The sequence below is a fragment of the Cellulosimicrobium sp. CUA-896 genome (assembly GCF_001942335.1).
Taxonomy (GTDB): domain Bacteria; phylum Actinomycetota; class Actinomycetes; order Actinomycetales; family Cellulomonadaceae; genus Cellulosimicrobium.
The window spans coordinates 1-56904 of record NZ_MKKH01000001.1 but is presented as its reverse complement, the minus strand read 5'-3'; the positions used below and the strand labels follow the sequence as shown (position 1 = coordinate 56904).

The window sequence follows — 56904 nt, the reverse complement described above, 5'->3', positions numbered from 1 at the left end:
CGACGACGTCGCGCCACGCCTCGCCGACCTCGGCGTCGGGGCGGTGCTCGTCCCGGCGTCGACGCCGGAGGGTCAGCCCCGGGCCGAGCTGGTGGCCCGGCTCGACATGGTCCCCGGCCTCGAGCGCATGACCGAGGGCCGGTCCGGCCTCACGTGGCGTGTCGCACCGGACGGCGACGTGCCCGCGTACGCGCGCGTCGAGACGCCGGGCGGTCCCGCGGTGCCGCTCGACGCCGACCGCGCCGCACTGCGGCCGGTGGACGTCCGGGTCGAGGACGGGGCCGAGGAGCGCGTCGTCGTGATCGCGGAGAACGCGGCGCCGGGCTGGCGCGCGACGCTCGACGGCCGTGCGCTGGAGGTCGTCGACCCGGCGGCGAGCGGAGGCCTCCAGGCCTTCGAGCTCGGCGCGACGGCGGACGTCTCGCGGTCTTCCACGCCGCGGACCACCGCTCGGCGTGGATGACGGTCGCCGGGGTGGTCCTGCTCGTGTTCGTGCTGCTCGCCGTGCCGGTCCGTCGCCGGCGCGCGGCGGCCAGGTGACGAGGGGACGGCGGACGACGTGACGGGCAGGACGCGCGGGAGCGCAGCGCAGGAACGACCGAGCGCGGGGGAGCGGCGGCGCGGTGCCGGGAACGGACGCAGGGTCGTGCGACGCCTCGTGACCACCGGCGCCGGCGTGGTGGGCATCGTCGCGCTCGGCGCGGTCGCGGCCTTCGGCGGCGACGTGGTCGACCGGCTTCCCGCGCAGCAGCCCGCGGTCCCCGTCCAGCCCGTCACCGTGACGCCCGCCGAGGACGTGGTCGTCTGCCCCGGGCCGGCACGGCTCACGGATCCCGAGGCCGTCGGCGACGCGCAGTTCGGACCCGCCCCGGTCGGCACCACGAGCACGCTGCGTGCCGCGGTCGGCGGCGCGGCGGGGGCGTCGCTCGGCGCGCTCGACGGCGGCGGGACCCAGGATCTCGCCGCGTCACCGTCGCCCGACGGGCTCGCGACGCTCGACGTCGACGCACCGACCGCGGGCGCCGCCGTGACGGTCCTGCCGGGCGACGGCGAGCCGCCGCGCGTCGCGGCCTCCGTCGGGTCGGTCACGACGGCGGGCGACCTGCGCGGCCTCGCAGCCGCCAGCTGCGGGCGCCCCGGCGTCAGCCAGTGGCTCGTCGGCGGGAGCACCGAGATCGGCAGCAGCGCCCAGCTCGTGCTGCAGAACGCCGGCCGCACCCCCGCGACGGTGCAGGTCACGGTCTGGGGCCCGAACGGGCCCGCCGTCCTCGCTGGGGGAGGGCAGCAGCTCGTGAGCCCCGGCACGGAGGTCGTGCGGCTCGTCGAGGCCTCCGCCCCGGAGCAGCGGCGCATGGTCGTCCACGTCGAGTCGTCCGGTGGGCTCGTGTCGGCGTACCTGCAGCAGAACACCCTCGACGGTCTCGTCCCGCTCGGCGTCGACTACGTCGTCCCCGGCGCGGACCCCGCCACCGACCTCGTCGTCGCCGGCGTCGTGAGCACCGGCGAGGCCGTCGACGACCCGCACGCCCCGCAGCTACGGCTCCTCGCGCCGGGCGACGAGCCCGGGACCGCGCGCGTCGTGGTCTACGGCCCGGACGGCCCCGTGACCGTGCGGGGGCTCGAGCAGGTGTCGCTCACGCCCGGCGTGGTCACCGACGTCCCGCTCGGGGGCCTCCCGGCGGGCCGCTACGGCGTGGCCGTCCACGCCGACGTGCCGGTCGTCGCCGGCGCTCGACCGACCGGCGCGGCGAGGTCGACCCGGACCTGCTGCACGAGGAGCGCCAGTACGACCGCGCGTGGCTGGCGGCGAGGCCGCTCGCGGAGGTGGGTGCGGCGCGAGCCGGACAGGTCGCCCTCGTCCCCGGCACGTCGGCCAGCCTCTCGCTGGCCGCGGTCCCCGTCGCGGCGGAGGAGGACGACCTCGCCGGAGCCGTCGAGCTCGTCGTGCGGGCGTACGGCACCGATGGTGGGCTCGTCGGCGAGCGCGCGGTGACTGTCGGGGCAGGGACCACGACGTCGCTCGACCCGGCGTCGCTGGTCGCCGAGGGCTCGCAGGACGCGCCCGCCGTCGTCACGGTCGACGTGGACGCCGCGGACGACGGGCTGGCCACGGCCTGGTCGACGCTGGTCGAGGCCGGCCCGCCCAGCGGCGACGAGGACGACACGACCCCGAGCCTGCTGTCGGTCCTGCAGCCCGTCACGGACGGATCCGTCGCGCGCGAGATCGGGGTGCGCGCCTCCGACACCGCCGGCCTCGGCGGGTGAGCCGCGGCGGTCAGCGACCGCCGTCGCCGTAGCCCGGGTCGATCTCCTCCGGGGACCGGGCGAGGAGGTGGGCGACCTGCTCCACCACGACGTCGTGGACCAGGTCGTCGAGGTCCTCGGCGTCGACGGCGCGCGCCTCGAGGGGCCGGCGGTAGAGGACGACGCGCGCGCCACGGCCCGCCTCGGCGGGGAACGTGCGCCCCAGCGGGACGCCCCCGTCCTCCCAGGGCGCCGGGTCCGACGGCGGGACGTCCTCGACCGCGAACTCGGTGCCGCGCAGCTGCTTGGCCCAGCGCCGCTCGACGAGCTCGACGGCGTCGAGGACGACGTCGTCGAACCGTTCGGCGCGCGTCCGGTTGGCCGGTGCCGACGGCGGTAGGAGCGGCCCGCGGATGCCGCGCCCCCGACGGTCACGGCGGCGCGGCACGGGTCCGTCCGTCCCGAGGCCGGGCGCCCGCGGCGGGATCACCGGGGCGTCGAGGGGAGAGACCGGCTCGACGGCGCGTGCCGCCTTCCGGCCGGCCGAGCGGTCACGAGGGCGCCGGCCGCGCCGGGCTCGGGCCGGGACCCGGGGAAGGAGAAGCCACGCACACGACGACTCTAGACCGCGCGCGCCGGACGGCGCCGCGTGTCGGCGTGTGCGCCGTGATCGGGTGCCCGGACGAAGTAAGGTCACCCCGTGAGATCCGTCAGGCAGTGCTCGCGCACGGCGTGCGTCCGTGCCGCCGTCGCGACCCTCACCTACGTGTACGCGGACTCGACCGCGGTCCTGGGCCCCCTCGCGCACCTCGCCGAGCCCCACAGCTACGACCTGTGCGCCGAGCACGCCGAGCGGTTGACCGCGCCCCGCGGGTGGGAGGTGGTCCGTCTCTCGCCTCAGTTCGTGGAGACCGGGCCGAGCGACGACGACCTGTCCGCGCTCGCGGACGCCGTGCGACAGGCGGGCCGGCCGCGGCCGGAACCCGAACCGGCCGACGTCACCGAGGTGGGGCGGCGCGGGCACCTGCGCGTGCTGCGCGCGGAGGGTGACTGACGCTGCCCTCGGTCGTCCTGCTGACGTGCGCTGGGGGCGGCATCAGGGAGACGCGGCGCCGGGCCCAGACTGCTCGACGTGGGCGCGCGGCCTCGGTGAGCGGTCGACCGGGCGGAACCGGCCGACCGACGCTCAGGAGCGTGAGGATGCGGCAGTGCTGATGTCGTACGGGTCAGTTCCCGTCGATGCCAGCAGGAACCACGCGGTGGCGCCGACGTGGGCGAACTGGAACAGCTGCAGGTCGGCGACGTCGTCCTGACCCGGCCAACCCGCGACGAGACCCTGCTCCGCGTGCACGCGGCGGCCCGCGACGTGCTGCGTGCGTGCACCGTCGGCCTGGGCGCTCTCGAGCACGCGGAGGAACCGGTCGGGCCGCGCCGACGAGCCGGGCGGCGTGCCGCGCCCGACCGCCAGGCAGAGCTGAGCGGTCTCGCCGGTCCACGCTCCCGGCGAGTAGACGGGGACGCCGTTGGCGGAGACCGTCGCGGACAGGTCCGGACCCGCGAAAGCGCTGCGGAGCTGGGCTGCCGCAAGGGCCGTGGGGCGGTCTTCCGTAAGTGCCTGTGTGTTCCGGCGATACATGAGGAGCGCGCTCTCCACGGCGGGCCGGAACAGCTCGGGTTCGACGAGCAGCCCGCGGGCAGACGCCCCGACCGACAGTACGCCGAGCCCCAGGCCAGAGCCGTCCGTGGAGCCGGCCCGGAAGCTCTGCGTGTCGGGGGCGTAGGCGCGGCGGACGTGATTCAACGCCACTTCGCGCGCGGCGGCCCATCGGCTGTCGCCGGTGACTGCGTGCAGCGCGCCGAAGAACCCGGCGCAGTCGATGTTCTGCGCCGTGGACGTCTCGGTGCGTGCTGCTCCGTCGGCATCGGTGCCGATGGTGAAACCCCCGACTGCTCCGGTTCCGCTCGTCCGGGCGACGATCCACGAGGCGATCTCGACTGCGGTGGCGAGGAGCGCCTCGTCGTCCGCGCGTTGCGATACGTGAAGAAGGGCAAGGCCCGCCCAGGCAGCGGCCCCAGTCTCGGTGGCGTCGAGTCCGAAGAGGGTCGCTGGGCTCGCGGAGCCGTCGGCAAGCATGAGCCTGCATGCTCAGTACCGTCGTAAAAGGTGAACGGTGCGGTGACGTACCCGCGACGCGTGCATCCGCGTTCGCCGGATCGGTCGTGGGTCGCGACCTGCGCGATACCACGGGCCAGCGCGTGAGCGTCGTCGAGCCGGTCCGGAAGGGATGCCAGCGCGATGGCGGCGAGGGCCGTGTCCTCCAGGAGCCCCGTGGTGAAGAGTCCGAACTCGTCCGCGAAGGACTGAAGCAGTCTCGGCGCGCCCTCCGCGGCGCCCGACGCGTCGCACGCACGCAGATGGTCGGCGGCGCGGAGCGCCGAGGTCGGAACGGCCGGAGCGGTGTCCGGACGGGCCGCGGCTTGGCCGGTTGCCGGCTCGCTCAGCATGGCGTGGACTGCGCCCATGGCCCCGAGCGCCAGCACGCTCCTGCGCGAGGGTCTCGCCACAATGCCGTCGATCATGAGTTGAGATACCGCGCCTGTGCCGCGGAATAGCCGCTGTCGGTGAGGTTGACGGTCTGGATACCGGCGGAGCGGTACTCCTGCAGATCGGTGGTGTTCGCGATGCGCGCGCCGCGTCCTCCGATCACGATGAACGAGGCGCCATCGCTCTGCCGACGGATGATGAGCATGTCATCGACCTCCTTGAGGGTCTGGTCCTGCTGGACTGCAGCGAGGATCGTGGGGATCTGGGCGATACGGCGGTCTCCCGGACAGACCTTCCCGTAGGCCGTCGAGTAGCGCATGCCGTCCGGGTGGCGCCAGGGGTCGACGCCCAGCCGGTGCGAGGAGATGCCGAAGGACGAGGGCCCAGGCACGGAGTCCTCGGCGAGGCGGGGCGGGATCGAGCGATGGCTCTGGAGGATCCACCGGCAGAGCCTGCCGAGCGAGGTGACCTGCGGGGGCGTCCAGGCGGGCGGCTGGCCGCTCGTCCAGAGCCGGCCGTACCCGTCCCACGTCTCGATCGACACGGTCGCGTCGTTGCCCTGGTAATCGGCGGCCGAGTAGTACTTCGTGTCGATGTACTGCTCGACGACCCCGTCCTCGCGCACGTAGAAGTGCGAGCAGGGGTTCCCCGGTCGGGAGAAGTAGGGGTACAGCGACTGGGCATCCGTGACGGCGGTGTGCAGGTTGACCCGGTTGCGCAGCGATGCCAGACGCTGGTTGGCGTGCGGGATCAGCTTGAGCACCGCGGCGGGGTATAGCGCCACCTTTGTCAGCTCCAGGGCAGGTCGGGTCGGTAGGGCTACGGGAACTATGCACTCCGTCGTTCGAGGAGCCTGTCTCCTCGAGCGGTGTGTCGAGGACCCGTCGTCGGCGGTGTGTCTGCGGCGGGTCGGTAGTCTGACCGGGTGAGCGACCTCTCCCACCTCATCAAGGCGTACGACGTCCGCGGCACGGTCCCGGACCAGCTGAACCCGGAGGTGGCGCGGGCCATCGGCGCGGCGTTCGCGCACGCCGTCGTGCTCCCCGAGGCACCGACGGGTGACGCGCCCGCGCGACCGCGCGCCGTCGTCGGGCACGACATGCGCGACTCGGGCCCGGCGCTGGTCGACGCGTTCGCCGCGGGCCTCACGGACGCGGGCGTGGACCTGACGCGCATCGGGCTCTGCTCGACGGACGGGCTGTACCACGCGTCGGGCGTGCTGGGCGTGCCGGGCGCGATGTTCACGGCGAGCCACAACCCGGCCGCGTACAACGGCATCAAGCTGTGCCGTGCGGGTGCGCGCCCGGTGGGCCAGGACTCGGGGCTGGCCGAGGTCCGTCGTCTCGCCGAGCAGTTCCTCGACGACGGCCTGCCCGCCGCCACCGACAGCCCCGGAGCAGTCCGCGACCACGACATGCTCGCCGACTACGCGGCGTTCCTGCGCGCCCTCGTGGACCTGTCCGGCATCCGTCCGCTCAAGGTCGTGGTCGACGCCGGCAACGGCATGGGCGGGCACACCGTCCCGGCGGTGCTCGGCACGGGCGCGGGGCTGCCCGCGCTGCCGCTCGACGTCGTGCCGCTGTACTTCGAGCTCGACGGCACGTTCCCGAACCACGAGGCGAACCCGCTCGACCCGGAGAACCTGCGCGACCTGCAGGCGGCGGTCGTCGAGCACGACGCCGATCTCGGCCTCGCGTTCGACGGCGACGCCGACCGCTGCTTCGTCGTCGACGAGCACGGCGACCCGGTGTCGCCGTCGGCGATCACCGCCCTGGTGGGGCTGCGCGAGGTCGGCAAGGAGCTGGAGAAGGAGGGTGCCGGGGCACCCGTCGTCATCCACAACCTCATCACGTCGCGCGCGGTCCCCGACTTCCTCGACGCCGCCGGTGCGCGCACCGTGCGCACGCGCGTGGGGCACTCGTTCATCAAGGCGCAGATGGCGGAGCACGACGCCGTGTTCGGGGGCGAGCACAGCGCCCACTACTACTTCCGTGACTTCTTCTTCGCCGACACGGGCATGCTCGCCGCGATGCACGTGCTCGCGGCGCTCGGCACGCAGCCGCACCCGCTGTCGGCCGTGGCGGAGATGTACGAGCCGTACGTGGCGTCCGGCGAGATCAACTCGACGGTGGCCGACGTCCCCGCCGCCCGCGCGCGTGTGGTCGAGGCATACGTGACCCAGCAGGGCGCGGGACCGGTCGAGGTGGACGAGCTCGACGGGCTGACGGTCTCGCACTGGGCCTCCCACCCGCAGTGGTGGTTCAACCTGCGCGCGTCCAACACCGAGCCGCTGCTGCGGCTCAACGTCGAGGCCGCGGACCAGGACATCATGGAGAAGGTGCGCGACGACGTCCTGTCGCTCGTGCGCGGGACATCCACCCCGACCGAGGAGCGAGCATGAGCCTGCAGATCGACCCCTGGGTGCGCGAGGCGTTGCGCTGCCCCGTCACGGGCGCGACGCTCGTCGACGGCACGGGACCGGACGGCGCGCCCGAGCTGCACTCGACCGACCCGGGCCGCCCGCTCGCGTACCCGGTGCGCGACGGCATCCCCGTCCTCCTGGAGGACGACGCGCGCCCGCTCTGAGGGGTCCGGCGCGTCGGCGTGGCCCTGGGCGCCCGTCCTCGGCACGCACGAACCGGCACGCACGAACCGGAACGGACGAAGGCCGCTCCCCGCGGGGAGCCGGCCTTCGCCGTCGGGCACCGTGCGGTGCCCTGGTGGCTGCGGCGAACCGATGGACCGCAGCCGCACGAGCGGCACGCCGGACCGGGCGCCGCCGCTCGCGGGTCAGACGCCCGCGGCCTCCTTGAGGTCGTCGACGAACGTCGGGTTCTCCTCGAGCCAGGCGTCCACGGCGGCCTGCTCGTCCGCGTACTCGTCGGAGTTGAACATCATGTTCTCGAGCGAGAACAGCTGCTCGTCGTCCAGCTCGAACGCGCCGATGAGCTTCGTCAGCGTCGGGTAGCGCTCCTCGAAGTCGGACGTGCCCCAGACGTGGATCTCCTCGGCGTCGCCGAGCGCGCCCTCGGGGTCCTCGAGGTCGCGGATCGGGAACTCGTCGTAGGCCCAGTGCGGGCGCCACAGCGTCACGGCGACGTTCTCGCCGGCGTCGGTCGCGCCCTTGAGCTCGGCGAGCATCGCGGGCGTCGAGGAGATCGAGTAGTCCATGCCCTCCAGGCCGTAGGTCGGGATGACCTCGTCCTGGGTGATCTGGGTCAGGCCGGCACCGGCCTCGATGCCGACGAGCTTGTTGCCGTACTCGTCGGCCATCCCGGCGAGGTCCTCGAGCGACTGGGCGGGGGAGTCCTCGTTCACCGCGATGGTGAGCTTGGCGTCGTCGTACCAGTGGCCGAGGTCGGTGACCTCCTCGCCGTACTCCTCGAGGTAGGAGGCGTGGGTGTAGGGCAGCCAGACGTCGAAGGTGACGTCGAAGTCGCCGCCGGCGAGGCCGGTGTAGATCACGCCGACGTCGGCCGTCTGCGAGTCGACCGTGTAGCCCTCGTCCTCCAGGATGGCGGTCCACAGGTGGGAGACGGCGATGCCCTCGTCCCAGCCGGACGGGATGCCGATCGAGACCTCGGTCTCGTCCTCGGACGCGGCGGCCGACTCGTCGCCGGTCTCCGTCTCGCCGGTGTCGGTGTCGGAGGCGCAGGCGCTCAGGCCGAGCCCGAGGGCGAGCAAGGCCGCCACGACGGCGCCGCGGCGCGTGCGGGTGGTGCGGGCGGTGGTGCGTGCGGGGATCATGGGTTCCTTCCTGGGGCCCGGGGGCGGGCCCGGTGGGTGGTGCCCGGTGGCGGTGCGCCGGGCGGGGTGTCGGGCGCGGTGGCCCGTCCGTTCAGCGGTGCGTGCCGAGCTCAGCCGCGCGTGGCGGCGAGGGCCCGGGAGACGGGGGCGCGCTCGCCGAGCGCCGAGGTCACGCGGTCGAGGAACATCGCGAGGATGACGACCGCGATGCCGGCCTCGAAGCCGAGGGCGACGTCCACGCGCTGGAGGGCGGCGACGACGTCCTCACCGAGACCGCCGGAGCCGACGAGCCCGGCGAGCACGACCATCGACAGCGCGAGCATGATGACCTGGTTGACGCCCGCCATGATCGTCGGCAGCGCGAGGGGGAGCTGGATCTGCCGGAGGATGCGACCTGGCGTGGAGCCGAACGCCTTGCCGGCCTCGACCACCTCCTTGTCGACCTGGCGGATGCCGAGCTCGGTGAACCGCACGCCGGGGGCGAGCGCGAACACGATGGTCGCGATGATCCCGGGCACCGGTCCGGTGAGGAAGATGACGACCGTGGGGATGAGGTAGACGAACGCCGGCATGGTCTGCATGAAGTCGAGGACCGGGCGCACGACCCGCGACACGTTGTCGTTCCGGGCGGCCCAGATGCCGAGCGGGATCGCGATCGCGAGGGCGATGAGGGTGGCGACGAGCACCAGCGCGAGGGTCTCCATCGCGGCGCCCCACATGTTGACGCCGGCGATGACGACGAACCCGGCGAGCGACCCGACGGCGAGCTTCCAGCCCTTGGCCAGGAGCGCGAGCGCGGCGAGCACGATCGCGACGACCCAGAAGGGCGGGCTGGTGAGGATCGTCTCGAGGAACTCGTAGACGCCGCCGAGGACGTCCTTGATGAGGTCGAACACAACCCGGAAGGTCGCGGTCATCCAGTCGATGAACGCCTCGACCCACTGGCCGAGGGGGATACGGGGGACGAGGGTGTCGGTCATGCCGCACCTCCCTCGGTCGTCGTGCCGTCGTGGTCGGCGGCGGCCCCGTCCGCGGTGCCGGTCGAGGTGCCGGTCGTCGACAGGTCGATCTCGCCGGTGCGGGGCTGGTCGCCGGGCACCATGGCCTCGAGGAGCGTGACGCGGGGCACGACGCCGACGAGACGACCCTCCTCGTCGGTCACGGCCACGGGCAGGGGCGACTCCGCGGCGGGCGCGAAGATCTCGGCGAGGGGCGTCTCGGGCGAGACGGGCGTGACGCCGTCGCGCACGATCCCCTCGAGCGACTCCTTGCCGGCCTTGATCGCCGCGACGGCGTCGTCGTCCCGCACGACGCCCTGGAGGCGCCGCTGGCGGTCGACGACGTACGCGCCGACACCTGCGCCTCGCGCATGGTGCGGCTGGCCTGGCGCGGACCGCCGCCCATCGGCACGACGACCGCAGGGCGGACCATGACCGACGAGGCGGTCAGGACGCGCGTGCGGTCGACGTCGGCCACGAACTGGGCGGCGTAGTCGTTCGCGGGGTCCGAGAGGATCTGCTCGGCGGTGCCGATCTGCACGATGCGGCCGTCGCGCATCACGGCGATGCGGTCGCCGAGGTGCATCGCCTCGTTGAGGTCGTGCGTGATGAAGACGATCGTCTTGCCGAGCGTCTGCTGGAGCTCGAGGAGCTGCTCCTGCATCTCGCGGCGGATCAGCGGGTCGAGCGCGCTGAACGCCTCGTCCATGAGCAGCACGTCGGTGTCGGCGGCGAGCGCACGGGCGAGGCCCACGCGCTGGCGCATGCCGCCGGACAGCTGCGACGGCAGGGAGTCCTCCCAGCCGCCGAGGCCGACGAGCTCGAGGGCGCGCTGCGCCTTCTCGCGGCGCTCGGCCTTGCCGACGCCCTGGATCTCCAGCGGGTACGCGGCGTTGTCGCGAACCGTGCGGTGCGGCAGGAGCGCGAAGTGCTGGAACACCATGCTCACGCGCTGGCGCCGCAGCTCGCGGAGCTCCTTGGCGTCGACGGCCGCGAGGTCGGCGTCGCCGAGCATGACGTGCCCCGACGTCGGCTTCCACAGGCCGTTGAGCATGCGGATGAGCGTCGACTTGCCGGAGCCCGACAGGCCCATGACGACGAAGATCTCGCCCTGCTTCACGTCGAAGCTCGCGTCGATCACCGCGGCGGTGCCGAGCTGCTTCACGTCGTCGCGGGAGGCACCCTGCTCGAGGCGCCGGACCGCGTCGAGCGGCTTGCGGCCGAAGACCTTGTAGACGTCGCGGACCGAGAGCGCGGTCCCGCGCTCGGTCCGGCCGGCGTCGTCGACGCCGGCGGGGCCGGCGGCGTCCGCCGGCGGGATGTACTGAGTGCAGTCATGCGGTGGGTGTCGCCACCTTCCGTCCGTGGACCAGCGGCACACCGCCGTACGGGCAGACGCCACCCCGGTCCGGGGGCCGTCGACGGCGGTGAGGCCGAGGTCCTGCGGCGCGGGGACGGCGGCCTCGGGGGCTGCTCGTCCGGCGGGCACCCGGGTCGGGCGCCGGCGGGACCTCACACTGATCCGATCTCCATCGGTTCGCCCAGCACCTTGCAGCAAACGAGGGGAAATTTCTACCGAGGACCCCGCGCTGAGGGCCGATTCCAGGACGATCCTTGACCCAGGATCGTTGAAACCGCAAGCGTCACGGCGGATAGGCGATCGTTACGGCTTCGTGACATTGATCGGGTCAAGGAATCGTGTTACTGCGCGCACTCGCGAGATCGACGTCACCTCGTCCTCACCCGGACCGGTATCGGGGCCGCCACGGGCCGCTCGGTACCCTGGGAGGGTCGGCCGGCACACGCGGACGACGGCGCGGACGGGAGCCCCCAGCGCAGCAACCGTGAGCACCCAGCACAGGAGGACCCATGTCCACGACGGCTCCAGCCCCCACCCTCGGGACCCCCGGGTTCGACGAGGTCCCCGGCCGCTACAAGGTCCGCGACCTCTCGCTCGCCCCGGCCGGGCGTCACCAGATCCGCCTCGCCGAGCACGAGATGCCCGGGCTGATGGCGCTGCGCGCCGAGTACGGGGACGCGCAGCCGCTCGCCGGCGCACGCATCGCCGGGTCCCTGCACATGACCGTGCAGACCGCGGTGCTCATCGAGACGCTCGTCGCCCTCGGGGCGCAGGTGCGCTGGGCGAGCTGCAACATCTTCTCCACCCAGGACGAGGCGGCGGCGGCGGTCGTCGTCGGGGCGGACGGCACGCCGCAGGACCCGCGCGGCGTCCCGGTGTTCGCGTGGAAGGGCGAGAGCCTCGAGGAGTACTGGGACTGCACCGAGCAGATCCTCGTGTGGCCGGCCGCGGCGGAGGGTGGCGCCGACGACCGCGACCGTCCGGCCGGGCCCAACCTGATCCTCGACGACGGCGGCGACGCGACGATGCTGGTCCACCTGGGCCTGCAGTACGAGCGCGCGGGGGTCGTGCCCCCGGACACGCTGCCGGGCGAGCCCGACCACACGCACGAGATGAACGTCGTCCGCGCCGTTCTGCGTCGCGCGCTCGAGGCCGACCCGCTGCGCTGGACCACGATCGCGCAGGGCGTCCGGGGCGTGACGGAGGAGACCACGACGGGCGTCCACCGCCTCTACCAGCTCGCCGAGGCGGGCGAGCTGCTGTTCCCGGCGATCAACGTCAACGACTCGGTCACCAAGAGCAAGTTCGACAACAAGTACGGCATCCGCCACTCGCTGCCGACGGCATCAACCGGCGACCGACGTCCTCATGGGCGGCAAGGTCGCGTTCGTCGCGGGCTACGGCGACGTCGGCAAGGGCGCGGCCGAGGCGTTCCGCGGCCAGGGCGCGCGCGTGATCGTCTCCGAGGTGGACCCGATCTGCGCGCTGCAGGCCGCGATGGACGGCTACCAGGTGGCGCGGATCGAGGACGTCCTCGGCGAGGCCGACTTCTTCATCACGACCACGGGCAACAAGGACGTGGTCCGCGCCGCGCACATGGCCGCGATGAAGGACAAGGCGGTGGTGGGCAACATCGGCCACTTCGACAACGAGATCGACATGGCCGGCCTCGCGGACCTGCCCGGTGTCGTGCGCACCGAGATCAAGCCGCAGGTCCACGAGTGGACGTTCCCGGCGGGCACGGGTCCGGACGGCGTCGAGCGCCCCGAGCGGTCGATCATCGTGCTCTCCGAGGGGCGCCTGCTCAACCTGGGCAACGCGACGGGCCACCCGTCGTTCGTCATGAGCAACTCGTTCTCCAACCAGGTCATCGGGCAGATCGAGCTGCACACCGACGTGACGCGCGCCGACGCGGACGGGAGCGAGCGGGCCTACGGCCGGCAGGTCTACCGCCTGCCAAGGTGCTCGACGAGAAGGTCGCCCGTCTGCACCTCGACGCGCTCGGCGTGCGGCTCACGGAGCTCTCGTCCGCGCAGGCCGACTACCTCGGCGTGCCGGTCGAGGGGCCCTACAAGCCCGAGCACTACCGGTACTGAGTCCGTGCGCCGCCGCGGCCGCACGGGGGACGTCCCCCGTGCGGCCCGGCGGCAGGCACCCTGGCGCCGCCGGTCCGCGCGTCAGGACACTGGCACCATGACTGCCGTGACTCCTGACCAGCCGAGCGTCGCCGACCCGGACGGCACCACGCCGTCGGGCCCGCGCACCGCCGACGGCGGCCCGGGCCGGACCGTGCCCGAGCTCGCGGGGGCGGGCGCGCCCGGGACGCGGACGGACCCGCGGTTCGCCGTGCACCGGGCGCCGGTGCCGTTCGCGCGGGCCCCGTTCGCGGGCGTCACGTGGCGCGAGTTCGGCTTCCTCTGGCTCGCGCTGGTGCTCGCGCCGTTCGGCTTCACGTACACGGTCTTCACCGTGTCGTTCACCGGCGGGATCCTCGCCACGGTCGTCGGGCTGGTCGTGTCCTCCGCGCTCGTGCTCGGCGGGCGCGGCTGGGGTGCGATGTACCGGTCGATGGCGCGGACGATGCTCAGCGTGGACGTCACGGCCCCGGCGCCGTACGTCCGGCCTCGCGGGTTCTGGCGCACGCTGTGGTCCGGTCTCGCGGACGGGACCGGCTGGCGCGCCCTCGCCTTCCTGCTCGTCACCTTCCCCCTCGCGATCGCGGCGGCCGTGGTGAGCACGGTGCTCCTGGCGGTCGGGCTGGGCGGGATGACGCACTGGGTCTGGTCGCGCTGGCTCCCGGCGCAGCAGGCTGGCGACGGCACGTGGCACCGCGGCGCCAGCTCGGCGTCGACTGGTACGTCGACACCCCGGTGCGACAGCTCGGCCTCGTGCTCGTCGGCGCGCTGTTCCTGTGGGTGTGGCCGCACGTGACGCGCGGGTTCGCGACCCTGTTCCGCGTGCTCACCGTCGCGCTGCTCGCCCCGACGCTCACGAGCCTGCGCGTCGCCGACCTCGAGGAGTCCCGCGGGCGGACCGTCGAGGACGCGGACGCCACGCTGCGCCGCATCGAGCGCGACCTGCACGACGGGACGCAGGCGCGCCTCGTGGCCGTCGCCATGCAGCTGGGGGAGGCGAAGGAGCAGCTCGCCGCGGGTGACGACCCGGCGGACGCGCTCGCGCTCGTCGACACGGCGCACGCGTCGACGAAGGAGGCGCTCGTCGAGCTGCGCGAGCTCGCGCGCGGCATCCACCCGCCGGCGCTCGACAACGGGCTCGCCGTCGCGCTCGAGACGCTCGCGGCGCGCTCGCCCCTGCCCGTGACCGTCGACGTCGATCCCGCGGTCGAGTCCTCGGGGCGCCTCGCCCCGGCGGTCGAGTCCATCGCGTACTTCTGCGTCGCCGAGCTCGTGACCAACGCGGTCAAGCACGCGCGCGCGACCGGGGTCTACGTCCTCGTCGAGCGGCAGCGCGCCGGCGCCGGCCGCGGGTCCCGGGGGGACCGGGTACGCCTGCGCGTGCGCGACGACGGCCAGGGCGGTGCACGCGTCGTGCGGCCCGGCCCGGACGGGCACCGCTCGGGCCTCGCGGGGCTCGCGGAGCGCGTCCGGTCGGTCGACGGGACGTTCGAGCTCCTCAGCCCCGTCGGTGGGCCGACGGTCGTCACCGTGACCCTCCTGGCCCGCGTCTGACGCGCGTGCGACGATGACGCGCGCCACGCCCCGACGCGCTCGAGCGCCGCTCGGGCACCGCTCGACCACCGTGACCAGCACCCCCTGAAGGAGACCGCGTGCGCCTCGTCGTCGCCGAGGACTCGGCCATCCTGCGCGACGGCCTGGTCGCGCTCGTCACGCGACGCGGGCACGAGGTCGTGGCCGCGGTGGGTGACGGCGACGCCCTGGTCGCCGCGGTCGCCGGCCTCGCGCCCGAGGGCGCGCTGCCCGACGTCGCGGTCCTCGACGTCCGGATGCCGCCCACGTTCACCGACGAGGGCCTGCGGGCCGCCCTCGCGCTGCGCGCCGCGCACCCCGACCTCGGCGTCCTGCTCTTCTCGCAGTACGTCGAGACGCGGTTCGCGAGCGAGCTGCTCACGGGTGGCGCGCGCGGCGTGGGCTACCTGCTCAAGGACCGGGTGGCCGACGTCGGCGAGTTCCTGGACGCGCTGACCCGCATCGCCGCCGGCCAGACCGTGCTCGACCCCGAGGTCGTCGGCCAGCTCATGGGCGCCTCGCGCGCCGACGACGGCCTCGCGCGCCTGACGCCCCGCGAGACCGAGGTCCTCGAGCTCATGGCGCAGGGCCGGTCGAACTCTGGCATCGCCGAGACCCTCTTCCTCTCCTACGGCGCCGTGGAGAAGAACGTCACGTCGATCTTCAACAAGCTCGGGCTTCCGCCCGACTCCGGCGACCACCGTCGCGTGCTCGCCGTGCTGCGCTACCTCCAGCCTGAACGGCACGGCCCGACGGCGGTCCGCCCCGCGGACGGGGGAACGCCCCAGTGACGCCGGGCGGCTGGCCTCGCCCCGCTCGGGGGACGCTCCCGTACCGGGGCGAACGGGATGTTTCGAGACTGGTGGGAGCCGGGTCGCCTCCCGGCTCCCACCGACCGAGGAGCGCCCGTGGCCGCCGTGCTCGACCCACCCCCGACAGCGACCGCCCGCTCCACGAGGCCGCCGCGCGACGCGTTCGTCGACGCCGTGCGCGCCGTCGCGACGCTGTGCGTCGTCACGGTGCACTGGCTCATGGCCGACGCGTCGTGGGACGGGCACCACCTCGAGATCGGCAACGCGCTCGCGCACGGGCACGGCTGGGTCGCGACGTGGGCGCTCCAGGTCCTCGCGCTCCTGTTCTTCGCCGCCGGCGCCTCCGCCGGGTACGGCCTCCAGGGCGTGCCCGACGCCGCGGCGTCGTCACGGTCCGGCGGGTGGCACCTGGTGGCCCGGCGCCTTCCGCGCCTCCTGCGCCCGGTGGCCGCACTGGTGGGCGTGTGGGCCGCGGTCGTGGCCGTCCTGCTCGCGTCGCCCCTGCCGGACGACGTCGCGTGGACCCTCGCGCGGCTGGCGCCGCAGCTGCTGTGGTTCCTCGTGGTCCACCTGGTCCTCGTCGGCCTCACCCCGCTGCTCCGGCGTGCCCTGCACGCGTGCGGGTGGTGGACGCTCGCGGCGCTCGCGGCCGTCCCGCTGACGATCGAGGCGCTGCGGTTCGGGGCGGGCGTCGATACGCTCGCGGTCGTCGACGTCGTGCTCGTCTGGGCGGTCCCGCACGCGGTCGGCGTCCTGTACGCCGACGCGCGGTCCGGGCTGCGGGTGGTGCGGCGCGGGCGCGTCGTCCCCGTCGCGGTGCTCCCGCCGCGCGGCGTGCTCCTCGCGTCCGGTGCGGCCGCCCTCGCGCTCGCGGCGCTGCTCGTCGCCGTCGGCCCGTACCCGGTCTCGCTCGTCGGTATGCCGGGGGAGGAGCTGTCGAACCTCGGCCCGCCCACGGCGCCGGTCCTGCTGCACGCGGTCGCGCTCGTCGCCCTCGCCCTCGCCGTGCGCGACGTCCTCGCCCGGTGGGCCGTCGGCCGCGGCCGACGCGTCGTCGCCGCGCTCGCCGCCCGCTCGATGACGGTCTACCTGTGGCACGTGACCGCGATGATCGCGGTCGTCGCGTTCGTGCTGGTCGGGCTCGGGTCGCGTCTGCCCGCACCGGGCGGCGCCGACTGGTGGGCGAGCAGGCCGCTGTGGTTCGGGGCGTTCGCCCTCGTCCTCGTGGGCGTCACGCGTCTCGTCGGGAGGTTCGAGGACCGCGGACGCCCGGCCGGCGGCACGGCAGCGGTCAGCGCGAGGGGTCGGGCACCGAGTACGGCAGGCGGTGCAGGAGCGCGGCCTGCTCGTCCGCGAGGACGCGCGCACGCTGCGCGGTGACGCGGTCGCGGTCGCGGCGCTCGGTGAGGACGGCGAGGAGGAAGACCTCGGGGTGCGTCCCGGGCGGCGGTCCGGGCGCGACGTACCCCTCGACCTGCGCCGCGAGCTGCTGCCCGAGGCGCGCACGCGACGCGGGGTGGAGCCGGTCCGCGCGGCCGAGGAACTGCCGCGCGGCGAGCGCCAGCCCGTCCGGCAGGCGTCGCATGTCGGCGTGGGCGGCCCAGCCGGCGAGGTAGGGCGGCATCGCCAGCGGTGCGAACGTGGGCCGGCCGCCCCGGACGCGGATCGCGTACGTGCCGGCCGCCATGTCGCCGAGGCGCTTGCCCTTGTCGTTCGTCAGCGACGCGACCAGGGCGACCGTGCCGAACGTCAGCCACAGCTCGCCGATGCCGACGAGCGCGCGCAGGAACGCGTGGCGGAAGCGCACCGGCCCGCCGTCGTCGCGCACCACGCGGATGCCGAGGGCGAGCTTGCCGAGCGAGCGTCCGCGCGTGAGCGTCTCGACCGTCGTCGGCACGACGACCATGACGAGCGCCAGCAGGGCGACGCCGATCGCCGGCGCGACGTCGGCGTCGACGAGCGACAACGACCGCGACGCCACGAGCAGCAGCGCGAGCAGCACCGCACCGATCGCCGCGAGGTCGATCGTGGCGCCGAGCGCGCGCGAGATGAAGGACGCGGGGCGTGCGTCGAGCACCACGCCCTCGCCGATCAGGATGCCGTCGCGCACGTCGCTCCTCGTCTGGTCCGCCGGTCCGGGTGCCGTCCCGTGTGGCAGGGTATCGGTCGTGGACCTCGACGCCTTCACCGACGTGCACCGCGCGCAGTGGGACCGCCTGGAGACGCTGACCCGGCGGCGCGCGCTCGACGGCGCGGAGGCGGACGAGCTCGTGCGCCTGTACCAGGCGGTGGCGACGCACCTGTCGACCGTCCGGTCGGTCGCCCCCGACCCGGTGCTCATCACGCGCCTGTCCGACCTGCTGGGCCGGGCCCGCACGCGCATCGCCGGCGCGCACGAGCCCGCGTGGCGCGACGTGGTGCGCTTCCTGGGCGTGACGCTGCCCGCGGCGCTGTACCGGATCCGCTGGTGGTCGGTCGGCGTCACGACGGTGTTCCTCGTGGTCGCGGTCGTGGCCGGCGTCTGGGTCGCGACCACGCCCGAGGGGCTGGCGTCGATGGGCCCGCCGAGCACGCGCGAGAACTACGTCGAGACCGCGTTCGCGAGCTACTACGACCCGGGCCTGGGCTTCGCGGCCGTCGTGTGGACGAACAACGCGTGGATCGCCGCGCAGTGCGTCGGGCTGGGCATCACGGGGGTCTTCCCCGCGTACGTCCTGCTCAGCAACGCCGTCAACGTCGGCGCGACGGGCGGCATGATGGCCGCGTACGGCGAGCTCGACCTGTTCCTCACCCTCATCGCGCCGCACGGCCTGCTGGAGCTCATGGCGATCTTCGTCGCGGGCGCCGCGGGGCTGCGCATCTTCTGGGCCTGGATCGACCCGGGCCCGCTGCCGCGGTCGCGCTCGCTCGCGCAGGAGGGCCGCGCCCTCGTCACCGTCGCCATCGGCCTCGCCCTCGCGCTGGGCGTCTCGGGCGTCATCGAGGGCTTCGTCACGGGCTCGACCATGCCGTGGTGGCTCAAGATCGTCATCGGGGCGCTCGCGCTCGCGGGCTTCTGGGTCTACACGATCGTCCTCGGGCGCCGGGCCGTGCGCGCGGGGGAGACGGGCGACCTCAGCGCCGACCACGCGGGGGACGTCGCGCCCGTCGCCGCCTGAGCGGGGCGTCGCGGGCGCGTCAGACGTGCACGACGACGCGGTGCCGGGCTCCCGGGGCCGCCACCCGGAGCCAGTCCTCGGCGCGGGCGACGACCTCGTCGCGCACGGCGGGCTCGGCGAGGCGCTCCGCGGGGGAGCGACCGGCGTCGGCGGCCTCGACGGCGCCGACCGGGCCGGCGGAGGGCGCGTCGGGGGAGCCGTCCGGCCGGAGCGGACGGACGTCGACCTGCGCGACGGCACCGTCCCGGTCGGCGACCCCGTCGCCGCCGCCGCGCCAGGCCCACGTGCCCGCCACCGACCCGTCCACGAGCACGGTCGCCGCGACCTGCCCGTTGACGCTCACGACCTGCCGCACGGCCACGCGACCGAGGACGCGCGTGCGGTCGTCGTGCCCGAGCACGAGGTTGTCGAAGTCGGCGGCGAGGACCACCGGGACGGGGCTGTCGCCGGCGGGCCGCGGGGCGTCCGGGAGGTCGAACAGCTCGGTGCCGCGCGGCCCCGTGAGGGTCACGAGCTCCGGGCGCAGCACGTCGACGGCCGCACGGAGCCGGGCCAGCCCCGACCAGCGCTGCGCGTCCGCGACCGACGCGGGGCCGAACGCGGCGAGGTAGCGGCGCACGAGACGCACCCGCGCGGCCAGCACGGCCTCGGGATCGCTCCCCGCGGCGACGGCGGCGAGCTCGTCGGCGGACCGGTGGGCGGGCCCGCCGAGCCACGCCTGCGCCGTCGTCCAGGTCGTCGTCGTCCCGGGGCCCGACGCGCCCCACAGGCCGCGGGGCGGGACCTGGACCAGCGGCAGCAGGCAGCGGGCCCCGTACGCGAGGTGCGTGGGACCGACGTCCGGCCACCGCGCCGCGAGCCGGCGCCCGAGCTCGACGGACGTGAGCGGTTCCGCCAGCAGGTCGCGCGCCGCCTCGGCCAGGTCGTCGAGGTCGACGTCCGCGAGGGCGGCGCCGTGCTGGTTGCGTGCGCGCAGGAACGCCGCCTGAGCGGGTCGGGCGAGCGCCGTGAGCTCGAACGCGTCGTCCGGCGTGACGAGGTGGACCGTCCCGCGCAGCGTGGCGACGCGGACCAGCGACCGGTCGAGCAGGCGGTCGCCGAGGTCCTGCGTCGCGAAGCCGGGCACCCGTGACCACAGCCCGGCGTACGGCGAGGCCGGGACCTGCGACTGGAGGCCGACCAGGTGCCGCACCTCCGCGACGACCCGCTCGCGCCCGCCCGAGGTGCCGTCGGGACGGGCGGACCCGGCGGGGCCGTCCCGGCCGGCCGGGGTGCTCAGGTGCTGGCGGACGAGCAGAGCGCGGCCGAGCTCCGCGGACGTCGTGCGGGGCGCGGACCCGTCGACCCCGCCGCGCACCACGGGCGTCAGCCGAGGACGATCGCGAGCGCGGGCACGACGAACGTCGCGAGGAGCGCCACGACGACGACGACCGCGACGCGCCGGTTGCGGCGCGCACGGTCGCGCGGGTCGGTCGGCTGCCAGGCCACGAGGGTCCTCCAGGACGGTCGGGACGCACGGCGCAGGCGTGCGGGGGCGGTCCTCCGACACTACCCGGTCCGGCGTCCCGGACACTACGGCCCGGGGCTTGCTCGGGGACCGGCTCGGGGGCCAGCTCAGAGCCGGCCGGCGGCCTTGAGGGCGAGGTAGGTGTCGGCGAGACGGGGGGCGAGCTCGTCGGGCAGCGCGTCCACCACCTCCACGCCGCGCTGCCGCAGGACGGTGGTCACGGCGGCGCGCTCGATCTCCCCGCGGGACGCGGCGGCGGCGTCGTAGACCTCCGACGTCCCCGTGCGGTCGGCGCGCAGCGCGGCGACCTCCGGGTCGGCGGCGGCTGCGAGCACGACCTGGTGCTTCGCCGTGAGCTGGGCGGCGACGGGCAGCAGACCGGTCTCCACGGCCGCCGCGTCGAGCGTCGAGAGCAGCACGACGAGAGCGCGCTGGGACAGGCGCTCCTGCACCGCCCCGACGAGGCCGGGCCAGTCGGTCTCCAGGAGCGCCGGCTCAAGCGGGGCGAGCGCGTCGGCCATCGCCGGCATGAGGCGGGGCCCGGCGGCGCCCGCGACGCGTGCGCGGACCGTCCGGTCGTACGCGAGCAGCTCGACGCGGTCGCCGGCCCGGCCGGCGAGCGCGGCGAGGAGCAGCGCGGCCTCGATGCCCGCGTCGAGGCGCGGCTCGTCCCCGAGGCGCGCCGCCGACGTGCGGGCCGTGTCGACGACGATCAGCACGCGGCGGTCGCGCTCGGGGCGCCACGTGCGCACCACCATGTCGTGCCGCCGTGCCGACGCGCGCCAGTCGATCGACCGGACGTCGTCGCCGATGACGTACTCGCGCAGGGAGTCGAACTCCGTGCCCTCGCCGCGCACCTGGACGGCGGCGCGCCCGTCCATCTCGCGCAGACGCGCGAGCCGGCTGGGCAGGTGGCGGCGCGAGGCGAACTCGGGCAGCACTTGCAGCCGCCCGGGGACGGGCAGCGAGGCCTGGCGGGCGGCGAGCCGCAGCGGCCCGAAGGACCGGATGGTGACGCGGTCGGCGACGCGCTCCCCGCGGCGGGTCGGGACGAGGACGGTGACGACCCGCGCCGCCTCGCCGCGCGGCAGGTCGACGGCGTGCCGGTTGACCTGCGTCCCGGCCGACGGCGGCCACGCGTCGCGCACGAGCGCCCGCAGCCGGCGCGGCGCGAGGTTGGTGAGCGTGAGCATCGACGTCGTCCGGTCGGTGAGCCGCACCGAGCCGGGGACGCGGCGCTCGATCGCGACCTGCCGGGGGGAGGCCGCGAGCGCGACGTCGAGGGCGCACGCCGCCGCGACGAGCACCGTCCAGACCAGCACCGTGCCCGGGACCGGGAACAGCAGCACCGGGACGAGCCCGAGCGCCACGAGCACGACGGCGCGCCAGGTCAGGGCCACGTCGCGCGCCTCAGCGGGGGACGGGCACGGACGCGAGGACCGTGTCCAGGACGCTCTCGGCGGTGACGCCCTCGAGCTCGGCCTCCGGCCGCAGCTGCACCCGGTGCCGCAGCGTCGGGTGGGCGAGCGCCTTGACGTCGTCGGGCGTGACGTACGAGCGCCCGGACAGCCATGCCCACGCGCGCGCCGTCGCGAGGAGCGCGGTCGCCCCGCGGGGGGAGACGCCCAGGGAGAGCGACGGGGACTGGCGGGTGGCGCGGCACACGTCGACCGCGTAGCCGAGGACCTCGCGTGTCACCTGGACGCGCGCCACCTCGGCGCGGGCCCGGTCCAGCACGTCCCGGCCGGCGACGGGTCGCACGCCCGCGCCCGCCAGGTCGCGGGGGTTGAAGCCGGCCGCGTGGCGTGCGAGGACCTCCACCTCCTGCCCGCGCTCGGGCAGCGGCAGCACGAGCTTGAGGAGGAAGCGGTCGAGCTGGGCCTCGGGCAGCGGGTAGGTGCCCTCGTACTCCACGGGGTTCTGCGTCGCGATGACGAGGAACGGGTCGGCAGCGGGCGCGGCGTCCCGTCGACGGACACCTGACGCTCCTCCATCGCCTCGAGCAGCGACGCCTGGGTCTTGGGCGGCGTGCGGTTGATCTCGTCCGCGAGCATGAGGTGGGTGAAGACCGGGCCCTCGCGGAACGAGAACTCGGCCGTCCGCGCGTCGTACACGAGCGAGCCCGTGACGTCGCCCGGCATGAGGTCCGGCGTGAACTGGACGCGCTTGGTGCCGAGGTCGAGCGACGCCGCGAGCGTGCGCACCAGCAGCGTCTTGGCGACGCCCGGGACGCCCTCGAGCAGCACGTGCCCCTTGCACAGCAGCGCGATGAGCAGGCTCGTGACGGCGCCGTCCTGCCCGACGACGGCCTTGCCCACCTCGGTGCGCACGGCCGCGAGCGCCTGGCGCAGCTCGAGGGACGGCGCGGGCGGCGCGTCGTGGGACGTGGGGGCCGTCCCCGGCGCCGGGACCGCGTGCTCCGGGGGCGCGGGTGCGGGCGCGGCGCCCGGCTGGTCGTGCGGCGCCGTGCCGGCTGCGGGGGGAGCGTAGCGGTCGGGCTGGGGGGCGGTGCTTCCGGTGGCCCCGGGGTGGTGCGTCACGAGTGGTAGACCTCGCTCTCGATCTGGTCGAGGTGACGCGCGAGCTCGAGCAGCGCGGCGTCGTCGACGGGTGGTGGTCCGTACAGCAGCTGGGCGACCTGGTCGGTCGGGCGGTCGGTGGCGCGCGCGACGGCGTCGACGAGCGACGCGGCGTCGGCCGAGCGCGGCAGGCCGAGCCGCGCCGCGAGCCGGTCGGCGGTGCTCGCCCGCAGACCGGCGGCCGCGTGCCCGCGCGAGCCGGCGCGGCGGTAGAGGCGGCCGCGGCCGCGGGTGGTCTCGGACGCGCGGACGACGACCGGGAGGTCCTCCGTCACGAGCGCGCCGAGCCGGCGCCCGCGCCACAGGGCGACGACGAGGACGACGACGAGCAGCTGCAGCGCGACGACCCCGGTCCACGGCGGGAGCGCGACCGCCGGGTCCTCCTGCCCGCCCGGGACGGACGTGTCGAAGGGGTCCTGCACGAGCCACACGAGCCGCTCGTCGGCGCCGAGCGCCCACAGGGCGAGCGCGGCGTTGCCGTCCTCGGCCACCGTGCCGTTGCTCAGCACCGCGGTCGTGTCGATCGCGCGCACCGTCCGGCCGTCGGCCTCGTGCACGAGGTAGGCGCCCACCTGCGGGCCGCCGGGCGACGGGAAGCACAGCGCGGCGTCCGCGGTCCCGGCGAGGCGGAACCCGACGCCGTCCGAGCGCAGCGCCCCGGCGGCCTGCGCGGAGGGGTCGTCGCACTGCGGGGACCGCACGGTGCCGCCGTCGGACCAGTCGTAGGCCAGCTCGGCCGCGCCGCCCGTGGCTGCGGCGAGCATGCGCTCGGTGGGGCTGAGCAGCACCAGGTCGGCCGGTGCGGCGACGAGGGCGTCGACCTGCTCGTCGAGCAGGTAGCTGCTCTCGGTGACGAGGAGCGTGGAGCCGGCGTCCGCCGCGGCGACCGCGTCGGAGACGCCGCGCACGTACGTGACGTCGACGCCGCGGTCCCGCAGGACCTCGGCGACGGCGCGGGCGCCGCCCGGTGCGGGGTTGTCCGGGGCGAGCGGGGTGCTCGACGTGGAGGGGCGGGCGATCGCGGCCAGGCCGGCGAGCACGACCAGCAGCGTCACGACGGCGAGGGGCCACCGGGCGCGGTGCCAGCGCGACGGGCGCGCGAGCCCGCGGTCGTGCCGTCCCCGACGACCGGGACGTGGCGCGTCGTCACGGCGCCGGGAGCGGTCGTCGTCGGCCCGGCGGGCACCGGGGCGGCGGGGGCGTGCCCGGCGCTCACGCCGCGCTCCCGTCCGCGCCAGGCCCGGAGGCCGCCGTCGCCAGCTCGGCGCGCACCGGCGGCCGGGTCGCGGCGGCGCGCGCGTCGAGCTCGCGCAGGGACGCGTCGGCGTCCGGACCGACCGGCGCCTTGCCGTAGCAGACGTCGTCGAAGAGGTGCGCCCCGCGCGCGAGCCCGACCGCGACGTCCGGGAGGCGCTCGCCCGCCGCCTCCGCGGCCTCCCAGGCGGTGCGTCCGGGACGCGGGTCGAGCAGCGCGCGCTCCTCGAGGGCGCGGACGACGGCGCGGTAGCGCTCGAGCACCGCGCTCGCCCAGTCGCCGGCGGCGGCCGCCGCGTCGGCCGCCGCCCGCAGCTCGTCGGCGCTGCGGGTGTCGTCGTCGAGCACGACCGCGGACGCGGACGCCCGTCGCGACAGACGGACAGGGCCGGCGACCCGGTAGGCGATCGCCGCGACCACGAGCACGGCGACGACGAGGAGCAGCGCGACCCACCGGCCGCCCAGGTCGAGCGTCGGCGCGCCGTCGAACAGGCCCGCGAGCCAGTCGAGGACGCGCTGCAGCAGGGTCGTGTCGGTGCGGTACTCCGGCTTCGCGAGCTCCTCGAGCAGCCACCGCCGCGCCTCGTCGGCGTCCGGCTGCACCGGGACGTCGGCGGTGAGCAGGGCGAGGGTCATGCCGGGGGCTGCTCGCTCGCCGCCGCGGCGAGCTCCACGTCCAGGCCCTCGCGGCGCATCCGCACGTCGATGTAGAGCAGCGCGACGATGCTGCCGAGGAAGAGCGTGAGGGCGATCGTCGAGACCGCGACCCCGAGCGTCGTGACGAGGTTGCTGACGAACGCCTGGCCGGCCGCGAGCGCGATCCCGCCGACGAGGCTGAACGGCGTGACGACGAGCTGGGCGACGACGTAGACCACGACGTAGGCGAGCAGGTAGATGCCGAAGAGGCGCCAGAAGGATCCGCGCGTCAGCCGCCACACCCGCGCGACCGTCGACCAGAACGGCTGGCCCTCGAGCGCGAGGGCGGGCGGGACGAGACCGGTGCGCGTGCCGACCCACACGATCCCCACGAGGTACGCCGGGACGGCGAGGAGGACGGCGAACGCGCCGAGCCCGGGGTCCACCGCGAACGCGAGCACGACGAGCAGGACGAGGACCGTGATGAACAGGACCATCGCGAGGCCGAGCAGGAGCGAGAAGCCGACGAGGAACCAGGCGCGGCGCCCGACCTGGGCCCAGACCTCGGAGACCGTCGCCCGCCGACCGATGACCGACTGCCCGATGGAGACGGTGAGCAGGCCGCTGACGATCGGCGTCGCGAGCCCCGTGGCGATCCCGGTCCCGGCGACCGTGGCGTACATCGTGGCGAAGTCGTTCTCGAGACCCGTGAACCCCGCCTCGGACGGCAGCGTGGCGAACGCGTCGGCGACGTAGCCCGAGAACGCGTAGCCCAGGAGCGCGCCGACGACCGTCGCGACGACGACCACGAGCGTGCTCATGCCGAGCATCACGCGAGGGTTGTGGCGGATCGCGCCGAACGAACCGTCGAAGAGCTCGCCGAGCGTCAGCGGCCGCAGCGGGACGATGCCCGGCTTGGAGGCCGTCGGGACGGCAGGGGCCCCGCCGAAGCCGGCCGGCGTCCCGTACTGGCCCTGCCCGTACTGCGGTTGCCCGTACTGGCCCTGCCCGTACTGCGGTTGGCCGTACTGCGGTTGCCCTGCTGGCCCTGCCCGTACTGCGGCTGCCCGTACTGGCCGGGCCCGGACTGCGGCCCGTACTGACCCTCTCCGTACCGGGGCTGTCCGTACTGGCCCTGGCCGGGCTCTCCGGGCTGCCCGTACCCCGGCCCGGGGGCTGCCTGACCGTGCCCCGGCGCGTACTGCCCGTACCGCGGCTGCGGCGGCGCCGGCTGCTGCGCGGACGCGGGCGGGCCGTAGCCCGGCTGCCCGTACGCAGGGGTGCCCCAGCCGCCGGTCTGCTGCGGGTCCGGCTGCCCGGTCGGCGCCACGTCGTGGGCGTCGGGGCGGTCCGGCGTGGCGCCGTCCGGCGCTCCGGAGGCGTCAGGTGTGCTCATGGGGGCGGTGGTCCTCGCTCGTCGTGCGCTCGTGGGCTGCGGTGCCAGGCCACCCTAGTACGCAGGCACGACGCGCGGCGGGCCCCGGGCCTGCGGGTCCGCGCGTCGTGCGATGGCAAGATGAGCCCATGAAGGTTCGCGTGCTCGTGGTCGACGACGACACCGCCCTGGCCGAGATGATCGGCATCGTGCTGCGCTCGGAGGGCTTCGAGCCCGTCTTCTGCGCCGACGGCGACCTGGCGCTCGAGACGTTCCGCAGCACCCAGCCGGACCTCGTGCTGCTCGACCTCATGCTCCCGGGCAAGGACGGGACGGAGGTGTGCCGCCTCATCCGGGCCGAGTCGGGCGTGCCCGTCATCATGCTCACCGCCAAGAGCGACACCGTCGACGTCGTGCTGGGCCTCGAGTCCGGCGCGGACGACTACATCTCCAAGCCGTTCAAGCCCAAGGAGCTCGTCGCGCGCATCCGGGCCCGGCTGCGCCGCTCGGACGAGCCGGCGCCCGAGCACCTCGCGATCGGGGACGTCGAGATCGACGTCACCGGCCACCGCGTCACCCGCGGCGGCGAGGCGATCGCGCTCACGCCGCTCGAGTTCGACCTCCTCGTCGCGCTCGCGCGCAAGCCGTGGCAGGTCTTCACGCGCGAGGTGCTGCTCGAGAAGGTCTGGGGGTACCGCCACGCCGCGGACACCCGGCTCGTCAACGTCCACGTCCAGCGCCTGCGCTCGAAGATCGAGCACGACCCGGAGAACCCCGAGATCGTCCTTACAGTGCGCGGCGTCGGCTACAAGGCGGGTGCGGCGCGCACGTGACCGTCCCGACCGGCGGCCCGAGCCGCGCGACCGGTGCCCCCGCGGGGGCCGCCCGGCGCGCGTCGTCGGCCTGGGCCCGGCTGCGGCGGCGCACGCGCGCCTGGTGCGCCGCGCCGTGTGGCGGTGGCGCTCGTCGATGCAGCTGCGCGTCGTGACGTCGACGCTCGTCGTCGGGATCGTCGCGCTCGCGGCGCTCGGCGCGTACCTGTCGGACTCGGTGCGCGACGGGCTGTTCGAGCGCCGGGTCGCCGAGATCGACCTCGAGAGCGCGCAGTCGACCGAGCGCGCGCGCCAGACCCTCGACGCCTCGCCGGCGACCACGGTGTCGGAGATCCAGTCCCTGCTGTACGACCTGCACGGGATGCTCCTGTCCAGCGGGTCGGCGTCCCGGGACGTGTTCCTGTGGCGGCCCGAGGACCAGCCGTTCATCGGGCTGCTCGACGTCTCGTCGAACAACCAGCTCGAGCAGCTCGTCTCGCCCGAGCTGCGCGAGGCGACGGTCGAGGCCGAGGGCAAGCAGGTGCTCCAGCCGGTCGCGGTGCCGACGGCGCCCTCGGACCCGGACTCCCCGGTCGTGCCGGGCGTCGTCGTCGGCACGACGGTCGAGGTGCCCGTCGCGGGCACGTACGAGCTGTACTACCTGTACGACCTCGAGTCCGACCAGGAGACGCTGACCTTCCTCCAGTCCGTCCTGCTCGTCGGCGCGGTCGTGCTGCTCGCGCTCCTCGCGGCGATCACCACGCTCGTGACGCGCCAGGCGGTCCTGCCCGTGCGGCAGGCGGCGAGCGTCGCCGAGCGCCTCGCCGACGGCCGGCTCGACGAGCGGCTGCCCGTCAAGGGGCACGACGAGATGGCGTCCCTCGCACGCACGCTCAACGAGATGGCGCAGAGCCTGCAGGAGCAGATCGGCCGCATGGAGGAGCTGTCCATGCTCCAGCGGCGCTTCGTCTCCGACGTCTCCCACGAGCTGCGCACCCCGCTCACCACCATCCGCATGCGTCCGAGGTGCTGCACTCCGCGCGCGAGGACTTCGACCCCGTGTCGCGACGCTCCACCGAGCTGCTCCAGGCCCAGCTCGACCGGTTCGAGGACCTGCTCGCCGACCTGCTGGAGATCAGCCGCTTCGACGCCGGCGCGGCGGTGCTCGACGCGGAGCGCCGCGACGTGCGCGACGTCGTCGTGGCGGCCGTCGAGCACGCCGCGCCCCTCGCCGAGCGCAAGGGCGTGTGGCTGTCCGTGCACCTCGGGGACGAGCCGCTGACCGCCGACGTCGACCCGCGCCGCGTCGAGCGCATCGTGCGGAACCTGGTCTCCAACGCCGTCGAGCACGCGGAGGACAAGCCCGTGGAGGTCACGCTCGCCGGGGACGGGCACGCGGTGGCGGTCGTCGTGCGCGACCACGGCGTCGGCATGACCGTGGACGAGGTGCAGCACGTGTTCGACCGCTTCTGGCGCGCCGACCCCGCGCGGGCGCGCACGTCCGGCGGCACGGGTCTCGGTCTCGCCATCTCGCTCGAGGACGCGCACCTGCACGGCGGCTGGCTCGAGGCCTGGGGGCGGCCCGCGCGCGGCGCGAGCTTCCGCCTCACGCTGCCGCGCCGCGCCGGGATCCGCCTCCAGTCCTCGCCCCTCCCGCTCGTGACCGAGCCGACGCCCCACCGCGGGCTCGGGCCGGACTGGAGCGCGAGCGCCCCCGTCGTCGAGGACGTCGACGGGACCATCGGCCCCGCCGACCTGCCGTCCGTGACGGGAGGCATCCCCGTCGTGGTCGTGCCGACGGACGCCGGTGCCGACGACGCGCCGCTCGGGCTGCGGGAGGTGCGATGAACCGGCTCCGCCGCGGGCTCGCGGCGCTCGCGGCCGCGGTCGTCGTGGCGCCGCTCGCCGCGTGCGCGTCCATCCCGACGTCGGGCCCGGTGATGGAGGGCGAGGCGGTCGTGTCGCAGCCCGGCCCCGTCTTCGTGCGCGCCGACGCGCCGCGCGAGGACGCGCCGCCGGACCAGATCGTGCGCGGCTTCCTCGCGGCGCAGGCGCAGGGCGCGTCCAGCTCGTTCGACGTCGCGACCCAGTTCCTCACGCCCGCGACCGCGTCGACGTGGTCCCCGCTCGCCCAGGTCGCCGTGCTCGAGGCCGAGCCCGAGCTCGAGGTCGACGACTCGGCGGCCGAGCAGGGCGTCGTCACCGTCCGTGCCACAGCGGACGTCGTGGGCGTCGTCGACGAGCGCGGCGTCTACACCGAGCAGGTCCCCGGGACGACGACGGAGCTCGTGTACGGGCTCGTGCGTGACGGCGAGGGGCAGTGGCGGATCGAGACGACCGACGACGGGCTCGCCATCTCGGCGACCAACTTCGACCTGACGTACCGCGCGACGAACCTCTACTTCCCGACGACGGACCGGCGCTACCTCGTGCCCGACCAGCGGTGGTTCCCCAAGCGCAACTGGCCGACGCTGGCCGTCCGCGAGACGCTCGCCGGCCCGGCGCCGTGGCTCAGCGGCTCCGTGGCGACCGTCGCCCCGGAGGGCACCGCGCTCAGCATCGACTCGGTCACGGTGGAGAGCGGCGTGCTCCCCATCGAGGTGCGGCTGACCGCGCCCGTCTCCGAGACGTCCCCCGAGGACCGCGGGCTGCTCGTGGCGCAGCTCGAGGCGTCGCTCGGCGACCCGTCTCCGCGCGCGGTGCAGATCTCCGTGAACGGCGTCCAGCTCGCGCCCGGCGAGCCGGCGACGGCGCGCGCGGCCACGACGGCGAACGACCCGGTCGTCCTCTCCGGCGACCAGGTGCTCGCGCTCGTCGGCCGCGAGACGGAGCCGGTCGAGGCCGTCGCGCCGCTCACCGGGCTGCAGCCCACCGCGCTCGCGTTCACGGGCCCGTCGGCGGACGCGACGTACGTCGTGCGCGACGGCTCCGGGCGTCTCGTCACGGCCCCGACCGCGGACACGGGGCCGGCGACGCTGCTCACGGGAGAGAACCTGCTCGCGCCGAGCGTGGACCGGTTCGGCCTGGTGTGGAGCGGGCCGCAGGTCCAGGACGGCTCGCTGCAGGTCACCGACCTCGAGGGCACGGTGACGGACGTGGCGGTGCCGTGGCTCGACGACCGGACCGTCATGTCGGTGCGGGTCTCGCCCGACGGCGCGCGCATCGCCGTCGTGAGCGCCACCGCGTCGGGCACGCAGGTCCACGTCGCCGGGATCGTGCGCGGGGAGGGCGACCGCCCCACCGAGCTCTCCGCGCCCGTGCGCGTCGGCCAGCCGCTCGTCGCGGCGACCCAGGTCGCGTGGGTCGACCGGGCCCTGCTCGGCGTCCTCGGGCGGTCGGCCGGCGACGCCGCGCCGGTCGTGCACCTCGTGCCGGTCGGAGGGCCCACCCGGAAGGCGTCGCCGCTGGAGGACGCCGTGTCGCTCGCCGCCGGCACCGGGATCGGCTCCATGCTCGTCGGGACGAGCGACGGCAGCCTGTACTCGGCCGGATCCTCCTCGCTGTGGACCCGTGTGGCGACCGAGGTGCGCCTGCCGACGTACCCGGGCTGAGCGCTCCGGCCGCCGGTGGCCGTGCACAGGACGGTTCGGTGCCGGTCCCGTCCCCAGGGGGGCGTGCGGCGCCCACGGGAACGGCCGACGGCCGGGCAGCCTGTGGCCGTGCACGACCGACCCGCCGCTCCGCCTGCCCCGCCCACCGCCTCCGGCCCGCCCGTGTCCGCCGTCCGCCGCCGGGAGCCCGCGGCCGCCGGCGCCGTCGCGGCGGGCGCCGCGGTGGTCCGCCGCGCCCTGCGCGACGTCGAGCGCCTCCTGCTGCCGGTGGCGTGCCCCGGCTGCCGCACGCCCGACGTCCGGTGGTGCGCGCGCTGCCTCGACGTGCTGCACGCGCCACCGAGGCGCTGCGAGGCGGGGGCGCCGCGCCTCGACCGGCTCGACGGCGTCGCGCCGCTGCCGGTGTGGACGCTCGCCGACTACACCGGCGGCCTGCGGGACGTCGTCGTGGCGTGGAAGGACCGCGGACGCGCCGACCTCGACGCCCCGCTGGCCGCAGCCGCGCGGCGTGCCGGCGTGCGGCTGGGACCGGAGCTCGCCCGCTCCGCGGGGACGTGCGGCGTCCTGGTCGTGCCCGCGCCCAGCTCCCGCGCCGCGCGCCGCACGCGCGGACGCGACCCGGTCGCCACGCTCGCGCGCGCCTTCGCCGCCGGGGTGCCGGCCGGGGCGACGCCCAGCTCCCGCGCCGCGCGCCGCACGCGCGGACGCGACCCGGTCGCCACGCTCGCGCGCGCCTTCGCCGCCGGGGTGCCGGCCGGGGCGACGCCGCTCCTCGCGCAGCGCGGACGGTCCCGGGACCAGGTGGGCCTCGGGTCGCGTGCACGCGGGGCCCGGCTCGGCGCCGTCGACGTGGCTCCCGCGCCCGGGCGCGCCGGGAGCTCGCCGCCCGGCCGGCCGTCGTGCTCGTCGACGACGTGCTCACGACCGGGGCGACCCTCGCCGCGTGCGAGACGGCGCTCGCGCGCGCCGGGGCGCCGGTGCTCGGCGCGTTCGTGCTCGCCGCGACGCCGGCTCCGGCCCGTGCGACGCCGGGATGACGCCGCTGTCATGCGCCGCGGCGGCACCGTGGTCGAGGCACCCGATGTTCACCTGGTGTTGAACCTGCCTGCACCTGGAGGCGGGGTTAGTCTGAGGTCCAGTCGCCGCGGACGTCGGGGCCTTCAGGACACCTGTGCCCGTCGCCGCGCGAGCGTACCGAGCCGCGGCGCCCCGTGCGTCGCAGGGAGGTGGTAGCCCCACCGGCGCCTGGCGGGTGCCGCTCTGACCCGGAACGGCGCTCGGGCACCGGGCGCCCTCGAGACCCTCGTGGAGGCTCACATGGAGATCGTCGTCGTCGGCAGGCACACCGAGGTGGCCGAGCGCTTCCGCCAGCACGCGGAGGACAAGCTCGCCAAGGTCCAGCAGCTCGCACCCACCGTGCAGCGCGTGGACGTGGAGGTCACCCACGAGAACAACCCACGGCTCTCCGAGGTGCGCGAGCGCGTCGAGCTCACCGTGCGTGCCAAGGGGCCCGTGATCCGTGCCGAGGCCGCCGCCGACGACAGGTTCGGTGCCCTCGACCTCGCGATGGACAAGCTCGCCCAGCGGCTGCGCCGCGCCCGCGACCGTCGCAAGGACCACCGGAACCACACCGTCGTGCCCCCCGTCGACGTCCGCCCGTTCGACCCCGCGGCGCACTCCGCCCCTGAGCCCGCGGCGCCGACCGCCCCCACCACCCCGGGAGAGGCGGTCGAGACCCCGCTCGGGGACGGCGAGTCGCCCGTCGTCATCCGGCAGAAGCTGCACAACGCCGAGCCGATGACCGTGGACGACGCGCTCTACGAGATGGAGATGGTCGGGCACGACTTCTTCCTCTTCGTCGACGTCGAGACCGCCCGGCCGTCCGTGGCGTACCGGCGTCGCGGCTGGACGTACGGCGTCGTCGCGCTCGACACGTCGTGCGACTGCGCCGAGGAGCCGATCGGGAAGAGCGCCTGACCGTCCCGTCGCGGTGAGGGTGGGCCGCGACGCTCGGCTCCGGGCGGTGTGAGGTGGGCGGTCGCGGTCACCTCCGGCCGCGGTGAGGGTGGGCGCGCGCGGTCTACCATCCGCCCGCTCGTCCCTCGCGGGCTCCCGCCAGGCCCGCCACGACCGCGCGTGCCCACCCTCACCCCGACCTCGTCGTCGCCTCGCCGACCACGACCTTGGTGACGTCATCACCGCGATGACGCCACGAACGTCGTGGTCGGCGTGCGTGGGTGGGGTGCGGCAGGATCGGGACGTGGTCGCCGTCGAGTCGATGTCCTTGTCCCAGGCCCGCCGCGTCGCGCTCGCGGCGCAAGGACTGCACCGGCCGCGTCCGTTCGGCGGCGCCGGTGGCGAGGGCAGGCCCGGTGCGCCGACCATGCGGCACGTGCAGGGCGTGATCGACCGGCTCGGGCTGCTGCAGATCGACTCGGTGAACGTGCTCGCGCGGGCGCACCTCATGCCGCTGTACGCCCGGCTCGGGCCGTACGACACGGCGCTCCTCGACCGCGCGGCCGGGAGGGCGCCACGGCGCCTCGTCGAGACGTGGGCGCACGTCGCGTCGTACGTCCCGCCGGGTACGTGGCCGCTGCTCGAGTGGCGCCGTCGCCGGTACCGCACCGAGGCGTGGGGCACCATCAGCGCCGTCGAGATGACGCACTCCGACGCCGTCGAGGACGTCCGGCGACTCGTCGCCGAGCGCGGGCCGATCACGGCGAGCGAGGTGCACGCGATCCTCGAGGAGGAGGGACGCGCCCACCCGCGCGACCGGTCACAGTGGGGGTGGAACTGGACCGTCGCCAAGCGTGCGCTCGAGTTCCTGTTCTTCACGGGGGAGATCACCTCGGCGCGCCGCAACAGCGCCTTCGAGCGGTGCTACGACCTCACCGAGCGGGTCCTGCCGCCGTCCGTGCTCGCGGCGCCCGCCGTGCCCGACGCCGACGCCGTGCGCGCCCTGCTCGAGATCGGGGCGCGCGCGCACGGCGTGGGCACGCTGCGGTGCTTCAAGGACTACTTCCGGCTCGCGGGCCCGGCCGTGCGGACCGCGCTGGGCGAGCTCGTCGAGGCGGGGACGCTGCGACCGGTCGCCGTGCGCGGCTGGGACGAGCCCACCTACCTGCACGCCGACGCGGCGCTGCCCCGGCGCGCGGCGGCGGCCACCCTGCTCAACCCGTTCGACCCGCTCGTCTTCGAGCGCACGCGCCTCGAACGGCTCTTCGACGTGCACTACCGCATCGAGATCTACGTCCCGGCGCCGAAGCGGGTCCACGGCTACTACGTGCTCCCGTTCCTCGAGGGCGAGGACCTCACCGCGCGCGTCGACCTCAAGGCCGACCGGCGCGCGGGCGTGCTGCGCGTGCTGTCCGCGCACCGGGAGCAGGCCGCAGGCGCGGAGACCGCCGCGCGGCTCGCCGACGAGCTGCGGGTGCTTGGCTCCTGGCTCGGCGTGCCCGACGTGGACGTCGCTCCGGCCGGGGACCTCGCGCCGGCGCTCGCCGCGGAGGTCGCGGCGGTCGCGTGACCGGCGGCGCGACGCGCCGGTTCGTCGTCGGCGAAACGTGCGCGGGTCCAGGTGGCCGCCGTCTCGCCTACGATGTTGTACGACGTCGCCGTCGTCCGCCGCCGCGCACCCTCGCGCGGAGGAGGGCGGCGGCCCTCCTCCCGGGCCGTCCGGCCCGGGACGCGATCGATACGGGAGTCCTGCGTGCCTGCGATCCTCGACAAGGTCCTGCGCTTCGGCGAGGGTCGGATCCTCAAGAAGCTGACCAACCTGGCCGACCAGGTCAACAAGCTGGAGCCGAGCTTCGAGGACCTCACCGACGAGGAGCTCCGCGAGGAGACCGACCGCTTCAAGGCGCGGATCGAGAGCGGCACCTCGCTCGACGAGCTGCTGCCGGAGGCGTTCGCCGCGGTGCGCGAGGCGTCGCGGCGCACGCTCGGCCAGCGCCACTTCGACGTCCAGCTCATGGGCGGCGCGGCCCTGCACCTGGGCAACATCGCCGAGATGAAGACCGGTGAGGGCAAGACCCTCGTCGCGACGACGGCCGCGTACCTCAACGCGCTCGAGGGCAAGGGCGTGCACGTCGTCACGGTGAACGACTACCTGGCGAAGTACCAGAGCGAGCTCATGGGCCGCGTCTACCGGTTCCTCGGGCTGACCACCGGCTGCATCGTCTCCGGCCAGACGCCGGCGCAGCGCCGCCAGGAGTACGCCGCCGACATCACCTACGGGACGAACAACGAGTTCGGCTTCGACTACCTGCGCGACAACATGGCCTGGTCCACGGACGACCTCGTCCAGCGCGGCCACCACTTCGCGATCGTCGACGAGGTCGACTCGATCCTCATCGACGAGGCCCGCACGCCGCTCATCATCTCCGGCCCCGCCTCCGGCGACGCGAACCGCTGGTACGGCGAGTTCGCGAAGGTCGTGCGGCGCCTGAACGGCGGTACCGACTACGAGGTCGACGAGAAGAAGCGCACGGTCGGCGTGCTCGAGCCGGGCATCGAGAAGATCGAGGACTACCTCGGCATCGACAACCTCTACGAGTCGCTCAACACGCCGCTCATCGGGTTCCTCAACAACGCCATCAAGGCCAAGGAGCTCTTCCGGCGCGACAAGGACTACGTCGTGCTCAACGGCGAGGTGATGATCGTCGACGAGCACACGGGCCGCATCCTGCCCGGGCGTCGCTACAACGAGGGCATGCACCAGGCCATCGAGGCCAAGGAGGGCGTGCAGATCAAAGCGGAGAACCAGACGCTCGCCACGATCACGCTCCAGAACTACTTCCGCCTGTACACCAAGCTCGCGGGCATGACCGGTACGGCCGACACCGAGGCCGCCGAGTTCCAGGGCACGTACACCCTCGGCGTCGTGCCGATCCCGACGAACCGGCCCATGCAGCGCATCGACCAGCCCGACCTCGTCTACAAGAACGAGGACGGCAAGTTCGACGCCGTGGTCGCGGACATCGTCGAGCGCCACGCCAAGGGCCAGCCGGTGCTCGTGGGCACGACGAGCGTCGAGAAGTCCGAGCTGCTGTCGTCCAAGCTCAAGAAGCAGGGCGTCCCGCACGAGGTGCTCAACGCGAAGCAGCACGCGCGCGAGGCGGCGATCGTCGCCCAGGCGGGGCGCAAGGGCGCCGTGACGGTCGCGACGAACATGGCCGGCCGCGGAACCGACATCATGCTCGGCGGCAACGCCGAGTTCATGGCGGTCGCGGACCTGGCGGCGCGCGGGCTCGACGCGGCGGAGAACGCCGAGGAGTACGAGGCCGCGTGGCCGGACGCGCTGGAGAAGGCGCGGTCCGCCGTCGCGGCGGAGCACGACGAGGTCGTCGAGCTCGGCGGCCTGTACGTGCTCGGCACCGAGCGCCACGAGTCGCGCCGCATCGACAACCAGCTGCGCGGTCGCTCCGGCCGTCAGGGCGACCCGGGGGAGTCCCGGTTCTACCTGTCGATGCAGGACGACCTCATGCGGCTGTTCAACTCGGGCCTCGCCGAGTCGATGATGAACCGGGCCGGGTTCCCCGACGACGTGCCGCTCGAGTCGAAGATGGTCACGCGCGGCATCGCGAGCGCCCAGGGCCAGGTGGAGTCCCGGAACTTCGAGATCCGCAAGAACGTCCTCAAGTACGACGACGTGCTCTCGCGCCAGCGCACCGTCATCTACGACGAGCGCCGTCGCGTGCTCGAGGGCGAGGACCTGCACGAGCAGGTGCAGCACTTCCTCGGTGACGTGGTCCGCGCCTACGTCGAGGGGGCGACGGCCGAGGGCAACCCGGAGCACTGGGACCTCGACGCCCTGTGGACCGCGCTCAAGGCGGTGTACCCGGTCTCGATCGAGATCGACGAGGTCGTCGAGCAGGCCGGCGGGGTCACGCGGCTGTCGCAGGAGCTGCTGCTCGAGGAGATCCTCTCCGACGCGCGCATCGCGTACCAGAACCGCGAGGAGCAGCTCGGTGGTGCGAACATGCGCCAGCTCGAGCGCCGGGTGACCCTCTCGGTGCTCGACCGCAAGTGGCGCGAGCACCTCTACGAGATGGACTACCTCAAGGAGGGCATCGGGCTGCGCGCGATGGCCCAGCGCGACCCGCTGGTGGAGTACCAGCGCGAGGGCTACCAGCTCTTCCAGGCGATGACCGAGGCCATCAAGGAGGAGACCGTCGGGTACCTCTTCAACCTCGAGGTCAAGGTCGCCGAGCCGGACGCGGCCCAGGCGGGCTCGCCCTCGGTGATCGACGCCGCCCAGGCGGCCCGTGCGGCGCAGTCCGCGGCGGGCCAGGCGCTCGGCGGCAGCGCCGGCGCCGTGACGGCCGGGGCGACGCCCGCCGTCGCCCAGGCGGCGGCGCAGGCCGCCGCCGGCAGCGCGCCGGTCCAGGACGCCCCGGTCGAGGACGCTCCGCTCGCCGACGTCGAGGACGCCCCCGTCGAGGAGCCCTCGGTCGAGAAGTCGTCCGTGGAGCAGACGCCCGTCGAGGCGGCCGCCGCCGAGTCGGCCCCGGTCGCCGCGACCGCGGAGGCGCCCGCGGCCGACCGCGCCGGGACGCTCGTCGCGAAGGGCCTCGACGGCCCCGACCAGCAGGTGCCGCTGTCGTACAGCGCGCCGAGCGAGGACGGGACCGGCCGTGCCGTGGTCTCCGGCGACGACAGCCGGCGCGCCCGTCGCGCGCTGCATGGCGAGGCGACCGCCGCGGACGCCGACGGCCGCACGTTCCCGGGTACGCCGCGCAACGCGCAGTGCCCGTGCGGCTCGGGCAAGAAGTACAAGGTCTGCCACGGCAAGAACGAGGAGTGAGGCGGGCGGGCCGTCGCCCGCCGTGCTGCCGAGGGGCGGTCGACCGGTGTCGGCCGCCCTTCGGCGTCCCTGGGAGTGACGCCCCGGTGCCGCCGAGCGGCGGAGGGGTTCAGCCGATCTCGAGCGCCACGACCCGCCAGGCGCCGCGTCGCGCCTCGAGGCGGGCCGCCGCGGCGCGGACCCGGCCGCCGTCGTCGACCACGACCGTCGCCTCGGCCACGTCGGCGCCGAGCCGCATGACCCGGGCGCGCCGGATCGTCACGGGGTACGCCGTCGCGTCGGCGTGACCGGGCGTGTCGACCACGAGCCTCGCCCGGCGTGCGAGCGTGTCGTAGATCTGCGGCGTCACCCAGCGGGCGAGCTGGTGGACGGTCCGGTCGCCGCGCAGGACCTCGACCGCGGCGCGCACGACGGCGCAGCACAGCGACGTCGGGTCCGGGAGCGGCACCGGGGCCGCGGGGGCGAGCGGTCGGGACCCCGCGACGTGCCGCGGCACGCGGGGGCGCGCCTCCTTGTCGCGGACGTCGACGACCGCCGCCGTGCGGTCGGCGACGCACCGCAGCAGCCGGCCGGCCGGTGCGGCGGGCACGCTCGTGGAGCGCGGTGCTGCGGGTGCGAGGGGCAAGAGGCTGGTCGTGGTCATCGTCGTGTGCTCCTTCGTGCGGTCGGTCGCTCAGGCCGTCGGTGCGACGAGCACCTGACCGGGTCGGATGAGGTCGGGGTCGGCGCCGATGGTGTCCTGGTTGGCCGCGTACCAGCGCTCCACCTCCGCGGCGACGGCGGCGTCGGTGGCGTCGGCGGGAAGCGTGCGTGCGGCGATGGCCCACAGGGTGTCCCCGCGCAGCACGACCACCTCGCCGGCCGGTGCGGGGACGTCGCGCGTCACGGCGAGGGCGGCGTCGCGCTCGGCCGCGGGCAGCCGGTCCGGAGCGCCGGAGGGCGCGCCCGACGGCGTGCCGGGCGCGCTCGTGCCGGGTGCGGGCGTACCTGCACCGGGTGCGGGCGTGCCCGTCGGTGCGGTGGCGGGGGCCTCGGCCGGGGAGGCAGAGGTCGTCTCCCGGTCCGCCGTCGTGGACCCGGCCGAGCGGTCGGGCTCCGCGGTGCCGACCGCGCCGGGACCGACCACGCCGGGACCGTCCGCGTCCGCTTCGTCCGTGTCCGCTTCGCCCGTGTGCGCCCCGTCCGTGTCCGCTCCGTCCGCGGGGACAGCGGGTTCGACGCGTTCCGGGCTGTCCGCGGTGCCGGAGTCCGCGGAGGCGTCGGTGTCACCGGGGGCGACCTGCGGTGCGGAGGGCCGCCACCCGAGGTCGACGACGGCGACGGTCGTCGTGTCGTCCGCGACGTCCGGCGCGGCCGCGTGCGCCGACCCACCGCCGAGCACGAGCCCGGCGCCGACGGACACGCTCACGCCGATGCGGGCGGCGCGCCGCACGACCGCGGGGGCGTGGCGTGCCACGAGGTGCTCCCCGCGTGACCACGTCCGGCCGGCCGTCCGGGCGGCGACGCAGACGAGCGCGACGAGCGAGCTGACCCCGACCCAGGCGGCTGCGAGCGCTCCGCCCGCGAGGACGGGGAGCTCGAGGTAGGTCTCCACCCGTGTCGACGGCAGCGTCGAGGCGACGTCCAGGCCGCGGACGACGAGGGCGACGACGGCGGCGGCCATCGCGACGACGAGCAGCGTGAGGAGGGCGGCGCGCCCCGCTCCCGCAGCTGGCGCGGCGCTCTCGGGCCGGTGCTGGCTCAGGCTCCGGGACCGGGTCTGTCTCCGGTTCGTCGGTCGCGGCATGGTCTCGTCTCCTCGTCAGGTGTGCGGCGGTCACCACCGAGTCACCGTTGATCGCGTTTGATGCTGTTTGATGTACCTAGAAGCATTTAAGGGCGTCCGGGTGCCGTTTGTCCAGGGCGCGGGCGTCGTGTGGAAAGCGCGACGTCGTCACCTGTGCAGCCGGTACGGTGTGCGCGTGCGATGGGATGCGCTGTTCGACGACCTCGCGGCGCAGCTCCTCGCCGCCGAGCGCGCGGAGCTCACGGACGCCGTCGCCGACCTGACCCGCGCCGAGCACGCGACGATGACGCTCGTCGAGCGTCTGCGTGGCACGGAGGGGGCCGTCGGGCTCGACCTGGAGGACGGGTCGCGCGTCACCGGACATCTGCGCGAGGTGGCCCCGGAGTGGGTGCTCGTCGCGGAGCAGGCACGCCAGCACCTCGTGCCGGCGTCGGCGGTCGCGGCCGTCACCGGCGTGAGCCGGTTCGCGCGCCCCGACGGCGCGACGCGCCCCGGGGGCCGCGCACGCGGTCTGGGCCTCGGGCACGTGCTCCGTGCCCTCATGCGCGACCGGCTCCCGGTCCAGGTCCGGACGCGGGCGGGTGTCCATCCCGGGTGGATCGCACGCGTCGGGAAGGACCACCTCGACCTCGAGGCCGGCCCCGGTGCGCGCGACGGCGCGCGCGTGGTGCCCTGGTCCGCGCTCCTGTGCGTCAGCGACACGCCCTCCGGCGTGGTGCTGCGATGACGCCCCGCGTGGGCGTCAGCCCTCGAGCTCTCCGGCCTCGATGCGTTGGCGCGTCTGCGCGTACATGCGCTGGATGTACGCCTCGAGCTCGCTCGCCTCGACGCGCCACTGCCCCCGGCCGCCGACCTGGATGGCCGGCAGCTCGCCCGAGCGGACGAGCGCGTACGCCTGCGCGGCGGAGATGTTGAGCTCCTCTGTGACGTCGGCGAGGGTGAGGAAGCGCTGGGCCATGTCGTCAGTGTGGCACGCGGGCGCCGCCGCCCGACGGTTGTCCACACCCCCTCCCGCACGGCGCGCCGAGCCGCCACGATGAACCCCGACGACCAGCCCCACCAGCACACACCGGAGAGATCTCGATGACGACGACCCTGGACCGCAACGCCCGGGACGTGACCGCCGGACCGCACCCCGCGGCACGCCTGCGCCGGCCGACCTGGCGCGACCCGCGGCTGCTCGTCGGCGTGGTCGTCGTCGCGCTGTCGGTCGCGCTCGGCTCGTGGGCCGTGAGCGCGGCGGGTCGTACGGAGGCGGTGTACGCGGCCGCCGGGGTGCTCACGCCGGGCGACGTCCTCACGGCGGACGACCTCCGTACCGTCGAGGTCCGCCTCGGTGGCGGGACGGACGGCTACCTCCCGGTGAGCGAGGGGCTGCCGGACGACGCGTGGTGCTCCGCCCGGTGCACGCGGGCGAGCTCGTACCGGCCGGCGCGCTCGGCGCGGGGGAGGACCTCGCGGTCCGCGCGGTCGCCGTGCCGGTCGCGAGCGGGCTGTCGGACCGGATCGTCGCCGGTGCCGTCGTCGACCTGTGGCACGTCCCGCCGGCGCCCGGGGGAGCCGGCACGCCGGGCGAGCCCTCCGCGGCGGAGCCGGTCCCGCTCGTGCAGGGCGTGACGGTGGCCCAGGTCGACGAGGAGGCCGGCACGTTCGTCGCGGGCGGACCCGTGACGGTCCACGTCCTCGTCGCCGAGGAGGACCTGCCCGCGGTGCTCGGCGCCGTCGCCGGCGAGGGCTCCATCGCGGTCGTCCCGGTGGGTGGCACGCGGTGAGCGGCGCGACCACCGTGGCGACCGTCCTGTGCGCCGTCCGCGGGCCGCTCGAGGCGGACGTCGTCACCGCGCTCGACTCACCGGGCCTCCAGGTCACGCGCCGCTGCGCGGACGTCGTCGAGCTGCGGGCGGCCGCCGCGGCCGGGGCCGGGCGGGTGGCGCTCCTGTCGGCCGACCTGCCCGCGCTCGACCGCGAGACCGTCGGCGAGCTCCACGCCCACGGCCTCGCCGTCGTCGCGCTCGCCGCGCCGGGGACCTGGGAGGAGGACCGCGTCCGCGCGCTCGGGGCGGACGTGGTGGTCGACGTCGCCGCGCCGTCGGACGTGCTGTGCGAGAGCGTCCGCCGTGCGGTGGTGCGGACCGGGTCGGACGGCGCCGACCCGCAGCAGCCGTCCGCGCCCCTGGTGCGGCCGCCGGCCCGGCCCTCCCCGCGCGCCGCGACGGCCGCGTCGTGGCGGTCTGGGGCCCGACGGGGGCGCCGGGGCGCACCACGGTCGCCGTCAACCTCGCCGCCGAGCTGGCCGGACCGCCGACGGGCGACCGGCGCCGCGTGCGGCGTCGCGACCGCCGCACGCCCGAGGTCGACGTCCCGGCCGTGGCGCCCACCGGCCCCCAGGCGACCGTGCTGCTGGCGGACGCGGACACGTACGGCGGAGCCGTCGCCCAGCACCTCGGGATGCTCGACGAGTCGCCGGGGCTCGCCGCCGCGGCCCGCAGCGCCGGCCAGGGTGCGCTCGACGCCGCGGGCCTCGTCGCGCTCTCGCCCGAGGTGCTGCCACGGGTGCAGGTCCTCACCGGTCTCGCGCGGGCGGCGCGCTGGCCCGAGCTGCCGGCGTCGTCGCTCGACGTCGTGTGGGACGTGGCGCGCACGGTCGCCGACTGGACCGTCGTCGACTGCGGCTTCGGCATCGAGCGCGACGAGCTGCTCACGTACGACACGCGCGCGCCGCAGCGCAACGGCGCCACGTTGAGCGCGCTCGCGGCGGCGGACGCCGTGGTGGTCGTCGGCGGGGCGGACCCGGTCTCGCTGCAGCGCCTCGTGCGGGCGCTCGACGACCTCGCCGACTCGGGCGCAGCGGCGGGAGCGCTGCGGGCCGTCGTGGTGAACCGGGTGCGCTCGACCGTGGCCGGTCCCCGCCCCGAGCGGGCGGTGCGCGAGGCGCTCGCGCGCTACGCGGGGGTCGAGGAGCTGCACGCCGTGCCCGACGACCGCGCCCTGGACGTCGCGCTGCGCGAGGGCCGCGCCCTCCACGAGGTCTCGCCCGGCGGGGCCGCGCGCCGCGCCGTCGCCGGTCTCGCGGCGCACCTGCGCGAGACGACGCCGGCTCCTGCGGCGACGGGCGTCGGCGACGCGTCGCTCCAGACGGCACACTGAGCCCATGCGCATCTACCTGCCTGCCACGCTCGACGAGCTCGAGACCGTCACCGTCACCGCCGACGCGGCGCGCTGGACGGTCGCGCCGCGCGCCGCGCACGCGGTGACGACCGCGCTCGGCCGCGCGCTGCCCGACGAGGACGACGAGGGCCTGGAGTACGCGGCCGCCCTCGAGGCCGCCGACGACTCGCTCGCGCTCGTGGCGGCGCGGCCGGACGCCCCGCGCCAGCGCCTCGTCGTCACGCTCGACGTGCCGGACGGCGCGGTGCAGACCGTCGAGCCGCAGCCCGGGACCGCCGACGAGGACGCGCCCGCCCCGAGCGCGGTCGAGGTCGTGCGCACCGTCCCGGACGTCGCGATCGTGTGCGTGCACGTCGACGAGCCGGAGGCCGCCCCCGACGTGGAGGCCGTGCTCGCGGCCGCGGACGACGAGGGACCGGACGCCGACGCCGCCCTCGACGTCGCGCTCGAGCGCATCACGGAGCGCGACCTGCTCTGGTACGACTGGTCGGAGCTGGCGGACGTCCCGCGCGCCTGACCCGCCCTCCGGCGGGGCTCGGCGGCTCAGCCCAGGCGGCCGAGCACCTCGTCGTGCAGGTGGGCGTTCGTCGCCACGGCGTTCCCGCCCCACGGGCCCTCGGTGCCGTCGAGCGCGGTGAACCGCCCGCCGGCCTCCGTGACGATGGGCACGAGCGCCGCCATGTCGTAGAGCTCGAGCTCGGGCTCCGCGGCCGCGTCGACGGCGCCCTCGGCCACGAGCATGTACGACCAGAAGTCGCCGTATCCCCGCGTGCGCCACGCGTCGCGCATCAGGTCGAGGAACGGCTCGAGCCTCCCGCGCGCCTCCCAGCCGTCGAGCGACGCGTAGGCGAACGACGCGTCCTCCCACCGCGAGACGCCGGAGACGTGCAGGCGCGTCGCCGCCGCGAGCGACTTGCCGGTCCACGCGCCGGTGCCCTTCGCGGCCCACCACCGGCGGCCGAGCGCGGGCGCCGAGACCAGGCCGACGACGACCTCGTCGCCGTCGGCGAGGGCGATGAGCGTCGCCCACACGGGGACGCCCCGGACGAAGTTCTTCGTCCCGTCGATCGGGTCGACGATCCAGCGCCGCGAGCCGTGGCCCGTCTCGCCGTACTCCTCGCCCACGACCGCGTCCCGGCCGCGCGCGCGGCCCAGCTGCGCGCGGATGATGTCCTCCGCCGCGCGGTCCGCGTCGCTCACGGGCGTCGCGTCGGGCTTGGTCTCGACGTGCAGGTCGAGGGCCTTGAACCGGGACATCGTGTGCGCGTCGACCTGGTCGGCGATCACGTGGGCGAGGCGCAGGTCGTCGTCGTAGCCGCGCGTCGAGGGGGGCGTCATGGCTCACACCGTAGCGGTGCGCCGGCCTCGTCCCGGCTCAGGCCGCGCCCGTGCGCGACGACAGGACCCGGCGGAACGACTCGACGCGCGCCGCGCGCGCGGCCCTCTCCTCCTCGCCGGTCGCCGCCGCCACCCAGTCGTCGAGCGCGCAGTCCGGAGCGTCGTCGAGGTGCGTGCAGCCCCGCGGGCAGTCCGTGGCGACGGCGTCGAGGTCCTCGAACGCGTGCAGAAGGTGCGCGACCTCGACGTGCGCGAGACCGAACGACCGCACCCCGGGGGTGTCGATGACCCAGCCACCGTCCGGCAGGCGCAGCGCGACGGCCGAGGTCGACGTGTGGCGCCCCCGCCCGGTGACGTCGTTGACGACGCCGGTGGCCCGGCCGGCGTCGGGCACGAGGGCGTTGACGAGCGTCGACTTGCCGACGCCCGAGTGCCCGACGAGCACGGACGTGCGGTCCGCGAGCGCGTCCCGCACGGCGTCGACCGGCTCGATCGCCCAGCCGTCCTCCGCGAGCCCGTCGGGCACGCGGCGGGTCACGACGACGGAGACCCCGAGCGGTTCGTAGAGCGCGCGCAGCGGGGCGGGGTCGGCGAGGTCGGCCTTGGTGAGGCACAGCAGGACGTCCATGCCGGCGTCGTAGGCGGCGACGACGCACCGGTCGATCATGCGCGTGCGCGGCTCGGGCTCCGCGAGCGCCGTGACGACGACGAGCTGGTCGCGTTCGCCACGATGACGCGCTCGTACGGGTCGGTGTCGTCCGCGGTGCGGCGCAGCACCGACGAGCGCTCCTGGATGCGCACGATGCGCCCGAGCGTCCCGGCGTCACCGGTCGCGTCGCCGACGACGTCGACCCGGTCCCCGCACACCACGCGCGTGCGGCCCAGCTCGCGCGCCTTCATCGCCAGGACGGTGCGCTCCTCGTCGGCACCGGCGTCCACGAGGAGCGTGTAGCGGCCCCGGTCGACGCCGGTGACGAATCCCGTGACCGCGTCCGCGTGCTCGGGGCGCTGCTTGGTGCGCGGCCTGCTGCCGCGCTTGCCCGGCCGCGACCGGAAGTCCGACTCGTCGGGCACACGGCGCGCCATCAGCGGGTCGCCGCTCCCTCGGTGGGCGCCGGGGGCGGTGACGCGGGCGCGGTCCCGAGCATGCGCGCCCACATGTCGGCGAAGCCGGGCAAGGTCTTGGCGGTGGTCGCCACGTTCTCCACGACGACGCCCGGCACGCGCAGCCCGAGGAGGGCGGCCGACGTCGCCATGCGGTGGTCGTGGTAGGTGCGGAAGGTCGCACCGTGCAGGGGCCGCGGCGTGATGACGAGCCCGTCGCGCGTCTCCTCCGCGCGGCCGCCGAGGCGCGTGATCTCCGCGGCGAGCGCGGCGAGGCGGTCCGTCTCGTGACCCCGCAGGTGCGCGATGCCGCGCAGGCGGCTGGGGGAGTCCGCGAGGGCGGCGAGAGCGGCGATCGTCGGGGCCAGCTCGCCCGCGGCGTGCAGGTCCACGTCGACGCCGCGGACCTCGCCCGTCCCCGTCACGCTCATGACGCCGTCCTCGAGGGTGGCCGTGCCGCCCATCGCGGTGAGCAGGTCGCCGAGCATCGCGCCGGGCTGGGTGGTCGTCGTCGGCCAGCCCGGGACGCGGACGGTGCCTCCCGCGACGAGCGCGGCCGCGAGGAACGGCCCCGCGTTGGACAGGTCGGGCTCGACCTGGACGTCGCGCGCGGCGACCGGTCCGGGCTCGACGCGCCAGATGGCGGGCCGCGAGGCGTCGACCTCGACGCCGACCTCGCGCAGCACCTGGACCGTCATGTCGATGTGCGGCATGCTCGGCAGCGTCGTACCCACGTGCCGCAGCGTGAGGCCCTGCTCGAAGCGCGGGGCGGCGAGCAGGAGACCCGACACGAACTGGCTCGACGCCGACGCGTCGACGTCGACCGTCCCCCCGCGCACGCGGCCACGCCCCCGGACCGTGAACGGCAGCGTCGTCGGCGTCCCGGGGCCGTCGCCGGTGACGCCCACGCCCAGCGCGCCGAGCGCGGCGAGCACGGGACCCATGGGGCGGACGCGCGCACCCTCGTCCCCGTCGAACCGGACGGCGCCGTCGGCCAGCGCCGCGACGGGCGGGAGGAACCGCATCACGGTCCCGGCCAGCCCGCAGTCGACCTCCGCGGGGCCGCGCAGCCGTCCGGGCGCCACGCGCAGCTCGCTCGGCGTGGCGCCCTCGGCGACGTCGACGCCGAGCGCGCGCAGACCGGCGGCCATGAGGTCGGCGTCGCGGCTGCGCAGCGCGCCCCGCAGGACGCCGGGGCCCTCGGCGAGAGCGGCGAGCACGAGCAGGCGGTTGGTGAGCGACTTCGAGCCCGGGACCTCGACCAGCGCGTCGAGCGGTCCGCCCGCCACCGGCGCGGCCCAGCCCGCGGTCTCGCCGGGGCCGGGTGCAGGGGCGGGAGGGCGCTCGTCCGTCATGGTGCCCAGGCTAGTGGAGCCGGTCGCCGCGACGACCGGCCCACCCGCAGGACGGACGACGGGCGACGCCTCAGGCGACCTTCGCACGGACTGCGGCACCGGCGTCGTGCAGCGTCGACGACGCGGTGGCCGCCGCGTTCCTCGCCGCTCCGGTGAGGCCGTCCGCGGCGCGCCGTGTGCCCTTCACGCTCCTCGTCGCGCCCTTGGCGGTTCGCCCGAGGTTCTTCGCCGTGCCCTTGACGCTCTTCGTGGCGCCCTTGGCGGGGGCCTTGACGCTCTTCGCGGTGCCCTTGGCGACACCCTTGGCGCTCTTGGCCGCACCCTTCGCCGTGCCCGAGACGCCGTGGGCGGCGCCCTTCGCGCCCGCGACGGCCGCCTCCTGCTTGGCCTGCGCGGCGAGCGCCAGCTCGTGGCGGGCCTTGGCGAGCCGCCACGACACCCCGGGGCGGCCCTCGTAGTCGGCGCCCGCGATGAGTGCGGCGCCGATCGCGCCCAGGTTCGCGACGAACTTGCCGGTGCGCTCCTGACGCTCGTGCCCCCGTGACGTGAACGGCTGGTTCACGACGGCGAGGGGCACCGACAGCGCGGCCAGCGCGAGCGCCGCGGTGCGCGGCGCCTTCGAGAACGCGAGGCACAGCCCCGCGACCGCCGTCGCGGCACCGTGCGCGCGCACCAGCGCGGTGACCTGGGACTCGCTCAGGGACGCGTCGACGCCGGTGCTGCGCTCGACGAGCTCCACGCCGTCGCGCGCGGCGCGCACGTGCTCGGCGGGCCTGAGCGCGGTCTGGACCCCGTCGTAGACGAACCAGGAGGCCAGCATCGGCCTCGCGACGTGACGCAGCAGCATCGGATCACTCCTTCGGTAGCGGTCGGTCTCAGCCTGCCGCGCCGACGGTGCGCGCGCCACCGGCACGCGTCCGGAGGGCGCCGCTCAGAGCGCGCCGCCCGCCGCCTCGGGCGCGTCGGGCGACTCGCCGGCGTCGCCGACGGTCTCGCGCGCGACGAAGTTCTCGAGGTCGAACAGGTTGTCGCCCGCGCGCTGGGCGACGGTGAGCAGCGTGGACGCGGAGGCGACCTCCTCGACCTGCTCCTTGAGGAACCACAGGAGGAACTGCTCGCCGAGCGCGTCACCCTCCTCCCGCGCCGCGCGGAAGGCGGCCTCGATCTGCCCGGTGACCTGCTTCTCCTGGTCGAGCGCGAGCTGCAGCGGCTCGACGACGGACGAGAAGTCGTTGCGGACGGGGCCGGTCCCCGGGATGTCGACCGGAAGGTCCCGGTCGAGGTGGTAGCGCACGATCATCATCGCGTGGTTGCGCTCCTCGACCGCCTGCCGGTAGAAGTGCGCCGCCAGCTGCGGGAGGTCCCGGGCGTCGAACCACACGGCGATCGCGACGTACTGCTGGTGGGCGTCGAACTCGTGCGCCACCTGCTCGCGCAGCAGGGTGAGGAACCGGGACGGGCTCGCGGAGGTCGTCATGGCGACACGCTAGCGACACGCGGTGCGGGCGAACACCCCCGGTGTGCCCGGCCCGCGCCGTGGCCACGGGGAATGGGCGGGCCGCCGTGATGGTTGCACCACGCGTGACCATCCTGCTCGACGCCTCACGGACCGCCGCCCGGGCGGCCCTGCCCGCCACCGCGGACGAGACCTTCGCCGCCGCCTGGTCCCCCCGCACCTCGCTCGGCACGTCCGCCCGCACGACCGGAGGGGGCTCCCCAGCGAACGTGCGGGCTGACGGAGGGCTAGGCTCGTGGTCGATGAGCGAGCGAACCCCCGGGAGCCCCGACGAGCCGACGACGCCGGCGCCTGACGGACCGCTGCCCGAGCGAGACGACGCCGCGCGTGCCGACGCGGCGGCCGGCGGTACGGCTGCCGCCGTCGCCGAGAACGCCGAGGACACGGACACGAACCGCGCGCCCGAGGCGGAGGACGACGCCGCCCGCGCCGCGCGGTTCGAGCGCGACGCCCTCCAGTACCTCGACCAGCTGTACTCCGCGGCGCTGCGCATGACGCGCAACCCGTCGGACGCCGAGGACCTCGTCCAGGAGACGTTCGCTAAGGCCTTCGCCGCGTTCCACCAGTACCGGCCGGGCACGAACCTCAAGGCGTGGCTGTACCGCATCCTGACGAACACGTTCATCAACACGTACCGCAAGAAGCAGCGCGAGCCGCAGCAGGCCCAGACGGAGGACGTCGAGGACTGGCAGATCGCGCGCGCGGCGTCGCACACCTCGCAGGGCCTGCGGTCCGCCGAGGCGGAGGCCCTCGACCGGCTCCCGGACACCGACGTGAAGCGCGCTCTCCAGGAGCTGCCCGAGGACCGGCGCATGGTCGTGTACTACGCCGACGTCGAGGGGTTCCCGTACAAGGAGATCGCGGAGATCATGGGGACACCGATCGGTACGGTCATGTCCCGCCTGCACCGGGGCAGGCGTCAGCTGCGCGAGCTGCTGGCGGACTACGCCGCGAGACGAGGACTGGTAGGGGCCAAGGCTCCCGGAGGTGAGTCGTGAGCATGTCGGAGCGCTGGGACCGTGACACCCAGGACGCGGAGGCGGCGCAGGGACCGGTGACGCCGATCCCGCACGCCACGGAGGGCGAGTCGGAGTGCGAGCACGCGCTCACGCACCTCTACGAGTTCCTCGACTCGGAGATGACGCCGGACGACGAGCGCCGCATGCGTGCGCACGTCGCGCACTGCTCGCCGTGCCTGGCCGAGCTCAGCGTCGAGGAGCTCGTCAAGCAGCTCGTGCGGCGCTCGTGCCACGAGCAGGCGCCCGCGGGGCTGCGCGAGCGCATCCACGCCCAGCTCACGGTCATGTCCACGCCGACGATCGTGACGACCACGACGACCGTCGTCTCGAGCACCGTGGTGACCGAGATCCGCTGATCCGCGCCGAGGACGACGAAGGGCCCGGACCGACGACGTCGGTCCGGGCCCTTCGTGCTCGTGCTCGCCTCAGGCGTTGGGGCGCTTGCCGTGGTTCGCGGCGTTGCCCTTGCGGCTGCGACGCTTGCGTCCGCGCTTGCTCATGGTGATCTCCTAGGTGCTCGGGAGTCGTCGGCGGTGCTGCCGTGCTCGGGGCGGCCGTGCCGACGTGCTCGACGGCTCGTGCGTGCTCGGCGTGCCCGGTCCGCCGACCATCGTCCCACACGTGGCCCGTTGCCCGTCGCGCGGACGCGATATATCGTGTCCGGTGCCAGGGAGGAGGCGGTGCGCGATGAGCGACGTGCCCGGTGTCGCCGGAGGATCCCGCCGTCGCCGCGTCCGGGGACGGCGCGCATGACCACCGTCTTCGGCCACGGACAGCTGCGCCTCTACCTGCTGGCGCTGCTCACCGCCGGGCCCAAGCACGGCTACGAGCTCATCACCGAGCTCTCGGAACGCTTCGGCGGCACCTACCGGCCGAGCGCGGGCACGATCTACCCGCGCCTCGCGCGGCTCGAGGAGGAAGGGCTGGTCCGCCGCACCGACACCGGACGGCGGTCGACCTACGCGCTCACCCCGGCCGGGCGCGCCGAGGTCGAGGCCCGGCGGGCGGACCTCGTCACGCTCGAGCAGGCCGTCGCGGTCACGGTCCGCCGGCGGGCCGAGGCGATGCGCGCCGACGTGCAGGGCACGCTCCACGGGCTGCGGGCCGAGCTCGCGGCCGCCGCCCAGTCCGCGCGCGCCCGTCCGCCCCGCGACCCCGCGGACCCCGCCCGTCCTCGCGCCGCCTCCCGGGGCCTCGAGGCCGAGGCGATGCTCCGGCGCTTCGCGGACGACGTGCGCGCCGACCTGCACCGTGCCGGTGCCGCGGGCACCGTGACCGACCTCACGCTCGACACCCTGAGCGCCGTGCTCGACGGCGCGCGCCGCGCCGTCCGGGCGACCCTGCGATGACCCATCACCCCACCCGAGGAGAGAGCGCATGAGCACCGAGTCATGGACCATCACCGCACCCCAGGACGTCGACGTCGCGGACGTGCGTCGCGTCGTCGTCCAGCTCACCGACGGGTCGGCGGACGTCGTCGCCGACCCCGGCCGGGAGGACGACGTCCGCGTCGAGGTCGCCGAGGTCTCCGAGCGGCCCCTGCAGGTCAGCCGGCACGACGGCGAGCTGCGCGTCGGCTACGACTTCGCCGGCGTCGAGGGGCTCGTCGACCGCGCGCGGGGCGTGCGCGACAAGGACCGCGCCGTCGTCCGGCTCGTCGTGCCCGCGGGCGTGCCGGTGAAGGTGACGACGGTCCGGGCGGCGACGGTCGTCACCGGCGCGGCGGCGGACCTCGCCGTGGCGACGGCCACCGGTCCCGTCCGGGTGCAGGGCACCACGGGCAGCGTGTCCGTCCGCTCCGCGTCGGCCCCCGTCGACGTCGCCGAGCACGTCGGCGACGCCCGGGTCAGCACCGCGTCGGGAGCGGTCACGGTGGCCGGGGCGCTGGGCCGCGTGTCGGTGAGCACGGTGACCGGCGGGGTCGAGGTGGTGGCGCGCGAGAGCACGCCGCTCGTGGACGTGCGCACCGTCTCCGGCGACGTCGGTGTGCGCCTCGGCGCGGCGACCCCCGTCAACGTCCGGGCGCGCAGCGTCACGGGGACCGTCTCGCTCGACGGGGTGCGCCTCGAGAGCGCGGGGCGGCGCACGACGGCCGTCGACCACGCCGACCGGCCGGCCGAGCAGCCGGGCGTGGGCGCGGCGTACGTGTCGTCCAGCACGGTCTCGGGGGACCTCGCGGTCTCGCGCGCCTGAGGAGCGTGCCGTCGGTCCGCCGGCGCGCGTCAGACGGTGTCGTCCGGCAGGCCCAGCCAGGCGTGCCAGCCGGTGTGGAGCACGAGCCAGGCCATGAGCCCGTAGCCCGCCTGCCCCGGGAAGCCGTCGCCGCTCTGCGCGAGGTCGGCGAGCCACTGCTCGTGCGTGACCAGCGGGCTGAAGGTGTCGACGTACGGGACCCGCCGCCGGTTGGCGACGTCGGCGAACGCGTTGGACAGCTCGGCGAGCCGACCCGCGTCCTTGGGGTGCCCCGGCGGCGGACCGACGACGAACGCCGGCAGCCGGCGCGACTCGGCGACGTCGAGCATGTTCGCCAGGTTCAGGCGCGAGCGCGCGACCGAGAGGCCGGCGTCGAGGTCGTGGCGACCGAGGCCGACGACGAGGCGGTTGTCGGCGTCGGTCTCGGGCGAGAAGCGTCGTGCGGTCTCGGCCTCCCAGCGCTGGCTGAGGGCCGTGGTCGTCTCGCCGGGGATCGCGAGCGTGAAGACGTGCGGCGGCCGAGGGAACCGGGTGCGCGCGACGACGCGCCCCGCCCACCCCAGGGCCTTGGCGTCCCCGACGCCGGCGCTCAGCTCGTCGCCGACGACGCAGATCCGAACTTCTCGCTGTGCCGCGTCCTCCACGGACGTCATTGTCCCCGACGCCGGGAGCGGCGGGCGATCCCGTCCGGTTCGTCCGGCGTGTCGGTGCCGACGACCCCCCGGGGACCCGGGGTCGGCACCGGGCGGCGTCGCTCGGGGCAGCGCCGCCCGGTGCGCGTCACAGGAGCGTGGCGCCCCAGGTCACCTCGTGGGACTCGCCGGTCCCGAGCCGGACGAGGCGGTCGCCGGTGCGGAAGGCGTCGGCGATGCAGCTCATCGGCTCCGCCGCGACGCCCGAGCGCCGGAACGCGGCGTCGCCGACGTGGTCGCCGGTGCAGATCTGCCAGGTGTCCATCGATCCGTCCATCCACACGGCGGCCGTGCGGCCGTCGGGGGCGCCGAGACGGATCCAGGACAGACCCGCGTCGTCGCGCGTGACGTCCACGTACGCGTCGTCGAGGTCGACGCCGCGCAGCGAGCGCGTCTCCCGCAGGTCGTAGGTGCCCGCCGCCGGCTCCGTCCCGGTGGGCAGGAGGCGGTCGTCGGTCGTGACGCGCGACGAGGCGTCCAGCCGGATCGTGCAGTCGTCGAGGTCGGCCCCGGCGGGGGAGAGCCACGGGTGGAAGCCGACGCCGTACGGCGCGGTGCCCCGGCCCGCGTTCGTCGTGCGCACGTGCACGCGCAGGCCGTCGTCGTCGAGCGAGTACGTGACGCGCGACACGAGCGCGAACGGGTAGCCGGGCGTGGGGACCAGCTGCAGCTCGAGGCTGACGCGCGCCTCCTCGTGCTCGACGACGCGCCACCGCTGCCAGCACGCGAGCCCGTGGAGGGCGGTGCTGCGCGCGAACTCCGTCACCGGGACCTGGTACGTCGTGCCGTCGATCTCGTACTGCCCGTCGCGCAGACGGTTCGGCCACGGCAGGAGCACGGCCGCGTTGAACGCGGGGGAGATCTCGTCCTCGGCGAAGGGCACGAAGACCGGTCGCCCCGCGACGGCGTACTCGCGCACCGCCGCCCCGACCTCGGTGATCGTGGCGACGTGGTCGCCGTGGACGATGCGCAGCTGGGCGCCGGAGGGAGCGTCGGTGTTCACGCCCACATACGCTACTCGGCGTTGCGGGGTGCACGTCCGGCGTCCGCCCGTCAGACTCGGTGCTCGGGCGCGTGCACCGTCGCGCCCGCAGCAGCACGAGGAGGAACGATGGAACGACGGGTGCTCGGACGCACGGGACGGCTCGTCTCGGTGGTGGGGCTGGGGACGTGGCAGCTCGGCGCCGACTGGGGCGACGTCGACGAGGGCGACGCCCGCGCCGTGCTCGACGCCTCGGTCGAGGCGGGGGTCACGTTCTTCGACACCGCCGACGTCTACGGCGACGGACGCAGCGAGCAGATCATCGGGGGCTACCTCGCCGACAACCCCGGTCACGACGTCACCGTGGCCACGAAGATGGGGCGCCGGGGGGAGCAGGACCCCGACAACTTCACGCTCGCGACGTTCCGCGAGTGGACCGACCGCTCGCGCCGGAACCTGCGCACCGAGCGGCTCGACCTCGTGCAGCTGCACTGCCCGCCCACGGCGGTCTTCTCGCGCGACGAGGTCTACGACGCGCTGGACACGCTCGTCGCGGAGGGCGCGATCGCGTCCTACGGCGTGAGCGTCGAGACGGCGGACGAGGCGCTCACCGCGATCGCGCGGCCGGGCGTGGCGTCGGTCCAGATCATCCTCAACGCGTTCCGCCTCAAGCCGCTCGACGCGGTGCTGCCCGCCGCGTCCCGGGCCGGGGTGGGGATCATCGCGCGCGTCCCGCTGGCGTCCGGGCTGCTCTCGGGCCGGTACACGTCCGAGACGACGTTCGCCGCGGACGACCACCGCAGCTTCAACCGCGACGGCAGCGCGTTCGACGTCGGCGAGACGTTCTCCGGGGTCGACTACGAGACCGCGTCCGGGCCGCGGGGGAGTTCTCGGCCCTGGTACGCGACGCCGTCGGCCAGGACCTCACACCCGCGCAGGCCGCGATCGCCTGGGTGTGGCAGCAGCCGGGCGTGTCGACGGTCATCCCGGGGGCGCGCAACGCCGAGCAGGCGCGGGCGAACGCCGAGGCGGGCTCCGCCGACGTCCTCGGTCCGCTCTTCGCGTCCGGGGTGCGCGAGATCTACGACGCCTACCTGCGCGAGAAGATCCACGACCGCTGGTGAGCCGCTGACGACGAAGGCCTCCTCCCGCCGCGGCGGGAGGAGGCCTTCGTCGTGCTCAGGGCGCCGGGGTCAGCGGGCGAACGCCTGCTCGAGGAGCACCGCCTGCTCGGCCTGGTGCTTCTTCGCCGTGCCGGCGGCGGTCGACGCCGACGCGGGGCGGGACACGGCCCGCACGCGCGGCAGGTCCTCCGGCAGGTTGATGTGGACGAAGGACCAGGCGCCCTGGTTCTCCGGCTCGTCCTGCACCCAGACCACCTCGGCGTCGCCGTACCTCGCGATCTCGGCGCGGATCGCCTCGACGTCGAGCGGGTAGAGCTGCTCGAGACGCACGATCGCCGTGGCCTCGTCGCCGCGCTTGGTGCGCTCGGCGAGCAGGTCGTAGTAGACCCGGCCCGTGCAGAGCAGGACGCGGTCGACCTTCGCCGGGTCCGCCGCGGCGTCCCCGATCACGGGACGGAACGTGCCCTGCGTGAAGTCCTCGACCGGCGAGGCGGCCGCCTTGAGGCGCAGCAGCTGCTTCGGCGTGAAGACGACGAGCGGGCGGCGCGGGCGGGCGTACGCCTGGCGGCGCAGGAGGTGGAAGTACGACGCGGGCGTCGAGGGCTGGGCGACCGTCACGTTCTCCTCGGCGGCGAGCTGGAGGAACCGCTCGATGCGCGCGGACGAGTGGTCCGGGCCCTGCCCCTCGTACCCGTGGGGGAGCAGCATGACGACGGAGGAGTACTGGCCCCACTTCTGCTCGGCCGACGAGATGAACTCGTCGATGACCGTCTGGGCGCCGTTGACGAAGTCGCCGAACTGCGCCTCCCAGAGGACGAGCGCGTCGGGGCGCTCGACGGAGTAGCCGTACTCGAACCCGAGGGCCGCGTACTCCGAGAGCGAGGAGTCGTAGACCCAGAACTTCGCCTGGTCCGCCGAGAGGTACAGCAGCGGGGTCCACTCCGCGCCCGTCTCGCGGTCGTGCAGGACCGCGTGCCGCTGCACGAACGTGCCACGGCGCGAGTCCTGGCCGGCGAGCCGCACCGGCGTGCCCTCCATGAGCAGGGACCCGAACGCGACGAGCTCGCCGAACCCCCAGTCGATGCCGCCGTCGACGGCCATCTGGCGGCGCTTGTCGAGCAGCTGCGCGAGCTTGGGGTGCACGGTGAAGCCCTCGGGCGGGGCCACGTGCACCTGCCCGATGCGCTCGACGACGGACGGGTCGACCGCCGTGCGCCAGCCGACCATCGTGCCGGCGTCCTCGCGCTGGGACTCCGGGCGCTCCAGGCCCGCGACCGGCTCGGTGGAGGCGGCCGGTGTGAAGCCGCCCTCCTTCGTCTCCGTGAAGACGCGCTCGAGCTGGGCCTGGTAGTCCTGCAGGACGTGCTCGGCCTCCTCGAGCGTGATGTCGCCGCGCGCGACGAGGTTCTCGGTGTAGAGCTTGCGGACCGAGCGCTTGGCCTCGATGAGGTTGTACATGAGGGGCTGCGTCATCGACGGGTCGTCGCCCTCGTTGTGCCCGCGGCGGCGGTAGCAGATGAGGTCGATGATGACGTCGCGGTCGAACTGCTCGCGGAACGCGAAGGCGAGCTCGGCGACGCGCACGCACGCCTCGGGGTCGTCGCCGTTCACGTGGAAGATCGGCACCTGGTAGCCCTTGGCCACGTCGGTGGCGTACGTCGTCGAGCGCGACGACGACGGCCCGGTGGTGAAGCCGACCTGGTTGTTCACGACGACGTGGACCGTCCCGCCGGTGCGGTACCCGCGCAGCTGCGCGAGGTTGAGCACCTCGGGCACGACGCCCTGGCCCGCGAACGCGGCGTCGCCGTGGATGAGGATGGGCAGCACGGAGAAGCCGTCGCCGCCGAGGTCGATGCGGTCCTGCTTCGCGCGGACGATCCCCTCGAGCACCGGGTCGACCGCCTCCAGGTGGGACGGGTTCGCCGCGAGGTAGACCTTCGTCGTGGCGCCGGACTCGGCGGTGAACGTGCCCTCCGTCCCGAGGTGGTACTTCACGTCGCCGGAGCCCTGGACGCTCTTCGGGTCGAGGTTGCCCTCGAACTCCGCGAAGATCTGCGCGTAGCTCTTGCCCGCGATGTTCGCGAGCACGTTGAGCCGCCCGCGGTGGGCCATGCCGATGCCGACCTCGTCGAGCCCGTTCTCGGCGGCCTTCGACAGGATGGCGTCGAGCAGCGGGATGAGGGACTCGCCGCCCTCGAGCGAGAAGCGCTTCTGGCCGACGAACTTCGTCTGGAGGAACGTCTCGAACGCCTCCGCGGAGTTGAGCCGGCGCAGGATGCGCAGCTGGTCCTCGCGCGGCGTGCGGGCGTACCCGGACTCGAGGCGCTCCTGCAGCCACTTGCGCTGCGTGCGGTCCGCGAGGTGCATGTACTCGACGCCGACCGTGCGGCAGTACGAGTCGCGCAGGAGGCCGAGGATGTCGCGCAGCGACGACTTCTGCGCGCCGCCGAACCCGCCCGTCGGGAACGTGCGGTCGAGGTCCCACAGCGTCAGGCCGTGGTTCTGGATGTCGAGGTCGCCGTGCTTGCGCTGGCGGTAGGCGAGCGGGTCGGTGTCCGCCATGAGGTGGCCGCGCGAGCGGTAGGAGTGGACGAGCTCGGCGATCTTCGCCGGCTTCGCGGCCTCGATCTCGGCGTCCGTCGTGTTGTCGCGCACCCAGCGCACGGGCTCGTACGGGATGCGCAGCGCGGCGAACACGCGGTCGTAGAAGCCGTCCTCGCCGATGAGCTTGCTCGACAGGATGCGCAGGAACTCCCCGGACTGGGCACCCTGGATGATCCGGTGGTCGTAGGTCGACGTGATCGTCAGGACCTTGGAGATGCCGAGGCGCGCGAGGCGCTCGGTCGAGGCGCCCGCGAACTCCGCGGGGTAGTCCATCGCGCCGACGCCGATGATCGTGCCCTGGCCCTGCATGAGACGCGGCACCGAGTGCACGGTGCCGATGCCGCCCGGGTTCGTCAGCGAGATCGTGGTCCCCGCGAAGTCGTCGACGCCGAGCTTGTTGCCGCGCGCGCGGCGCACGAGGTCCTCGTACGCCGCCCAGAACTGCGCGAAGTCCATCGTCTCGGCCTTCTTGATGCTCGGCACGAGGAGCTGGCGCGAGCCGTCCGGCTTGGCGAGGTCGATGGCGAGGCCGAAGTTCACGTGCGCCGGCTGGTTGACGGCCGGCTTGCCGTCGAGCTCGGTGTAGCTCGCGTTCATCACGGGCATGTCGGCGAGCGCCTCGACGAGCGCGAAGCCGATGAGGTGCGTGAAGGAGATCTTTCCGCCGCGCCGCGCGCGAGGTGGTTGTTGATGACGATGCGGTTGTCGACCATGAGCTTCGCCGGGACGGCGCGCACGGACGTCGCCGTCGGCACCTGGAGGCTCGACTCCATGTTCGTCACGACGCGCGCCGCGGGGCCGCGGAGCTTCTGCACGTCGTCGACGGGCTGCGCCTCCTCGTCCGGCGCGCCGGCGACCTTGCGGGCCGGGACCTGGGCGTAGGGGCCGTGGCGGGCTGCGCGGTCGCGACCGGGTCGGCGGCGCGGACGGCCT

General features: G+C 75.1%; 51 protein-coding genes and 6 pseudogenes (1 of these 57 only partly in view). 29 read left to right on the top strand and 28 right to left on the bottom strand.

The genetic code is table 11. The annotated features are described in order from the left end of the window. The 3 genes from BJF88_RS00265 to BJF88_RS00255 all read left to right on the top strand — a co-directional run. On the top strand, window positions 1-463 hold the final stretch of the coding sequence (locus tag BJF88_RS00265) for a hypothetical protein (RefSeq protein ID WP_075827319.1). 677 nt of this gene lie to the left of the window's left edge; only the last 463 of its 1140 coding nucleotides appear in the window; its start codon lies off the left edge, out of view; it ends in the stop codon at window positions 461-463. Between the two features lie 195 nt (window positions 464-658). Next, window positions 659-1993, top strand: a complete 1335-nt coding sequence (locus tag BJF88_RS00260) for a DUF5719 family protein (RefSeq protein ID WP_139315837.1) — start codon at window positions 659-661, stop codon at window positions 1991-1993. Next, the gene (locus BJF88_RS00255; RefSeq protein WP_139315836.1) at window positions 1990-2265 is read left to right on the top strand and encodes a hypothetical protein; all 276 of its coding nucleotides are present in this window, start codon (window positions 1990-1992) and stop codon (window positions 2263-2265) included. The genes BJF88_RS00260 and BJF88_RS00255 overlap by 4 nt, the downstream gene beginning before the upstream one ends. Window positions 2266-2275: 10 nt before the next feature. On the opposite strand, the gene BJF88_RS00250 is transcribed toward BJF88_RS00255, so the two are convergent. Beyond that, window positions 2276-2692, bottom strand: a complete 417-nt coding sequence (locus tag BJF88_RS00250; protein WP_075827344.1) for a metallopeptidase family protein — start codon at window positions 2690-2692, stop codon at window positions 2276-2278. A 252-nt stretch (window positions 2693-2944) separates the two neighbouring features. Here BJF88_RS00250 and BJF88_RS00245 point away from each other — a divergent pair, with 252 nt between their 5' ends. After that, entirely contained in the window at window positions 2945-3298 is a 354-nt protein-coding gene (locus BJF88_RS00245) for a DUF3499 domain-containing protein (protein WP_075827316.1), read from the top strand. A gap of 132 nt (window positions 3299-3430) precedes the next feature. Here the strand turns inward: BJF88_RS00245 and BJF88_RS19365 are convergent, their stop codons facing one another. After that, window positions 3431-4378: a hypothetical protein gene (locus BJF88_RS19365; protein ID WP_075827315.1), complete on the bottom strand. Its 948-nt coding sequence runs from the start codon at window positions 4376-4378 to the stop codon at window positions 3431-3433. Window positions 4379-4820: 442 nt separating this feature from the next. After that, window positions 4821-5552 carry an N-acetylmuramoyl-L-alanine amidase gene (locus BJF88_RS17880; RefSeq protein WP_158068848.1) on the bottom strand — a complete coding sequence of 244 codons (732 nt, stop codon included), beginning with the start codon at window positions 5550-5552 and terminating at the stop codon, window positions 4821-4823. A gap of 162 nt (window positions 5553-5714) precedes the next feature. Here BJF88_RS17880 and BJF88_RS00230 point away from each other — a divergent pair, with 162 nt between their 5' ends. Beyond that, window positions 5715-7190, top strand: a complete 1476-nt coding sequence (locus tag BJF88_RS00230) for a phosphomannomutase/phosphoglucomutase (protein WP_075827313.1) — start codon at window positions 5715-5717, stop codon at window positions 7188-7190. Further along, window positions 7187-7375, top strand: coding sequence for a Trm112 family protein (locus BJF88_RS00225; protein WP_075827312.1), 189 nt, complete (start codon window positions 7187-7189; stop codon window positions 7373-7375). The genes BJF88_RS00230 and BJF88_RS00225 overlap by 4 nt, the downstream gene beginning before the upstream one ends. Before the next feature lie 204 nt (window positions 7376-7579). Here the strand turns inward: BJF88_RS00225 and BJF88_RS00220 are convergent, their stop codons facing one another. The 3 genes and pseudogenes from BJF88_RS00220 to BJF88_RS00210 all read right to left on the bottom strand — a co-directional run bounded on the left by BJF88_RS00220 (window position 7580) and on the right by BJF88_RS00210 (window position 10855). After that, window positions 7580-8536, bottom strand: coding sequence for a glycine betaine ABC transporter substrate-binding protein (locus BJF88_RS00220; RefSeq protein WP_075827311.1), 957 nt, complete (start codon window positions 8534-8536; stop codon window positions 7580-7582). A gap of 110 nt (window positions 8537-8646) precedes the next feature. Further along, window positions 8647-9516 (bottom strand): proline/glycine betaine ABC transporter permease, encoded by an 870-nt coding sequence (locus BJF88_RS00215; protein WP_075827310.1) that lies wholly within the window; start codon window positions 9514-9516, stop codon window positions 8647-8649. Then, a pseudogene (locus BJF88_RS00210) lies at window positions 9513-10855 on the bottom strand (glycine betaine/L-proline ABC transporter ATP-binding protein). The gene BJF88_RS00215 and the pseudogene BJF88_RS00210 overlap by 4 nt, the downstream one beginning before the upstream one ends. 548 nt (window positions 10856-11403) lie before the next feature. Between BJF88_RS00210 and ahcY the strand changes: the two are divergent. The 5 genes and pseudogenes from ahcY to BJF88_RS00185 all read left to right on the top strand — a co-directional run bounded on the left by ahcY (window position 11404) and on the right by BJF88_RS00185 (window position 16793). Beyond that, window positions 11404-12990: pseudogene (ahcY, locus tag BJF88_RS00205) on the top strand (adenosylhomocysteinase). A 97-nt stretch (window positions 12991-13087) separates the two neighbouring features. Next, a complete protein-coding gene (locus BJF88_RS20670; protein WP_255371598.1) occupies window positions 13088-13825 on the top strand; it encodes a sensor domain-containing protein in 738 nt (245 codons plus the stop codon). Continuing rightward, complete coding sequence (locus BJF88_RS20665; RefSeq protein WP_255371606.1) at window positions 13765-14583, top strand: sensor histidine kinase; 819 nt, start codon at window positions 13765-13767, stop codon at window positions 14581-14583. Before BJF88_RS20670 ends, BJF88_RS20665 begins: the two co-directional genes overlap by 61 nt. Before the next feature lie 98 nt (window positions 14584-14681). Beyond that, on the top strand, window positions 14682-15392 hold the full coding sequence (locus BJF88_RS00190) for a response regulator transcription factor (protein WP_075827307.1): 711 nt from the start codon (window positions 14682-14684) through the stop codon (window positions 15390-15392). Window positions 15393-15509: 117 nt separating this feature from the next. Next, window positions 15510-16793, top strand: a complete 1284-nt coding sequence (locus BJF88_RS00185; protein WP_075827306.1) for an acyltransferase family protein — start codon at window positions 15510-15512, stop codon at window positions 16791-16793. Here the strand turns inward: BJF88_RS00185 and BJF88_RS00180 are convergent. Next, on the bottom strand, window positions 16705-17523 hold the full coding sequence (locus BJF88_RS00180; protein ID WP_075827305.1) for an RDD family protein: 819 nt from the start codon (window positions 17521-17523) through the stop codon (window positions 16705-16707). The genes BJF88_RS00185 and BJF88_RS00180 overlap by 89 nt on opposite strands. 58 nt (window positions 17524-17581) lie before the next feature. On the opposite strand from BJF88_RS00180, the gene BJF88_RS00175 reads away from it, so the two are divergent. Then, complete coding sequence (locus tag BJF88_RS00175; RefSeq protein WP_075827343.1) at window positions 17582-18571, top strand: stage II sporulation protein M; 990 nt, start codon at window positions 17582-17584, stop codon at window positions 18569-18571. A gap of 19 nt (window positions 18572-18590) precedes the next feature. On the opposite strand, the gene BJF88_RS00170 is transcribed toward BJF88_RS00175, so the two are convergent. From BJF88_RS00170 to BJF88_RS20085, 9 genes and pseudogenes are all read right to left on the bottom strand, one after another. Further along, window positions 18591-19931 carry a winged helix DNA-binding domain-containing protein gene (locus BJF88_RS00170; protein WP_075827304.1) on the bottom strand — a complete coding sequence of 447 codons (1341 nt, stop codon included), beginning with the start codon at window positions 19929-19931 and terminating at the stop codon, window positions 18591-18593. Window positions 19932-19936: 5 nt separating this feature from the next. Further along, window positions 19937-20059 (bottom strand): hypothetical protein, encoded by a 123-nt coding sequence (locus BJF88_RS20660; protein ID WP_255371597.1) that lies wholly within the window; start codon window positions 20057-20059, stop codon window positions 19937-19939. Between the two features lie 126 nt (window positions 20060-20185). Beyond that, on the bottom strand, window positions 20186-21478 hold the full coding sequence (locus BJF88_RS00165; RefSeq protein ID WP_075827303.1) for a DUF58 domain-containing protein: 1293 nt from the start codon (window positions 21476-21478) through the stop codon (window positions 20186-20188). Window positions 21479-21488: 10 nt separating this feature from the next. Next, window positions 21489-22429 (bottom strand): annotated as a pseudogene (locus BJF88_RS00160) (AAA family ATPase). A gap of 185 nt (window positions 22430-22614) precedes the next feature. Next, window positions 22615-23712 (bottom strand): DUF4350 domain-containing protein, encoded by a 1098-nt coding sequence (locus BJF88_RS00155; RefSeq protein WP_255371596.1) that lies wholly within the window; start codon window positions 23710-23712, stop codon window positions 22615-22617. Further along, window positions 23709-23873, bottom strand: a complete 165-nt coding sequence (locus BJF88_RS20655) for a hypothetical protein (RefSeq protein WP_255371595.1) — start codon at window positions 23871-23873, stop codon at window positions 23709-23711. Before BJF88_RS20655 ends, BJF88_RS00155 begins: the two co-directional genes overlap by 4 nt. After that, window positions 23870-24547, bottom strand: a complete 678-nt coding sequence (locus tag BJF88_RS00150; RefSeq protein ID WP_075827302.1) for a DUF4129 domain-containing protein — start codon at window positions 24545-24547, stop codon at window positions 23870-23872. Before BJF88_RS00150 ends, BJF88_RS20655 begins: the two co-directional genes overlap by 4 nt. Next, complete coding sequence (locus tag BJF88_RS19790) at window positions 24544-25368, bottom strand: hypothetical protein (protein ID WP_187346179.1); 825 nt, start codon at window positions 25366-25368, stop codon at window positions 24544-24546. Before BJF88_RS19790 ends, BJF88_RS00150 begins: the two co-directional genes overlap by 4 nt. A gap of 65 nt (window positions 25369-25433) precedes the next feature. Beyond that, a complete protein-coding gene (locus BJF88_RS20085) occupies window positions 25434-25943 on the bottom strand; it encodes a hypothetical protein (protein ID WP_222843888.1) in 510 nt (169 codons plus the stop codon). A 128-nt stretch (window positions 25944-26071) separates the two neighbouring features. On the opposite strand from BJF88_RS20085, the gene mtrA reads away from it, so the two are divergent. The 8 genes from mtrA to secA all read left to right on the top strand — a co-directional run bounded on the left by mtrA (window position 26072) and on the right by secA (window position 37090). Next, a complete protein-coding gene (gene mtrA, locus BJF88_RS00140) occupies window positions 26072-26755 on the top strand; it encodes an MtrAB system response regulator MtrA (RefSeq protein ID WP_075827300.1) in 684 nt (227 codons plus the stop codon). A gap of 103 nt (window positions 26756-26858) precedes the next feature. Then, a complete protein-coding gene (locus tag BJF88_RS17870; protein WP_369824418.1) occupies window positions 26859-28016 on the top strand; it encodes a HAMP domain-containing protein in 1158 nt (385 codons plus the stop codon). Further along, window positions 27935-28582 carry an ATP-binding protein gene (locus tag BJF88_RS22740; protein WP_369824417.1) on the top strand — a complete coding sequence of 216 codons (648 nt, stop codon included), beginning with the start codon at window positions 27935-27937 and terminating at the stop codon, window positions 28580-28582. The genes BJF88_RS17870 and BJF88_RS22740 overlap by 82 nt, the downstream gene beginning before the upstream one ends. Continuing rightward, window positions 28579-30285, top strand: a complete 1707-nt coding sequence (locus BJF88_RS00125) for an LpqB family beta-propeller domain-containing protein (RefSeq protein WP_075827297.1) — start codon at window positions 28579-28581, stop codon at window positions 30283-30285. Before BJF88_RS22740 ends, BJF88_RS00125 begins: the two co-directional genes overlap by 4 nt. Window positions 30286-31184: 899 nt before the next feature. Next, a complete protein-coding gene (locus BJF88_RS19360; protein ID WP_158068847.1) occupies window positions 31185-31322 on the top strand; it encodes a hypothetical protein in 138 nt (45 codons plus the stop codon). Between the two features lie 280 nt (window positions 31323-31602). After that, on the top strand, window positions 31603-32262 hold the full coding sequence (hpf, locus tag BJF88_RS00115) for a ribosome hibernation-promoting factor, HPF/YfiA family (RefSeq protein WP_075827295.1): 660 nt from the start codon (window positions 31603-31605) through the stop codon (window positions 32260-32262). A gap of 301 nt (window positions 32263-32563) precedes the next feature. Beyond that, a complete protein-coding gene (locus BJF88_RS00110; protein ID WP_075827341.1) occupies window positions 32564-33811 on the top strand; it encodes a winged helix-turn-helix domain-containing protein in 1248 nt (415 codons plus the stop codon). Between the two features lie 183 nt (window positions 33812-33994). After that, the gene (gene secA / locus BJF88_RS00105) at window positions 33995-37090 is read left to right on the top strand and encodes a preprotein translocase subunit SecA (protein ID WP_075827294.1); all 3096 of its coding nucleotides are present in this window, start codon (window positions 33995-33997) and stop codon (window positions 37088-37090) included. Between the two features lie 109 nt (window positions 37091-37199). Here the strand turns inward: secA and BJF88_RS00100 are convergent, their stop codons facing one another. Both BJF88_RS00100 and BJF88_RS00095 read right to left on the bottom strand, forming a co-directional pair. Next, complete coding sequence (locus BJF88_RS00100; protein WP_075827293.1) at window positions 37200-37733, bottom strand: Rv3235 family protein; 534 nt, start codon at window positions 37731-37733, stop codon at window positions 37200-37202. Window positions 37734-37763: 30 nt separating this feature from the next. Continuing rightward, window positions 37764-38876 (bottom strand): LysM domain-containing protein, encoded by a 1113-nt coding sequence (locus tag BJF88_RS00095; RefSeq protein ID WP_075827292.1) that lies wholly within the window; start codon window positions 38874-38876, stop codon window positions 37764-37766. Window positions 38877-39051: 175 nt separating this feature from the next. Between BJF88_RS00095 and BJF88_RS00090 the strand changes: the two genes are divergently transcribed. Further along, entirely contained in the window at window positions 39052-39603 is a 552-nt protein-coding gene (locus BJF88_RS00090; RefSeq protein ID WP_075827340.1) for a hypothetical protein, read from the top strand. A gap of 15 nt (window positions 39604-39618) precedes the next feature. On the opposite strand, the gene BJF88_RS00085 is transcribed toward BJF88_RS00090, so the two are convergent. Continuing rightward, complete coding sequence (locus tag BJF88_RS00085; protein ID WP_075827291.1) at window positions 39619-39834, bottom strand: helix-turn-helix domain-containing protein; 216 nt, start codon at window positions 39832-39834, stop codon at window positions 39619-39621. A 430-nt stretch (window positions 39835-40264) separates the two neighbouring features. On the opposite strand from BJF88_RS00085, the gene BJF88_RS20650 reads away from it, so the two are divergent. From BJF88_RS20650 to BJF88_RS00070, 3 genes are all read left to right on the top strand, one after another. Next, window positions 40265-40648 (top strand): hypothetical protein, encoded by a 384-nt coding sequence (locus tag BJF88_RS20650; protein WP_255371594.1) that lies wholly within the window; start codon window positions 40265-40267, stop codon window positions 40646-40648. Window positions 40649-41099: 451 nt separating this feature from the next. Continuing rightward, window positions 41100-42023 (top strand): hypothetical protein, encoded by a 924-nt coding sequence (locus tag BJF88_RS00075; protein WP_187346177.1) that lies wholly within the window; start codon window positions 41100-41102, stop codon window positions 42021-42023. A 4-nt stretch (window positions 42024-42027) separates the two neighbouring features. Continuing rightward, window positions 42028-42561: a hypothetical protein gene (locus BJF88_RS00070; protein WP_075827290.1), complete on the top strand. Its 534-nt coding sequence runs from the start codon at window positions 42028-42030 to the stop codon at window positions 42559-42561. 26 nt (window positions 42562-42587) lie between these two features. Here the strand turns inward: BJF88_RS00070 and hisN are convergent, their stop codons facing one another. The 5 genes and pseudogenes from hisN to BJF88_RS00045 form a co-directional block, all read right to left on the bottom strand. Then, the gene (gene hisN / locus BJF88_RS00065) at window positions 42588-43382 is read right to left on the bottom strand and encodes a histidinol-phosphatase (protein WP_075827289.1); all 795 of its coding nucleotides are present in this window, start codon (window positions 43380-43382) and stop codon (window positions 42588-42590) included. 37 nt (window positions 43383-43419) lie between these two features. Next, a pseudogene (gene rsgA, locus BJF88_RS00060) lies at window positions 43420-44468 on the bottom strand (ribosome small subunit-dependent GTPase A). After that, on the bottom strand, window positions 44468-45841 hold the full coding sequence (aroA, locus tag BJF88_RS00055) for a 3-phosphoshikimate 1-carboxyvinyltransferase (RefSeq protein WP_075827288.1): 1374 nt from the start codon (window positions 45839-45841) through the stop codon (window positions 44468-44470). The pseudogene rsgA and the gene aroA overlap by 1 nt, the downstream one beginning before the upstream one ends. Before the next feature lie 70 nt (window positions 45842-45911). Then, complete coding sequence (locus BJF88_RS00050; RefSeq protein WP_075827287.1) at window positions 45912-46688, bottom strand: DoxX family membrane protein; 777 nt, start codon at window positions 46686-46688, stop codon at window positions 45912-45914. Between the two features lie 84 nt (window positions 46689-46772). Further along, window positions 46773-47318 carry a ferritin gene (locus BJF88_RS00045; protein WP_075827286.1) on the bottom strand — a complete coding sequence of 182 codons (546 nt, stop codon included), beginning with the start codon at window positions 47316-47318 and terminating at the stop codon, window positions 46773-46775. A gap of 281 nt (window positions 47319-47599) precedes the next feature. On the opposite strand from BJF88_RS00045, the gene BJF88_RS00040 reads away from it, so the two are divergent. Both BJF88_RS00040 and rsrA read left to right on the top strand, forming a co-directional pair. Then, on the top strand, window positions 47600-48355 hold the full coding sequence (locus BJF88_RS00040; RefSeq protein ID WP_075827339.1) for a sigma-70 family RNA polymerase sigma factor: 756 nt from the start codon (window positions 47600-47602) through the stop codon (window positions 48353-48355). Window positions 48356-48357: 2 nt separating this feature from the next. Further along, entirely contained in the window at window positions 48358-48732 is a 375-nt protein-coding gene (gene rsrA / locus BJF88_RS00035; RefSeq protein WP_083648738.1) for a mycothiol system anti-sigma-R factor, read from the top strand. A gap of 69 nt (window positions 48733-48801) precedes the next feature. On the opposite strand, the gene BJF88_RS22735 is transcribed toward rsrA, so the two are convergent. Next, window positions 48802-48876, bottom strand: a complete 75-nt coding sequence (locus BJF88_RS22735) for a 50S ribosomal protein bL37 (RefSeq protein ID WP_099052597.1) — start codon at window positions 48874-48876, stop codon at window positions 48802-48804. A 249-nt stretch (window positions 48877-49125) separates the two neighbouring features. Between BJF88_RS22735 and BJF88_RS00030 the strand changes: the two genes are divergently transcribed. Next, window positions 49126-49725, top strand: a complete 600-nt coding sequence (locus tag BJF88_RS00030; RefSeq protein ID WP_075827285.1) for a PadR family transcriptional regulator — start codon at window positions 49126-49128, stop codon at window positions 49723-49725. Window positions 49726-49753: 28 nt separating this feature from the next. After that, window positions 49754-50569, top strand: coding sequence for a DUF4097 family beta strand repeat-containing protein (locus BJF88_RS00025; protein WP_075827284.1), 816 nt, complete (start codon window positions 49754-49756; stop codon window positions 50567-50569). Between the two features lie 29 nt (window positions 50570-50598). Here the strand turns inward: BJF88_RS00025 and BJF88_RS00020 are convergent, their stop codons facing one another. Further along, window positions 50599-51213: a GDSL-type esterase/lipase family protein gene (locus BJF88_RS00020; RefSeq protein ID WP_369824416.1), complete on the bottom strand. Its 615-nt coding sequence runs from the start codon at window positions 51211-51213 to the stop codon at window positions 50599-50601. Window positions 51214-51349: 136 nt separating this feature from the next. Continuing rightward, entirely contained in the window at window positions 51350-52264 is a 915-nt protein-coding gene (locus BJF88_RS00015) for an aldose 1-epimerase family protein (protein ID WP_075827282.1), read from the bottom strand. 108 nt (window positions 52265-52372) lie between these two features. On the opposite strand from BJF88_RS00015, the pseudogene BJF88_RS00010 reads away from it, so the two are divergent. Then, window positions 52373-53367: pseudogene (locus BJF88_RS00010) on the top strand (aldo/keto reductase). Between the two features lie 69 nt (window positions 53368-53436). On the opposite strand, the pseudogene BJF88_RS00005 reads toward BJF88_RS00010, so the two are convergent. Then, window positions 53437-56904, bottom strand: a pseudogene (locus tag BJF88_RS00005) (multifunctional oxoglutarate decarboxylase/oxoglutarate dehydrogenase thiamine pyrophosphate-binding subunit/dihydrolipoyllysine-residue succinyltransferase subunit); the annotation flags it as partial.

Bases quoted from the DNA above. Each gene is read 5' to 3' on its own strand.
- BJF88_RS19365 (WP_075827315.1), bottom strand. From the start codon at position 4,378: ATGCTTGCCGACGGCTCCGCGAGCCCAGCGACCCTCTTCGGACTCGAC.
- BJF88_RS00225 (WP_075827312.1), top strand. From the start codon at position 7,187: ATGAGCCTGCAGATCGACCCCTGGGTGCGCGAGGCGTTGCGCTGCCCC.
- BJF88_RS00220 (WP_075827311.1), bottom strand. From the start codon at position 8,536: ATGATCCCCGCACGCACCACCGCCCGCACCACCCGCACGCGCCGCGGC.
- BJF88_RS00215 (WP_075827310.1), bottom strand. From the start codon at position 9,516: ATGACCGACACCCTCGTCCCCCGTATCCCCCTCGGCCAGTGGGTCGAG.
- BJF88_RS20670 (WP_255371598.1), top strand. From the start codon at position 13,088: ATGACTGCCGTGACTCCTGACCAGCCGAGCGTCGCCGACCCGGACGGC.
- BJF88_RS00150 (WP_075827302.1), bottom strand. From the start codon at position 24,547: ATGACCCTCGCCCTGCTCACCGCCGACGTCCCGGTGCAGCCGGACGCC.
- BJF88_RS19790 (WP_187346179.1), bottom strand. From the start codon at position 25,368: ATGAGCACGCTCGTGGTCGTCGTCGCGACGGTCGTCGGCGCGCTCCTG.
- BJF88_RS20085 (WP_222843888.1), bottom strand. From the start codon at position 25,943: ATGAGCACACCTGACGCCTCCGGAGCGCCGGACGGCGCCACGCCGGAC.
- mtrA (WP_075827300.1), top strand. From the start codon at position 26,072: ATGAAGGTTCGCGTGCTCGTGGTCGACGACGACACCGCCCTGGCCGAG.
- BJF88_RS00125 (WP_075827297.1), top strand. From the start codon at position 28,579: ATGAACCGGCTCCGCCGCGGGCTCGCGGCGCTCGCGGCCGCGGTCGTC.
- hpf (WP_075827295.1), top strand. From the start codon at position 31,603: ATGGAGATCGTCGTCGTCGGCAGGCACACCGAGGTGGCCGAGCGCTTC.
- BJF88_RS00110 (WP_075827341.1), top strand. From the start codon at position 32,564: ATGTCCTTGTCCCAGGCCCGCCGCGTCGCGCTCGCGGCGCAAGGACTG.
- BJF88_RS00100 (WP_075827293.1), bottom strand. From the start codon at position 37,733: ATGACCACGACCAGCCTCTTGCCCCTCGCACCCGCAGCACCGCGCTCC.
- BJF88_RS00095 (WP_075827292.1), bottom strand. From the start codon at position 38,876: ATGCCGCGACCGACGAACCGGAGACAGACCCGGTCCCGGAGCCTGAGC.
- BJF88_RS00085 (WP_075827291.1), bottom strand. From the start codon at position 39,834: ATGGCCCAGCGCTTCCTCACCCTCGCCGACGTCACAGAGGAGCTCAAC.
- BJF88_RS00070 (WP_075827290.1), top strand. From the start codon at position 42,028: ATGCGCATCTACCTGCCTGCCACGCTCGACGAGCTCGAGACCGTCACC.
- hisN (WP_075827289.1), bottom strand. From the start codon at position 43,382: ATGACGCCCCCCTCGACGCGCGGCTACGACGACGACCTGCGCCTCGCC.
- aroA (WP_075827288.1), bottom strand. From the start codon at position 45,841: ATGACGGACGAGCGCCCTCCCGCCCCTGCACCCGGCCCCGGCGAGACC.
- BJF88_RS00050 (WP_075827287.1), bottom strand. From the start codon at position 46,688: ATGCTGCTGCGTCACGTCGCGAGGCCGATGCTGGCCTCCTGGTTCGTC.
- BJF88_RS00045 (WP_075827286.1), bottom strand. From the start codon at position 47,318: ATGACGACCTCCGCGAGCCCGTCCCGGTTCCTCACCCTGCTGCGCGAG.
- BJF88_RS00040 (WP_075827339.1), top strand. From the start codon at position 47,600: ATGAGCGAGCGAACCCCCGGGAGCCCCGACGAGCCGACGACGCCGGCG.
- rsrA (WP_083648738.1), top strand. From the start codon at position 48,358: ATGTCGGAGCGCTGGGACCGTGACACCCAGGACGCGGAGGCGGCGCAG.
- BJF88_RS00030 (WP_075827285.1), top strand. From the start codon at position 49,126: ATGACCACCGTCTTCGGCCACGGACAGCTGCGCCTCTACCTGCTGGCG.
- BJF88_RS00025 (WP_075827284.1), top strand. From the start codon at position 49,754: ATGAGCACCGAGTCATGGACCATCACCGCACCCCAGGACGTCGACGTC.